Origin of the sequence: [Flexibacter] sp. ATCC 35103, assembly GCF_001975985.1 — a bacterium.
Taxonomy (GTDB): Bacteria; Bacteroidota; Bacteroidia; order Flavobacteriales; family Flavobacteriaceae; genus Flavobacterium.
Map to the genome: position 1 here is coordinate 115,344 of NZ_MTQF01000008.1, position 57,671 is coordinate 173,014.

Genomic DNA, 57,671 nt, shown 5'->3' on the forward strand with positions numbered 1-57,671 from the left:
TACTCTTTTGTTTCTCACAGTAGAATCTGCGCTGACACGGCTTTTAAAATAACCGCGGTTTTCTGTAAAACTTCTAAGTACAGAGGCATTATAATCTAAGTCGACTTTGCTGAAAAGTACGGGTTGTTCCCCTACTTTATTACGAAGCCAATATCGAATTCCTTTTTTCTTTTTAGGTTCACCGGCAATATTATAAATCCATAATTTAGGACGTAACCCCAATATTTGTTTGTTGGGTTTAGGACGCAAAAGGTCTTCGAGTTCTTTCTCCAGTTCTTTTCTGTCTTTCTTTTTTATAATAGAATCTTTTACTGTCACAGAACCTCCTGTATACAATAAATCTCCTTCGGCTAAATATTTTGTATTGCTGCACCCAAAAACAAAAAACAAGGACAGCGCTATAAAATATTTTGCATATCTAATTGTTATATTGCTATGTTTTTTGCTCATTTCCTTCAATTTGATTTTCTTCGTTTTCTTCTTTTTTCTTGTCTTCTTTTTCTTTGAGTTTTCTTTTCTCTTTGCGTAGCTTTTCTTCTTTAATCATTTCTCTTTCTGCTGCACTACGATGAAAAAGCTCTCTGAATTTATTGTAACTCATGGTAATAATAAAAGCAACTCCGGTCTCGACAACCTGTCCTTCTACTGCGACCTGATATTCGTTTTTTCGATAGGCACGAACCATATAACGTCCGTCTTTTGTAAGCTGATAATCTAAGGCTACATCTCCCGCAATATTGGTGCTTTCTTCGTTAGCACGCTCCTGGCCTTCGACTGCAAAGCTGCTTCCTACGGTTACTTTTAATCTGTCGTTTAATAGTTTTTTAGAAACGCCCACATTCAAATCAGTTCTGTTTTCCTTTGTTCCTGTGGTATAATCATCTGTCGATTCAAGATCAAATTCTAGTTGAACTCCGGTAATTAATTCTCCTGCAAGATCATTTAATTGTTGCGAAAGTATTTTGCTCACACTCTGTCTGGCAAGAGATTCTGCACTTGTTCCGCCACTTTCGCTTGCAAATGGGTTTTCGCCAATAAATCTATTTAGTAATAAAAGCGCAAAAACCTGTTTATTTAATTCAGCTGGCTCTTGTCGTAATTGTTCCAGTTTTGTTTGCGTAAGCGATACAACATCTGTAGAAACATCATAATTTCCGTCAGGAAGTACAATATCAAAAGTAATTTCTGGTTTTAAAAGTTCACCGTTCATTTTTAATAATGTCTGAAACGGAATTTTCTGTTTGTATGTATTTCTCACCGTAGGATTATCTGTTGGCAATTGATTGCCAAGCAAATCTATTGGTGCTGTTTCTACTTTATAAATAGCCGTAATATTCAAACTCGCCATTGTAGGTTCTCCGTTCCAGATAATATAACTTCCTTTCTGAATATCGAATTTTCGACGAATCATATTAAAGTTCATTTCATATGCCCCTTCAGAAAACTCATATTTACCGGTTAAAGTCGTTTTTCCAGAAGGATCAATTCCTCCTGTAAGTTGGGCTTCCCCTTTTAGGTTTAGATAATCTCCGTTTCCTTTATCGATTACAAGCGTTAGTTCAGCTTCTTTATCTATGGCAATTTCAACGCTCACATCCATACCAACCAATTCAGATTGATTTAGTTTGTTTTCCATTGCAATAGTTTGTTTCAGATACATATTATCTTCATCAACAAATTCTACAATACCTTCTCTGTCAGCAATTGAAGGGTCTGATTGTGGCAAAACAACCGTAAACTTAGTGTCTTTGTTTATTTTAATATTTCCGCCAACAACAGGATTTTCAAGTGTTCCTTTTATGTTTAGTTTAGTATCCAGAATTAAATCCCCATAAAATAAATCGTTGTCTGCTTCTTTAGAATGTATAGCTCTAAAATCATCTGCCACGATAGTTAATCCAAAATCAAAATTGCTGTAATCGGCAGATTTTATGGTTCCGTTTATGGTCAGCTCATTATCATTCTCATCATGAAATGTAAATTTATCGAAAGTAATAACGTCATTTTGAAGCGTGATTTTTTCGTCTTGGGTCTTAAAGAATGAGTTCAGTTTTTTTACTCTGAAACCTGTATCTTTAAAATTTAATTCTCCGTTAACTTTTGGTGCACTTACATTTCCTGTAATTTTAAAATTCCCGGCTAAAAATCCTGTTCCTTCCGTAATATTGCCCATTGTAAAACCCTGAATACTCTTAATATTCAGTTTGTTTAAATCGAGATTAAAATCAAGATTACCATCATCAATTTTATAGTTACCTGTTAAGTTCATGTCATTTTCTTCACCGCTAAGCGTAACATTTGCTGCCAGTAAATTATTGGTTTTATTATCTACTTTTATTGCAATATCACCAACAGGCTCTCCTCTAAAAGCAAATTCATCAATTTTTAAATCAGATGTAAAAGTGGGTTTCGTCATCACATTTTCTACAACTGCATTTCCATTAATCAAACCTTGCATCAAAAGTTTGTCTTTTTTGACAATGTTCATAATCGTTTCGATTTTGAAGTTTACAAAATCAACTTTTAACGGTGAATTATCCTGATTTCCTTCAGATTGTATTTTTAATTCGTTTCCTGAATTCGACAAGTAAAATTTATTGATGTAAAGTCTTTTTCCTCCAAATTCAATTGCATTTTCAGGATCTACAGTCCATTTGTCATAATTCAGTACAAAGTTTTCTGCATCGATTTTAAAGATGTTTTTAGAATCTTCTGATTTAAATTCTCCTGCAATAAAATATTGTTGCTTGTCTTTTGCATCTTTTACTTCAAGTGCATACGTCAAAAGATTATTTTCGACTTTTCCGGATAAACTTGTAAAGGGAATTTTTAAGGAACCGCTTTCAATCGTTGCCACAGAAACCGAATACTCTAAAGCATTTTCTTTGCCTTCGATATTTATTTTCCCGTCAGATATCGTATTATCAGCGTAAACAATTCTTGGAATCGTTCCCTTTATTTCTAAAGAGTCTGCAACATTATTGTACTTTCCGGTAATATTAATAGGCTCTAAACCGGTTAATTTAGGAACCAATTTAAAAAGTATAGGATCATTATCAATTTTTAAGGTAAAAGCCAAACGTTGTTCGTCTGATTCCCCATTTACTTTCGGATTTTTTAAATCAATATATTTCGATACTGATTTTTTAATCGCCGCGGTTAATGTCGTCAATTTGTATTTTCCGTCTACTTCAGCTTTTAAAAACTGAGATGAAATTTTGATATTATTTCGATTATTATTAGCAAAAGCAATTATACGCACAGAATCTAAGACAATTGGTTCTGCATCTTGTAAAATCTGAATGTTTGAAAGAAACACTTTTCCGTTTAAAAAATCAGGATTACTATTCGCAACATCTGCATCGATATTTCCACGAATTTTCATTGGCCCGGCATGAAGATTCAGTTTTTCTAAATCGGCAATATCAAGGTTCAGTTTTAATTTTATCGAAGGATATTTATCTTTTGTATTTCCGCTTGCTACCAGATCAAAATGTAAATTAGGATCTTTCATTCCGGATTTTACAGCAAATGATCCGTTTTCTATATTTCCTTTTAAAGCCAGATCTTTATACGTATATCTGTTAAAAACTGCTTTTTGAACCAATCCGTCAAATTGTGCCTGAGCGGTTTTTGGGTCTAAACCGTTTCCTTTTACTTTCGCTTTAAGTGTAATTTTACCTATTGAATCGTTTTTGATCAATCGTCCTAAATCAAAATCTAATAAATAAACTGTTGCGTCATATTTCTCTTTTTTCTTAACGCGCTGATCGAATAATCCATCAACTTTTGCATTTCCAAAACTACTGTTTAAAGCCAGATTTGTTTTGAAATTTTGAACTGAACCTTTAAATTTTCCCTGCAAATTTAACTGCGACGGCAACTGAATATTTTTAGGAATTGTTCCTGCAGGAATAAACGAATAAATATCTTTAGAAGTACTCGAAACTTTCTTGATATCGAGATCATAATAGGCTTTTTGAGCATCAGGCAAACCTTTTATTTTTCCCGAAAGTAAAACTCTCGTAGTTCCTATTCCGCTCATTTCGAATTGCGGAATATCAAGATCTTTTATTTTTCCGCTTAAACGTGTATTGAGGTATAAAATCGCATTTGGATTACTCTTAAACGGATTTGTTTTTTGCAAATCAGGAGCAAAAAGCAAAATGTCTTTAAAACCTATTTTCGACTGATTTAAATTTGCATCTAAAGAAAGGTTTCCTAAATCTTTAGAAATTGTTGCAATCGAAGAATAAGCAACTTTTACTTTATTTTGAAGTAATGTTTGTGGTGTTTTTAAATACAAATCATTCAAATAAGCGTTTTTAGGTCCATAAAAGAAATTTGTTCTTAAGGACTGAATATTTAATCCGCTTTTTTCATTTGCCGTCAATGCTTTAATATTACCGGAAATAGTATCATTTCCGTAATATAATTTCTCTGCTTTAAAATTGAATTTATCCAAATCAAGATGACTGTAATCAATTCCCTTTAAAACTGGTTTTGATTGCATATCATCGAACCTGAAAGCGATATTTTCTATATCAACATCATTTAATTTTACTTTCCATCCTGCCTGTTTAATTGCAGTTGAATCTAAACTGGGCGTTTTAATTTGTTTGTCTTTGGCACCCAAACGTAAATTCCCTTTTAGATTTTTTAATTCGAAAGTATCAAAATCCAATAGCTGATTATTCAAATCTATTTTATTAACTGATAAATTCAGATTACCTAATTTGATTCCGGAGTCTAATTTGGAATCTTTATTATCATAGGCAATATCAATTTGAGATAAACTGATTTTTCCTAAATTCAAATTAAAATCTTTCCTTTTAGAAATGGTATCGACAGTTTTTACCGATACTTCGGCAATTTTTTCGACAACATCCTGATCCAAAACTAATTTTAACCCTTTCAGGTTAATATTTGGAATATCAAAATTCATTTTATCTAAATCAAATTCCTTGAACTTAGTATCAAAATGTGTTAAATTGACTTTGATGTCATTTTTAGCAAAATCATCTTTAAAATTGAATTTAATATTATCCAGATTTACATCTACAACTGATATTACAAAAGGTTTACTGTCCGGATCTTCTACTTTGGGTTCTTTTGATTCAAAAGCTTTTATAATATAATCAAAATTAAAAGCGCCTTTCTTATTTCGGGAAATATTTGCCGTGACGTTTTCAAGTGAAACCGAATTAATTTCGAGTTCGCTGCTAACCAATTTAAATAAATCTACATCAACTTCTAAACGTTTACCAGCCAGCAAGGTATCTTTATTTTGATCTTCAAAATAAAAACCTTCCAGAACTACATCTTTAGGAAATTTGATAGAAATATGATCTAATGAAACTTTCGTTTTAATTTTATTATGAAGATAGGTAATGGCCTTATCTTTTGCATAATTTTGGATGGATGGAACCTGAATTAAAACAATTATCAGCAATAAAAGTGCAATGATAGAAACCACGCACCAAAGGAGTATACGTAGTGTTTTTTTAAGAAAATGAACTGATTTCTTATTCATAAGTCAATAAAACACGATTAGATTAAAGTTGCGTTATTATAAAAGCTGTACTTGGACAGTTTACAAAATTGAGAATTTTAAACCTTAACAATTTACATAATTACGCGCAATTATTCTAAAATTTCACTAACAAATAATTATTTTCTTACTTTTAATTTTGCCTAAAAAAAGCTAATGATAAAAAATAAATGAATTTTAAAACCTGATATGTGACCATTTTTGTTCAATAACTTTGATCTTTTCCTTAAGTTTAATTAAGAATTTTTGATGTTGTTCTGACTCAGGATTAAAGCTGCGATGACGAAGGCTTTTTTGTATTTCAGAGATTTCCTGCATAGTCGAGATACTATTTTCTGCAATATAATTTTCATTGAATTTATGCCAGATATAATCTATTGCAACTGGATTAGGATGCAGCATATCTTCGGTATAAAAGCGATAATCACGAAGTTCATCCATCATGATTTCGTATGAAGGAAAATAGTTAAAAGTTATATTTTGTGGATTATGGGATTTTAAAACCTGATGAAGCGCGGCAAATAAATGAGATTTACTTAATTGATTTTCTGTAAAACCATCTTTTATGTGGCGAACAGGCGAAACGGTAAAAATGAAATTTATTTCAGGGTTTAAAACCTGAATTAAATCAATGGTATTTTGGATACTTTTTTGAATTACGTCAACAGTTAATAATTCTTTCGAAAATTGCTTTTGAGGTACTTTATGGCAATTGGCAACAATTTCATCGCTTTCTATATTTCTGTAAATCCAGGAAGTTCCGTAAGTAATAATGACATGAGTGGCTTCTTTTAATTTTTTATAGCTTTCTGAAATAGCTTTATTAAGTGTTTCTAGCAATTCCTGTCGATCTGCATTACTTAAATCTGAATGCACTTCATAACTATGCCAGCGTTCGTTATAAAAGAAAACATCTTTCTCTTCATAAAATTCCTCCTTAATTACACGACTGATTATTTTCTCTATCGAAACGGGATTAAAAATAATTCCAAACGGATTTGTTACATTTTGAAACTTGAAATAATCGAATTTCTCTGCCATATTCTCCGCAAAACAAGAACCAATAGAAATTATTTTCGAATTATAATCGATTGGATTATTGGTTTTAGAAATTGGTATTTGGGTTCTGAATTGCATGTTTTTATTTTAAACACGAATTTCACCAATTTTCACCAATAAAAAAACCAAATACAGAAAGTATTTGGTTTTTTGATATAATTTCGAATTTCAAATCTTTAATAAGTATATTCAATTTCATATTCTACAGATTTCCCATCACCGGCTAATGATGTTTGTTTCGTTGGAAAATCTTTATCATTATAAATGTAATTTGTTAAATAAACAGATGGATTAGGCAAACCACTATCTACTCTTTTAATTTTCAATATGTTGTTACGAGAAATTTCTGTTTCTTTTAATAATAAATCTAAGCCTAGAATATTTTTTAGAGGATTATTTTTAATATCATATTCATAAGTTCTTGTCGATGTAGAAACTCCTCTAACATTTTTGTCTTCAATAAGATTACCGTCTTTATAAGTAAAAGTTCCTTCGCTAATTTTTGTTTCAATTTGGGTATCTATATCAACAGTGTAATCTATATATGAAATTAAACTATTTGAAACATGAGTATAAACTGTTTTGCCTATGTATTCTCCGTTAGGATATTTAGTTGTGAAATATTCTCTTGTAATTCTTGTTTTTAATTTTCCACTTTCATAAGTATATAAAACTTCCACATCTTTAATCTCTTTTCCATTGGAATCTATATCAAATTGTTCTTGCTTTGTAATAAGATTTCCTTCATAAATAAATGTTGTTTTTGAATCCTTTTTAACACTACTTATAATTTTATTTCCATCATAATTTAATGTGCTAGTACTATTCGTCCCTAAGTTTACATTTGGATAGACATAAGAAATTGTTTTAGGTAAAATTGAGTTATTTTCTGAAGAAGAAGTATCTTCAGATGAATTATTGTCATTATTTGAACATGATGTAAGCGCCAACAAAGCGCTGAAAACGAATATAATATTTTTCATTTTTTTTAACAGGTTATTTAGTATCAATCCTGCAAATATAAATTAAAAACTAAAATCATCTAAAATTTAGTTTTTTAATAACAAAAAGCAGATTCATAAACTCAAACTATTCACTACTTTTGCATCTTCCATAAATTTAACTCCTTATATGAAATTATTATATTCTTATATAATCAAGCATAAAATGCTCCTGCTTTTTGCTTTGATTATGGCCTCTATAAACATTTGTTTCAGCTTATCAGACTCTATTATTACCGGTAAATTAATGCAGGATTGCGGCGTTGGTTTGCACAAATACGCAGGAAACGAAATTGGATTCATAAAATCTTTGTCCTTCTGGCTTGGTCTTTCTCTTGGTGCTGCAATGGTTTCCAGAATTACCAAAAATTTTCAGGATTATTTTACCAATGTAGTGATTCAGAGAACCGGAGCACAAATGTATACGGACGGAATCAAAAAATCACTTGATTTGCCATATGCCGAATTCGAAGATCAACGAAGCGGTGAAACTTTAAGCAAACTGACTAAAGTTCGATCTGATTCTGAAAAATTAATTACACTTTCGATCTCTTTGATTTTTCAAACCATTATCGGATTCATATTTGTAATTGTATATGTTGCCCGAATCGATTACCGTATTTCGCTTATCTTTTTGGTTACCGCTCCTATTATTGCTTTAATCAGTTCTTATTTAGGTAAAAAAATAAAGATTGTTTCCCGAAAAATTGTAAATCAAACCAATGCTTTGGCAGGATCTACAACCGAAAGTTTAAGAAATATTGAACTTGTAAAAAGTCTTGGATTAACCTATCAGGAAGAAAAACGTTTGAACTTAAACACGTTTAAAATCCTGCAACTTGAATTGGAGAAAATCCGTTTTATCAGAAGTTTGAGTTTTATTCAGGGAACAACAGTTCATTTTTTAAGAACTTGCGTAGTTTTTACTTTGTACTACTTCTTGTTTGGACAAAAGATTATAGTTGGTGATTTATTAACGATGGTATTTTTTACCTTCTTTATTTTTGGGCCTCTGCAAGAATTAGGAAATTTTATCATTGCATTGAATGAAACCAAAGTTTCGATGGAAAACTTTAAAACTTTATTAAGTGCTCCAAAAGAGTTTCGTCCTAAAAATCCAAAGCATGTTGGAGCGATTCAATCTTTGCTTTTTTCGAATGTGAGTTTTCAACATAAAACTGCGAAGTTTAAAGCAGTCGAAAATATTAATTTTGAAATAAAACAAGGGCAAACTGTTGCTTTCGTTGGCCCGTCAGGTTCCGGAAAAACAACATTGGTTAAATTATTGGTAGGTTTATATACACCCGCAGAAGGTCAGGTATTATATAACGATATTGATTCTACAGATATTGATTTACTTGACTTAAGAAAGCAATTAGGATTCGTTACGCAAGATGCTCAGTTATTCTCCGGAACAATTCGTGAAAATTTATTATTCGTAAAACCAAATGCTACCGATGAAGATTTATACGATGCATTGAAAAGAGCAAGTTGTGATAAATTATTAAAGCGTGCCGAAGATGGTTTAAATACCACGATTGGTGAAGGCGGAATTAAAGTTTCAGGTGGTGAAAAACAACGTTTATCTATTGCTCGCGCCATTTTAAGAAATCCGAATTTATTGATTTTTGATGAAGCAACTTCAGCATTAGATTCTATTACTGAAGAAGAAATCAATACTACAATCAGAAATATATCTGATAAAAACAGAATTACCGTTTTAATCGCACATAGATTGTCAACTGTAATGCATGCCGATAGAATATTTGTTCTTGAACAAGGTAAAATCATCGAATCTGGTAAACATGACGATTTAATTGTCGAGAAAGGTTTGTATTACGCTATGTGGCGTCAGCAAATTGGGGAAAGAAAGTGATTTTTTTTTAATCGCGCAAAGACGCAGAGTCGCAAAGTTTTTTTATGCTTTGCGACTTGTAAAATAAGCTTTTATCTCAATTTAAATAAAGTAAAAAATAATCTCGCAAAGACGCAGAGTCGCAAAGTATTTGATGCTTTGCGACTTTGCTTTTTTTATCAATAAGTTTTTATCTCAACTTAATAAAAAGAAAAAAAAATCGCGCAAAGACGCAAAGTCGCAAAGTATTTGATTCTGTGCCTTTTTTATAATGTTTTTTAATATTGAGCCAACTTAAAGATTATTAACAATTCTTGTAATACCAAATTTAATCAAAGGCACATTAAAATTTATCAGCAAGCCTAATTTCATTTTTGTAATTTTTAAGTATGTCATAACTTGCTTTGCATGAACTTCTGTTATTTTTTCAATTGATTTAATTTCTAAAATCAATTTATTCTCAATTATTAAATCAGTTCGGAAACCAATATCTAGTTTAATTTCATCCCAAACAACTGGAAGTGTTTTTTGTCTTTCTACAAATAATCCCTTTTTAGTTAATTCGTAATATAAAATTGCTTCATAAACCGACTCTAATAAACCAGGTCCAAGTTTCACATGCATTTTGTAACAGATATCAACTACGATAGCTGAAATTTCATTTTCATTCATATCTATTAAATTAAGTATAAACTTACAAAATTTAATTTCGATAAAATAAAAAAAGTCGCAAAGCTTTTAAAAACTTTGCGACTCTGCGTCTTTGCGCGAAATATAAAAGAACGTTTTGTAAAAATTCTTAATCCGTTATTTTACAAAATCAATTGCGTGTGCCAAAGCCTCAGCGATTCCAGCAACATTTTTACCTTTTCCGGATGCGAAGAAAGGTTGTCCTCCCCCGTTTCCTTCAATATATTTTCCTAATTCTTTAATAACTGCATTTGCATTTAAGCTTTTAGCGGCTACTAATTCTTTAGCGATATAACAGTGAATATTTGGCAAACCATCTTCTACTGAAGCCAAAAACACAAACGAATCTGGTTTTGAACTTCCTAAAGCAGAAGCCAGCTCTTTTGTTGATGCCATGCTTAAATCTACTTGTTTTGCAAGGAAATTTACGCCGTTTACTTCCTGAAAACCTTTCTCTAAATCCAATTTTAAAGCATTTACTTTTTCTTTTAGTAATTGCTCGATTTGCTTTTTCAATTTTGCATTATCATCTTGTAAAGAAGCAACAGATTTTAAAATATCCTGTGGATTTTTTAATGTTTCTTTGATTTCAGATAAAGTATTTTCTTGATTTTTATAGAAATCTTTTACTGCATCACCTGTAATTGCTTCAATACGACGAATTCCAGCTGCTACTGCACCTTCAGAAATGATTTTGAAATGCCAGATTTCTGCTGTGTTTTTCACGTGAATTCCACCGCAAAGTTCTTTACTTTCACCAAATTCAATCATACGGACATTATCTCCGTATTTCTCTCCAAATAAAGCCATTGCACCTTTATCTAATGCTTCTTTAATTGGAATGTTTCTGTGTTCTACCAATTGCAATTGTGCTTCAATTTGCGCATTTACACTTGCTTCAACCTGACGTAATTCTTCCTCTGAAACTTTAGAAAAATGCGAAAAGTCAAAACGTAAATAATTTGGGTTTACCAATGAACCTTTTTGTTCTACGTGAGTTCCAAGAAGGTTTCTTAAAGCCAAATGCATTAAATGCGTAGCAGAGTGATTTTTAGAAGTTGAACCTCTTAAATCGTTATTTACTTTTGCAACAAAACCAGCTTCAATATTTTCAGGCAACTGTTTTGCAAAATGCAAAATCAAATTGTTTTCTTTCTTTGTATCAATAATTTCGATTGTCTCATTTGCCGAAACTAAAGTTCCTTTATCTCCAACTTGTCCTCCTCCTTCCGGATAAAATGGTGTATTATCTAAAACGATTTGGTATAGAATTCCGTCTTTTTTAGAATCAACCTTTCTAATACGAGTGATTTTTACTTCGTTTTCTGTTTTATCATATCCAACAAATGTTTCTACATTTCCTGGAATCAAAACGGACCAGTCTTCTGTTGAAATTTCTGATGCTGCACGTGAACGATTTTTTTGTTCCTGCATTAATTTTTCAAATAAATCGGAATCGATTTCAAAAGAATTCTCCTTAACTATCAATTGTGTTAAATCTAAAGGAAATCCATATGTATCATATAATTCAAATGCTAATTCACCACTAAATTTTAGTCCTTTATCAACTCTTAATTTTAAATCTTCAATTTGATTATTTAATTTATTTATTCCTATGTCAATAGTTCTTAAGAAAGAAGCTTCTTCCTCACGAATTACATTCGTAACCAATTGTTGTTGCGATTTGATTTCCGGGAAAAATTCTCCCATTTGATTTGCCAAAACTTCTACCAATTTATTGATAAAAGGCTCTTTTGTTCCTAAGAAAGTAAATCCGTAACGAATTGCACGACGTAAAATTCTACGAATTACATAACCAGCTCCAGTATTTGATGGTAATTGTCCGTCGGCAATTGCAAAAGCAACCGCACGAACGTGATCTACTACAACACGAATCGCAATATTGGTTTTATTTTGTTCTTCACTGATGTTTTTTACTTCATCAGATGTATATTTTAAACCTGTAATTTGTTCTACTTTCTCAATAAGCGGTGTAAAAACATCAGTATCATAATTCGATGTTTTTCCTTGTAAAGCCATACACAAACGCTCAAATCCCATTCCGGTATCAACGTGTTGCGCAGGAAGTTTTTCCAAAGATCCATCTGCTTTACGATTGAATTCCATGAATACATTATTCCAGATTTCAACAACTTGTGGATGATCATTATTTACCAGACTTTTTCCTGAAACCAATGCTTTTTCAGATTCAGGACGTAAATCAACGTGAATTTCAGAACAAGGTCCGCATGGTCCCTGATCTCCCATTTCCCAGAAATTATCTTTTTTATTTCCAAGGATAATTCTGTCCTCATCGATTAATGTTTTCCAGATATCCCAAGCTTCCTGATCAAAAGGAACATTATCTTCTTTGCTTCCTTCAAAAACCGAAACATATAGATTTTCTTTTGGAATTTTATAAACTTCCGTCAATAAAGTCCAAGCCCAATTGATTGCTTCTTTTTTGAAATAATCTCCAAAAGACCAGTTCCCTAACATTTCGAACATCGTATGGTGATACGTATCAAAACCTACATCTTCAAGATCGTTATGTTTACCTGAAACACGAAGACATTTTTGCGTATCGGCTATTCTTTTGCTTTTTGGAGTTCCGTTTCCTAAAAAATATTCTTTAAACTGAGCCATTCCCGAGTTATTGAACATTAAGGTTGGGTCGTCTTTAAGCACAATAGGAGCCGACGGAACGATTAAGTGTCCGTTGCTTTTAAAAAAATCTAAAAATTGTTTACGTACGTCTTGTGATTTCATGTTTTATAATGAGATAATGTGATAATGTGTCAATTAGATAATTCATCAATCTGAAAATGTGACTAATAGATCTTTTTAATTAAAAAACTTAAAATTTATAACAATAAATTTCGTTTTTAATACATTATCTAATTATCAAATTGACACATTATCTAATTATTTTATTCTTGAAAAAAGCTGGGAACAACTGAAACATTTCTTAAATTTGTTCGACTAACTTATTTTACAAGCTGCAAAAATAGGGTATTTTAAAATATGGCGAAAGTAAAATATTATTACGACTCAGAAAATCTGGCTTATACGAAAATAAAAACCAGAAAACGGGCTAAAATTGGCTACGCTTTGCTGTTTTTGCTGGCATCAGCGTTGTTTGGTTTTTTAGTTTTTGTACTTTTAATCAACACTTCTTATTTCGAAACTCCAAAAGATCGATTACAGGCACGTGAAATTGAAAATTTGAAGTTGCAATATGCCATTTTAAACAAAAAAATGGATGAAATAGATGATGTAACCGAAGCTTTAGAAAACAGGGATAACAATATTTACAGGGTTTATTTTAATAAGACTGAAATTCCTGATTCGATTAGAAAAGCAGGTTTTAGAGATCCAAAACGTTATAAAGATTTAGAAGGATACAACAACTCACAGTTGGTATTGAGTACAACAAAACGCATTGACAAATTGTCAAAAGAGTTAGCCATACAATCGAAATCATTAGATGAAATTTTGCAATTAGCGAGTACAAAAGGAAACCTGTTATTGGCAATTCCGGCTATCCAGCCTGTCAGGAATGAGAATTTAAAAAGAATGGCATCTGGTTTTGGATACAGAACTGATCCGTTTACGAAAGTTCGAAAGATGCATAACGGAATGGATTTTACAGCAAACACAGGTTCTCCCGTTTACGCCACAGGTGATGGCGTTGTAGAAAGAGCAGATGCAGCGGCGTCAGGATTTGGAAATCATGTTGTGATCAGGCATGGTTTTGGATACGAAAGTTTATACGCTCATTTAAGTAAATACAACTGCAGAGCCGGACAACATGTCAAACGAGGCGATGTTATTGGGTATGTAGGAAGTACTGGTAGATCGGAAGGTCCTCATTGTCATTATGAAGTTCATAAAGACGGAAAAGTCGTAAACCCGCTGAATTTTTATTACGGAAATATTTCGGCAGTAGAATATGTGGCAATTTCACAAATGGCAAACCAAGAGAACCAGTCATTAGATTAATCCTCCAAAAAGTAGTATTTTTGGAATTAAAATAGAAAATTAAAAATCATGCACATTGAGCTTTCAAAGGATAAAAGATATTATAGCATTGGCGAAGTTGCCAAAGCTTTTAATGTCAATGCATCATTGATACGGTTTTGGGATAGCGAATTTGATATTTTGAAACCTAAAAAGAATGCGAAGGGCAATAGAATGTTTACACCGGAAGATATTACCAACCTGCAATTGATTTATCATTTAGTTAAAGAAAGAGGTTTTACTCTTGATGGCGCGAGAACACATCTAAAAGAAGGACAAAAGAAAACATTAGATAAATTCGAAATAATACGTAAATTAGAGACGATAAAAACACAATTAAACGAAATTAAGAACGAATTGTAATTAAAAATAGAAATAAACTTAAATCAAAACGAATATGAAAAAATGGTTAATCCCCGTAGGAATTATAGTAGTACTTATTGCTATTATTGCTTTTTGGTCAATTGGAATTAAAAATACTGGTTTGCAAAAAAATCAGGCAGTTAATAAAGAATGGGGAAATGTGAGTACTACTTACCAAAGAAGAAATGACCTTATTGGAAATTTAGTAAACACTGTAAAAGGAGCTGCAGATTTTGAGAAATCAACATTAACAGCTGTAATCGAAGCTCGTGCAAAAGCTACTTCTGTAACTATTGATCCAAGTAATGTAACTCCGGAACAATTAGCGCAATACAACCAGGCACAAAGTGGTGTATCTTCATCTTTGTCAAGATTGTTAGTTTCTGTTGAGCAATATCCAACATTAAAAGCAAACGAGAATTTCTTAAAATTACAGGACGAATTGGCAAGTACAGAAAACCAAATTTTAACAGCAAGAACTCGTTTTAATGAAGCTGTACAAGATTACAATGGTTACATTCTTGCAATTCCAAATAACTGGTTTTTAAGCTACAAAGAAAAACCATATTTTGAAGCTGTTGCAGGTGCTGATAAACCAGTTGAAGTAAAATTCTAAATTAAGATTTTTAGATTATTCAACCTTCTTACAATCTAAGATTTAGTCTATAATCTACTATCTAATAATGTAATATTTAAAATAACTCCAATGTCAAAAGTAGAAGATTTTTTATCCAAAGAAGAAGAATTAACCATTGTTGAAGCGATTCGCGTGGCCGAAAAAAACACTTCTGGCGAAATTAGAGTACATATAGAAAAAACGACTTCTAAAGTTCCTTTTGACAGAGCTTTAGAAGTTTTTTACGAATTAAAAATGAATGAAACCCAACAACAAAATGGGGTTTTATTTTACTTTGCCGTAGCAGACAAAACGTTTGCTATTTGTGGTGATAAAGGCATAAATGATGTGGTTGCATCAGATTTTTGGGATTGTACCAAAGATGCTATGATCGCACAATTTAAATCAGGAAACTTTAAGCAAGGTATTGTAGATGGCATATTAAATGCCGGTGAACAATTAAAAAAATACTTTCCGTGGTTTGAAGGTGACACGAACGAATTATCAAACGAAATCTCAAAAGGATAAACAATGAAATTTTCCAAAAACAAAATATCTTATTCAAAAGGACTTTTTCAGTTTACCTTTTTGCTAATCGCTTTTTTTTCTACCAATTGCATTTTTGCGCAATTTACAATTCCTGAAAAACCAAGTTTTCAAACTTCTGTTTATGATTATGCGAATATTTTAAGTGCGTCTGAAAAGGCACAATTGGAAGAAAAGCTTATTCGTTACTCAGATTCTACCACAACTCAGATCGTAGTCATTACAATCGAAAGCCTAAAAGGCGAAGATGTAAGCCAGTTAGCTACAAAATGGGGACAAACCTGGGGAATTGGAGGAACTGCAAAAGATGATAACGGAGTGGTTATTTTATTGGCTAAAAACGAAAAGAAAATCGCAATTAATCCCGGATACGGAGTTGAAGACCGATTGACTGCCGGAATTGGCGGAACAATAATTAGAAATATTATTATTCCGGAATTTAAGGCCGGAAGTTTTTATAATGGCCTTGATAAAGGAACGGATGCTATAATTGATGTTTTTAAAGGAAAATTCAAAGGCGAACGCAAGCAGCAAAGCAAAGGAAAAGATTTTCCGATATTTCCGTTTATTGTAATTGTTGTAATTGTATTAATTTTACTGTCGCGAAATAAAGGTGGCGGAGGAAATTCAGGCAATAATAGCGGCGGAGGACCAAGCTTGCTCGATGTTATTCTTTTAAGCAGTCTTGGAAGAAGCGGCGGAGGCGGCGGATTTGGAGGAGGTTTTGGCGGTGGCTCATCCGGAGGCGGCGGAGGCTTTGGCGGAGGTTTTGGCGGAGGCGGATTCTCCGGTGGAGGTTCTAGCGGAGGCTGGTAAAAACGAAGTCACAGTTTGCAGTGACAGTTTTAAAATTTATATTTACAATTAATAATTCAAGATAGATGTTATCACATAAAGCAAAATACGCCCTTAAGGCCTTACTTTATTTAGCAGAACAAGACGAAAATCACATTTCAAGAACGATAGAAATTGCTGATGGCGCCAATATTCCTAAAAAGTTTTTAGAGCAAATTTTATTGGATCTAAAACGAGGACGTTTTGTAAGCAGTAAGCAAGGAAAATTTGGCGGATATTATTTGATACGTTCTAAAAACGATATTACTTTGGCAGAAATTCACCGTTTATTTGATGGTGCAATTGCCCTTTTACCATGTGCTTCGTTAAACTTTTACGAGCCATGTTCTGATTGTAAAACCGAGGAAGAATGCAGTCTAAGACATGGTCTAATGATCATTCGGGATGAAACTCTTAAAGCAATGCAAGGCATCACAATCGCCTCACTTGTAAAGAAATAAAAAAATATTTCCTAATTCCTAGTAAATCTATAGAATTTACATATATTTGCAAAAAAAACAACAACCATTTCCAAAATTTTAACCCATGAAAGTAGATTACAATCGATCAGGCTCTAAAAATCTTTTGCAAAGAAACCAAAATAATGATTTCACTTCTGTGAAAAACAATTCTTCTATGATGTGTATGTGCTGGTAAAAAAAAAAAATTAATTTAAATTCTACTAATCACATATACTTAATGTAAAAATGAAAAATTATATAAAAAATATATTTACAATACTATTCTTTTTAACTTTCTCAATATCATTTGCACAAAACATTGAAGGTGTCGTTAAAACCAGCGAAAACATTCCACTAGAAGCCGCTAACGTGGTTATTAAAGGAACAACTTCTAATACTACTACAGATAGCGACGGAAGATTTATTATTGACAGTAAAGGAAAACTTCCGGTTACAATTTTAATTCAATATGTTGGATATAAAACTACAGAAGTAGAACTTACTGCTTTACCAACTGCTCCGTTACAATTAACAATTAAAGAAGAAAATGAACTTATTGAAGTTGTTGTTTCCTCAAGACGAAGAATAGAAAAAGTTCAGGATGTGCCAATTGCAATATCAGTTATTACAGGTAAACAAGCAGAACAAACGGGAGCTTTTAACGTAAACCGTATTAAAGAGCTAGTTCCATCTGTACAATTATACTCTTCTAATCCCAGAAATACCGGAATAAACATTCGTAGTCTTGGTTCTCCTTTTGGTCTTACCAATGATGGTATTGATCCGGGAGTTGGTTTTTATGTAGACGGAGTTTATTATGCTCGTCCTGCTGCAACCACTTTAGACTTTATTGATGTTGAGCAAATCGAAGTATTACGCGGACCTCAGGGATCTTTATTTGGTAAAAACACAACTTCTGGTGCTTTTAACATTACTACTCGCAAACCAAGTTTTACTTCTGGTGCTGATTTTGAAGTGAGCTACGGAAACTATAATTTTCTACAAGCAAAAGCATCTGTTACAGGAGCTTTAGGCAAAAAAGTAGCAGGTCGTTTATCTTTCTCAGGAACACAACGTGACGGTTTAATTGATAATGTTGCTACTGGAAGACCTACAAATACTTTAAACAATCAGGGAATTAGAGGTCAGTTACTTTGGACTCCAACAGAAAACACTAATATTATATTAGCCGGAGATATTACAACTCAACGCCCGGATGGATACGCGCAAGTTGTTGCCGGTGTTGCTCCTACTCAAAGAGCGGCATATCGCCAATTTGATGCTATCATAAAAGATTTAAACTATCAGCTTCCAAGTACAAATGCTTTTGATCGTAAAATCGATCACGATACACCATGGCGCTCAAATCAGGATATGGGAGGTATATCTTTGAATATTGATACAAAAATTGGTTCAGGAACACTTACTTCAACTACAGCCTGGCGTTTTTGGAACTGGGATCCATCAAATGACAGAGATTTTACAGGATTACAAGTGTTAGCAAAATCTCAAAACCCAACAAGACAAACTCAATTTACACAAGAGGTTCGTTACGCAGGACAGCTTACATCTAAAATAAGTGGTGTTGTAGGTGTATTTTTCATCGATCAAACCTCTCAAACAGATGGTACAGAGGAATCCGGGAATGCACAATGGAGATTTGCTCAAAGTACTACCAGTGCCTTATGGAAAACTCCTGGTCTTTTTGAAGGATACGGAATCAAAACTGATGCAAATATAAGAGCATCAAGTGCTGCAGTATTTGGACAGATTGACTGGGCTATTACAGATCGCCTGCATGTTTTACCAGGTTTAAGATATAATTTTGATAAAAAAGACGCGCATTATGCCCGTACAACATATGGAGGTTTACAAACTACTGATCCGGCATTATTAGCTTTAAAAAAATTAGTTTATTCTGATCAGGCTTTTGATTCCAGTACTGACAATACTGACTTTTCAGGAAACTTAACATTAACTTTTAAAGCTTCAGACAAGATCAATCTTTATGCTACTTATGCAAAAAGTTACAAACCGGTTGGTATAAACGTAGCCGGACTTCCTACAGATGCAAAAGGATTGCCTTTACTTGATCTTGCAGTAATTAAACCAGAAAAAGTAAATCATTATGAAGTAGGAGTAAAAACTTCTCCTTTTAGAAATTCAGTATTTAACCTTGCATTCTTTAATACAGATATTAAAGATTTTCAAACCAACGTTCAGGCAGCTGAGTTGGGCGTAAATCGTGGTTATCTTGCTAATGCTGATAAAGTACGCGTAAGAGGTGCTGAACTTGATGCAAGTTTTGTTATTAGTCAACATTTAACTATTAATGGTGCTGCAACTTATACTGATGGTAAATATGTAAAATTTACAAACGCACCACTTCCGTTAGAAGAAACAGGCGCTCCGGTAGCTTTTAAAGATGTTTCAGGAACTGAATTACCTGGTGCTTCAAAATGGGCCGGGTCTCTTGGAGGTGAACTTTCTAATAACGCTAAATTCTTCGGAAATTCAGGAAAAGCTTTCTTTGGTTTAGATTCTTATGCCCGTTCTGAATTCTCTTCAAGCCCTTCGGCTTCAAAATATTTAACTGTTCCTGGTTATGCTATTTTTAATGCTCGTTTAGGTTTCCGTGCTTCTCAGGGATTATCGATTCAATTTTGGGGACGTAATCTTTTAAATAAAGATTATTACGAACAATTATTACCTGCAGGTGGAAACACAGGACAATATGCCGGTGTAATTGGAGATCAGAGAACTTACGGTATTACTTTGAAATATTCGCTATAATACAATTTAGTTTAAACAAGAAACGAGGTAGGTTTTTAAAACTTACCTCGTTTTTTTATGATAGAACTTGAATCTTAAATTTAAGATTATCTCTAATTTATAATCTACATCTAAATTTTAAATTTGGCTAAAACCGTCTATATATTTAAATCGCTTAACTCCAGCTAAAGCAGAAGACAATTCAATTTTTGAAGTTGAAGAAAAAAGATATATTTCCAAGAAATCTCTAAATAAAACCTTTGAAGTAAAACTTAGGATCTTAGAAACTTAGTTCCTCAGTCCCTTAAATTATCTACTCCTCTCTTTGTCTTTTTTTATTCCCTTTTTCAGCACCTGCAAAATTGCCAATTTTATACGCTAACGAAAACATTACATAACGTCTTAAAACTGTATTTTCTTCATCTCGAATAGACGTTGCAGATATTGTTCTTGTTGCACTAAGATTTTGATTTAAAACATCATAAACTTTTACTTTTGCATATAATTTTTTATCAAAAAAGCCATATGACAAACTCGTGTTCCATAAATAGAAATCTTTCTTAAAATCATCTGATATATTTGAATTGTAAGTATATCCAAAATCATTTCCCCAGATTAAATTTTCAGGCCAGTATGTTGTTGTCTGTAAATTAATTTTATGCACCACATTTGAACTCGCATCTCTGGAATAATTTTCATATTTTGATTGATTATAAGACAAATTATAAGATGGTGCAATGGTTAAAATCTCTCCGTAATCATATGATAAATATACTTTTGGAGTAATTGCCGTAGATTTTGCATTGTATAAAACTGCATTTGTAAACCCTTTATCAAACGAATAACTCGCATTTAAGCCTAAGCCATATCTTAAACTATGTGCTCCGCTTTTGATCTGCTGATTCCAGTTTGCGCCTATCGAAGTATTATATACTCCGGAGATATTTACATATGTTGTGGTTCTTTTTCCACTTTCGTCATAAATCGAAGTCGATACAATATCATTATCATAATAATCTCCTTTTAAATACACACTATAACCTGAGCGGGAACGAAAATCGTAATTTCTAAAATTAAAGTTTACACTATTTTTTTCAACTGGATGTAAATCTGGATTTCCAACAATTGTATTCAATGGATTATTAAGATTTATAACCGGCATTAATTGCGTTGCAGTCGGGAGCGCATTCGAGTAATCATATTTGAATGATAAATTTTTAGAACGACTGAATTTATATCTTAATAATGCAGTGGCAAAAGGCAATGCATATTTTTTATTTAAGTCTGTTGCGTTATTTAAATACAGCGAGTGGTTATCAAAATTAATGATAGAAGTTCTACTGTCAAGATTAAGGGTAAACTTGTTTTTTTGCAAAGTAACTCCCACTTTTGGGGTAACCGAGTTTTGTGTTGAATTTGTATAATTACTTAAAGACAAATTCAAGTCTGAATACTCTTGAGTTGCAGGATCAAAATTAAAAGTTCTTTCATCATTTGCTGATGTTTTCCAGTCAAAATCAGAACCAAATCTCACTCTTAATGAATCTGTTATAGGCTCTGTATATTCTATATCAGCAGAATAGGAATCGCTTGTTGTTTTCTTTTTCGTGTTTTGATTCCTTTCGTCATTTGGCTTAGTATTATCCTGATAAAAAATAGTTTCAGATAAGTTTCTTGTATTAGAGTCACTATCTGTATTATTATTTGAGAAAACAAAACTTAAGTTTCTTGACTTTTTTTCAAAAGTTTTATTAAAGTTGATCGCATTTCCAAAATTCGTGTTTTCACCTTCAGAATAGGAGTTTGAAGTACTTTCGTTTAATGCATTTCCGTTTTCATCCTCAGAAAAACTGGATGAAATTGCACTGCTGTTCGTACGCGATTGGCTTAACTTAGGTGTTACTACAATTCGCATTGAGGGATTAATTTTATATTCTAATTCAAAATTAACATTGTTTCCTGTGCTTTCATTTCTTGTTTTAGAATCTGCCTCGGTGATGATATTTCCGGTTGGTAAAAAACTAAGCTGATTCGATTTACTATCATTTTTATTAACTGTATTCGAAAAATTATAGCTTCCCATAGCAAGCAGGTCTTTTGTCCAGTCATCAGAGTAATTAACACCTAATAAATTCGACTGTGTAATTCCTTTTGCGCCACCACCGCCAGATCCGGAACTTCCTGCTTTACTATTTCTTCCGCCTGCCATATTATCAAAAACATCATCCATAGAAAATCCTGTAGAGTTGATATTGTTTGAAGAAGCCAGCAGACTTATCTTTTGTTTATTGTTAAAATAATTCAGATTTACATTCGTTTCATAACGATCATCAGTTCCATAACCTCCCATTACTTTTCCAAAATAACCTTTGTTTTTCTTTTCGTCGATAGTAATATTTATACTCGAAAAATCTGAAGTTGATTCTTGTTTGGAAAGTTCTTCTTTTTTGGTTTTAAAATCAGAAACCTGTATTTTTTTTATAATATCTGCCGGTAAATTTTTAATGGCTATGGCGCCATCTTTATCAAAGAAAGTTTTTCCGTTTACCAAAACCTGATTCACTTCTCGCCCATTGACTGTAATTTTTCCGTCATTATCGACATCAAAACCTGGTAATTGTTTCAATAATGTTTCAACATTCGAATCCGGACGCACTTTATAGGAAGCTGCATTAAACTCTAAGGTATCTTTTTTGATTGTAATAGGAGCTGCTTCTGTCTTTATAACAACATCATTAAGGGCATTTACATTTTCGATCAAATATAATTTACCAAAATCCTTGCTTTCTGTAAGTCCTTTGTATTCCTCAAAATAGGTTTGATATCCCATATAATTCACCTTTAAAAAAACAGGTTTCTCATATTTTTTAATATTCATTCTAAACTCCCCGTTTTTATCTGTCGTCGCATATTCGATAACAGTAGAATCTTTGATAGTTGTAAAATAAACCGTTGCCAGTTCTAGCGGTAGTTGAGTGTTAACATCAAGAACAGTTCCTCGTACGGTTATGTCGTTCTGAGCATTTGCGGCAAAGACAAAAAGGAAAAAAAGCGATAGAAATGAATAAATTTTGGTCATAAAAATAATACTTAGGTTAGTTAGATCAGTTAGACTACAAAAAAAGCAAAAGGTTTAATTGTAGATTTCACATTTATTCAAATAGTATGCCATTAAAAAAGTGATGCAAAAAAAAATCCCCAGATATGGGGACTTTCATTTTTATTTTTCTCTGATATAAATATCGATTGGCACTCCTGAAAAGTCCCAATTTTCTCTGATCTTATTTTCAAGATATCTTTTATATGGTTCTTTAACATATTGTGGCATGTTTGCAAAAAACACAAACTGAGGTGTTAATGTTGGCAATTGCATACAATATTTAATTTTTACATATTTTCCTTTTGTCGCCGGTGGCGGATATGCTTCAATCACTTTCAACATAAACTCATTGAATTTAGAGGTTGGGATTCTTTGTTTTCTATTTTCAAAAACCTGAACTGTAGCTTCTAATGCTTTCAATAAACGTTGTTTCGTTAAAGCCGAAACGAACAAAATTGGCACATCTGTAAAAGGCATTAATTCTTTTTTGATTTTCTCTTCGTAATCACGTGTCGACATGGTATCTTTTTCTACCAAATCCCATTTGTTTACCAGGATTACAACACCTTTACGGTTTTTTTCTGCAAGCCAGAAAATACTTTGATCCTGACCTTCGAATCCACGGGTTGCATCAATAACCAGTATACAAATATCTGCATGCTCAATGGCACGTACAGAACGCATTACAGAGTAAAATTCTAAATCTTCTTTTACTTTAGCTTTACGACGGATTCCCGCAGTATCAACTAAGTTAAATTCAAAACCAAAACGGTCAAATTTAGTATCAATTGCATCACGCGTAGTTCCTGCAATATCTGTTACCATGAAACGTTCTTTACCAATTAATGCATTGATAAAACTAGATTTACCTGCATTAGGACGTCCTACTACAGCAAAACGAGGTAAAACTACTTCTTCCTGAACTGGTTCCGGTTTTTCTGGAAAAGATTCGATTAGAGCATCTAATAAATCTCCGGTTCCGCTTCCTGAGATACTTGCAAACGTAAAATAATCTCCTAAACCAAGATTATAAAACTCTAAAGCATCTTTTTCACGCATTGCGTTATCTACTTTATTAACAGCCAATAAAACCGGTTTTGTTACTTTACGCAATAAACGCGCAACAACATCATCCATTGGTGTAATACCTTCTTCTACATCAACCACAAAAATAATAACATCAGCTTCGTCGATAGCAAGCTCTACTTGTTTACGAATTTCACCTTCAAATACGTCATCAGATCCACGAACATATCCGCCGGTATCAATTACAGAAAACTCTTTTCCGTTCCACTCGCTTTTACCGTAGTTTCTATCTCTGGTAACTCCAGAAACCGAATCTACAATAGCTTCTCTTCTTTGTATCAGCCTATTAAAAAGGGTTGATTTCCCTACATTAGGTCTTCCTACTATCGCAACAATGTTATTCATTTTTGTAAATTTTAGATTTTGAATCTTCAATTTTAGACTTTAGTTCCCTAAAATTCTATCACTTATAAATTCAAAATGCTTTATTTTAATTTTTTGCAAAGGTAGTTAAAAAAGTGACTATCCCGAAGTCTCGAGACTAAGTTTCTAAGTACCTAAGGTTTTTATTATTTTTTTTATTCTTTTTAAGAGCTAATTGTGCTCCCGAAGCTTCAGGACTATCAGGCTAGAATTTCATGATATAAAGAACTTTCTGATTCAAAAAAAACAATTCTTTAATTACATGAACTATAAACATATAAAGGTCTCGCCCCCATTTGATAGGATGTAAAAGTTCCTTTATTCGATAATCTTAACGTGAATTTTTCTTTTGAATTAAAAAACTCAATTTCCCTAACTTTAATTTTTGGAGAAAGACTGGTAATCGAACCTATTTTATAACTCGTAAATAAAAATGGTTTCTCTTCAAAATCAATATAAGTCAGTTCCTTTTTATCAAAATCAATATATCCATTGTTATCAGAATCACAGAATTTTGGATTATTTAATAAAAAATCTTCTACATCTGCTTCTGTATCTATTTTGATAAATTCTTTTTTGGGATCTGCAAACAGATTATCCGCTACTTCATCCTGGCTAATGGCTACTAATTGTTTTTTAGCTTTATAAATTCTGAAATATAATGTCAAAATTCTATCTCCGTTTACTGACATTACATCGGCTCGATAATTACACGTTTTTTCAAGAATGCGATACGGCTTTTTATCTTCATCAGAACGGGCACTATAAGTATCATCAAAATCGTCCAGACTAAATTTACCTTTATACTCTGTATAAAAAAAACCTGTTTTCTTAAACTCGTTATCTCCCAGATATTCCGGAAATGGTTCGTGTATTATATTTTTATAAATTTTGAAATTGAACCATTCGATCCAGTCATCAATTTTGTTAGAAAAACTTAAAATGGGATAATATCCATCTTTTACAAATATTGCCAATCCATCCTTTTTATCTACGAATTGGTTAATATTTGAAGCTTTGTTTGTACTGAACTGCTTTATAAATTCGTTTAAAAACAATTTTACCTCTTTATCAGAAGAAGCAATTGTATCAAAATCTATGGAATCTTTTTGTACAATCGATTCGGTTTTTTTGACAACAGGTTTAGATGGAACCGTTTTTTCTTCCAGACCCAAAAGGTGTACTAAACCCAAAACCAGTATCATTCCGCAAAATATTGGTATTGAATACTTCGTTGAAACTTGCATAAATTATGATTTGGACTTTATGAAAAATTATTGATTATATCCAAAACGTTTCAACATATTGGCGTTGCTTCTCCAGTTTTTATTCACTTTTACAACTAATTCAATATGAATTTGTTTTCCAAAGAATTTTTCCAGATCGGCACGAGCTTCAGTACCTACTTTTTTCAAAGCTGCACCTTTATGTCCAATAATGATTCCTTTTTGAGTTTCGCGTTCTACCATAATAATCGAACGGATTCTGATAATATTTTCATCTTCAAAAAATTCTTCTGTTACGATTTCAACCGCGTACGGAATCTCTTTACTATAATTCAACAAGATTTTTTCACGAATCGTTTCGTTTACGAAAAAACGTTCCGGTTTGTCCGTTAATTGATCTTTTGGATAATATGCAGGAGATTCAGGCAACAATTCGATGATTCTGCCAAAAACTTCCGGTACATTAAAATTCTGTAAAGCCGAGATTGGGAAAATTTCAGCATTTGGTACTTTTGCGGTCCAGAATGCTACTTGTTCTTCTAATTGTTCCTGATTTGAATTGTCGATTTTATTCAACAACAATAAAACCGGAATTTTAGCGTGGATAATTTTATTAAAGAAAGCTTCATCTTTTAAATCCTGCTCTCCTATTTCGACCATATAAACCAAGATATCAGCATCTTCAAAAGCCGATTTTACAAAGTTCATCATCGATTCCTGCATTTCATAGGCTGGTTTGATGATTCCGGGAGTATCCGATAATATAAGTTGAAAATCTTCGCCATTCACGATTCCAAGAATACGGTGACGAGTTGTTTGTGCTTTTGATGTAATGATCGATAATCTTTCTCCAACAAAGGCGTTCATCAATGTTGATTTTCCAACGTTTGGATTCCCGATGATGTTTACAAAACCTGCTTTATGTGACATTTGCGTAATATTTATTTTGCAAAGGTAGTCATATCAACTCAATACAGAAAATAAAACATTTTTTAAAGTTTTCGTTGGATTTCTAGAAAATCGGCGTATCTTTGCACCCGAAACATCGCGGGATAGAGCAGTAGGCAGCTCGTCGGGCTCATAACCCGAAGGTCACAGGTTCGAGTCCTGTTCCCGCTACTAAGACAAAAGCTTCAGAGAAATCTGGAGCTTTTTTGGTTTATATTAATTCTATAAAATAATATAGATAATTATACTAATTTCGACTTCGAAGCCAAGAATCACTATTACAACTATTTACACAAACAATTGAAAAAACAGAAAAATTAAATTAAAAAAAAATACGTTTTTTGTTTGTGTATTGTAAAATTAATTGCATTTTTGCACCCGCTAAGAAAAACTGGCCCGTTCGTCTATCGGTTAGGACGCATGGTTTTCATCCATGTAAGAGCGGTTCGATTCCGCTACGGGCTACAAAAAAAGCTTCAGAGAAATCTGGAGCTTTTTTCATTTACAAAACTTTCTGCTTTTATCAGTTTCAGAATTTCAAATGCCAAAAAAAGTAAAAAATCAGAGATATTTTCAGCCTATTTTTATGAGAAGATTCATGAGAAGATAAAAAACATTGATTTAGTTTTGTATAAGAGCAATTCTAAACGATAAATATTATTGGTCATTCTTCATTAAATAATTCCAATTATCACTCTCTTTCAAGAGGTTACAATATTAAGTTCAACAACCCTTACTTAAAAGAATAGCTTAATAATTAAATAACATCTTTTATTAATAACTGCGTTTATGTTAGTAAATGTTTTTATAAATTTGCAATCTCGTATTGAAAGCCGTTGTTTGCAATTAAAAATTATGACTTTCACATAATTACGTTAAAATCTTTATTCAAAAATTATAGTATAACCATAATTAAATCCAATGTTTAAGAAAAACAAATCTCAAATTTTATTTTTTATTCTTTTAAGTTTATTTTTTTCCATCAATTCGTTTTCTCAAAAAAATCTTTATGCCGGAATTGAAATTGGCCGAAGAGCAATAAAAACTTCCATTCTGGAGATCAACAATATTAAGAAAGCTGACTATAAAATTCTTTATTTCTCGAATGAGAGAATTAGTCTTGCTGATCATATTGCGGCAAGCGGCGAAGTTCCTCAGGACGACATTAACAAAACCAGTAATATCATTGTTGATCAATTAAAGAAAATCAGAGAAGAATTTAAAATTCCTGAAGGAAATATATTTATAGTTGCTGCTCCAGTTTTCTCTTCTGCCGGTAATGTTGATGCTTTGAAAAATAAAATCACTACACTAACTAATAAAAGTGTTGACATAATTAATGTTGACGAAGAAGCTAAAATGTTAGTAAAAGGTGCAATACCTCCGGTTGATTACGCAAATGCTATTTTACTTGATATAGGCGCACAAACTTCTAAGGGCGGATACATAGATGAGCTTGAAGATAATAAATTAGAGTTTATACCTCTTGAGCTTGATTTTGGAACTATGACAGTTACTGATGCAGTTAAAAAAACGGTTGTTAACCAAAGCCAGGTAAATGATATGTCGACATATCAGGAAAAGTCATTTGATTTTAATATCGTATTGCGCAAGAAGATCAAACAAATGCTGGACGCAAATCCTCTTATCTTAAAAAAGGAAAAAATCTATTTATCAGGAGGAGCAGTTTGGGGCTTTTCGACTCTATATTTTAATGAAAACGTTAAGGATCATTATATTTCTTTTACTTTAGAAGATGTTATCAATTACGATGCAGTCCTAAAAAACAACTTTGGTAAATACAATACCCTTTCTAAAACTGATAAGGAAGTTGCAAGAGTTTTAAGTACATATGACCAGAAATATCTAATCTCAGCAAATAACATTTTACTTAACTTACTGGAAAGTATTCCTAATATCGAGACAAAGAAAATATACTTTGTTAAGGACGGGCAAGTAACTTGGCTTATGTCGCACATTGCAGATCGTTCTAAAAAAGTAAATACTAATTTTTAGATTTTCTTATAAATATTAAGACAAAGCTTCAGAGAAATCTGAAGCTTTTTTTATTTAAAAAAAATCATTTTGTGTATTCGAATACAAAATTACTCAGCAACGTTTGCAGCATCTGAATTAAAGACTTGATTTATATCTCCTAAAAGTTCAAATTCATCTACAGGAAACATCTCCAGAACCATTTCTAAAATCAGAGAAACGTTTATTGGGTTCTTATTTGTACTTGACATTATGTGTCCGTCATTATCCAATGTTAAAACGCACATTTTAAGCATATTTGCAATCACACAGCCAACTTCATAATAACTCATCTTGATTTGAGCCGTATAAACTTCTGATTTATTATTTCGCGCTTTTAAAGTATTGAAATACGGAACTAATATTCTTCTAAATTTCTCTAATCTTTCAGTTTCATTTGTTTCCATGTTCATATATATGTGTTTATTTTATTTATGTAAAATTAATGTTTAGTTGTCATATAAGATAACCAACTTAGACAAATATATAACAAAATTTGAATTATCATAAAAGATAATTTATTTTGGAACAGACAATACAACAAAAAGTCGGAAAACGAATTCAGGAAATTAGAATTGAGAAAAATATTTCTCAACAGGAATTAGCCTCAAAATGCAATTTTGAAAAAAGTAACATGTCGAGATTAGAAAAAGGAAATGCGAACGCAACTCTTTCCACTTTAGAAAAAGTATGCAATGCATTGGAAGTAGATTATAGAGAATTATTTAAATTTTAGCGATCCTACAAAAACTCAATTCACAGACTTTCAAAACATTACAAAAATAAATCTAAAATTGTGAATATCTATTTCAGGAATTCAGCCTTTATTTTCCTGTAAAATCTATCTTTGGCATCCTTAAAAAATAATAGAGATGAGCGCAACTTGGTACGAATGCAAAGTAAAATATAGAAAGACTGATGAAACCGGAGGACAAAAAGTTTTAACCGAACCTTATTTGGTTGATGCTTTATCGTATACCGAAGCTGAAAAAAGAATAAATGAAGAAATGGCGGCTTATATAAGTGAAGAATTTAAAATCACGAACATAAAAGTGGCTAATTATGCTGAGATTCATCCTTTTGAAAATGCAGATCGTTGGTTTAAATCAAAGGTTTCCTTATTAGCTTATGATGAAGAAAGCGGTAAAGAAAGAAAAACCAATATGTATATGCTAGTGCAGGCAAATGATGTAAGAGAAGCTTATGACAATACGCTTCATGTTATGCAAAGCACAATGGGAGAATATTCGATCCCGGCAGTTTCTGAGTCTCCAATCATGGATGTTTTCCCGTATTTTAGCGGAGAAGAAGGCGAAACAGAACAACTGGAAAGATTCAATGCCCTGAAAGCATCGAAACCTGTAGAAGTTGAAAAAATCGATCACATGGAATTTGAAGAGGCATTAGAGGAATAATTTCCCTTAAATTCTAAAAAAGAACTTCAATTTTTAGTATTGAAATTTCAATAAAAATTAGCTTCAGAGAAATCTGGAGCTTTTTTGTTTTTATATCATTTCATAATGCTTTGATTTGAACATTAATCCAAAATAAATTATATATTAGCTCTACCATTAACAACCTACAAACCAAATATTCATGACCAAAAAAACCATCATAGTACTCGGGTTTATTATTTTAAAATTTGTTTTGCAATACCTATTAATAAGTCCTGAATATGATTTGCAGCGCGATGAATATTTGCATCTCGATCAGGCGCATCATCTCGCCTGGGGATATTTATCAGTTCCGCCGGTAACTTCTTGGCTTTCTTATATCATATTTTTACTTGGTAATTCGGTTTTTTGGATCAGGTTCTTCCCTGCCCTTTTTGGCGCTTTGACACTTTTAGTTGTCTGGAAAACTATCGAGGTTCTAAAAGGCAATTTATATGCTTTGGTTTTGGGAGCAACCTGCATTTTGTTTTCGTCATTATTACGAATCAATATGTTGTATCAGCCTAATTCATTAGATGTATTATGCTGGACAGGATTTTATTATGTCATTATTCAATACATTTCTACCCAAAAACCCAAATGGTTTTTTATAGGAGCAATTGTATTTGTCTTTGGTTTCCTGAACAAATACAATATTCTGTTCTTACTTATTGGTCTCTTGCCTGCTCTTTTGCTTTCTGGTCAAAGAAAAATTTTAGTCGAGAAAAAACTTTATGCCGCATTAATTTTAGGATTGCTTTTAATAATGCCAAATATTCTATGGCAATTCAACAATCATTTTCCTATTGTGCATCATATGAAAGTATTATCCCAAACACAATTGGTAAATGTAGATCGTGAAGGGTTTTTAAAAGAACAAATCTTGTTTTTTATCGGGTCTCTCCTGGTTATTATTTCTGGTTTGTATGCTTTATTGTTTTACAAACCTTTCGAGAAATACAGACTCTTTTTTGGGTCTCTTGTTTTTACACTTGTCGTTTTTATGTATTTCAAAGCCAAAGCATATTACGCGATTGGTATATATCCTATTTATATTTCGTTTGGTGCTGTTTTTCTTTGCCAAGTATTGCAAACAGGCTGGAAACGGTATTTAAAACCTGTGTTTATTATTATTCCGTTACTATTTTTTATACCAATGTACAATCTTGCTTTCCCAAATAAAAGCCCGGAATATATCATGAAAAATCCGGAGAAGTATAAAAAACTGGGAATGCTTCGATGGGAAGACGGAAAAGATCATGATTTGCCTCAGGATTTTGCCGATATGTTGGGCTGGAAAGAACTTGCCCGAAAAACCGATTCGGTTTATGAATTGACCCCAAACAAAAAAGAAACGCTCGTACTTTGCGATAATTACGGACAAGCCGGAGCCATAAATTATTATTCTAAAAAAGGAATAAAAGCAGTTTCATTTAATGCCGATTATGTTAACTGGTTTAATCTTGACATTCGATACAAAAACCTCATCAGAATAAAAACGTATGAAGAAAACAATCCTGAATTTCAAGAAACCGGACCATTTTTTCAATCGTCTAAAATTGCAGGCGAAATAACCAATAAATATGCACGAGAATATAAAACTACTATTTATGTTTTTACTAATGCAAAAATCAATATTAACAAAAGAATCGAAGCCGAGATTAAAGAAGAGAAAAATTATAATAAACAATAATTAAATAAATTCTAAGTTAGATTTCTAATTCAACATCCTTGCAATCTATTGAAAACCTGAATCAATTAATAATGATAGACTTTACGAATATTGAATATCTAAAAAACGGAAATCAAAAACAAATTCAGGCTTTTGATGTTTTAACTCAAAATAAGATTCTAATAAATCTAGCAGAATTTGATCCAATCTTGGTGGGAACACTCCCCATTAATATTGATATCGAAAACAGTGATCTTGACATTATTTGTTACTGGAAAAACAAAAAGGATTTTACAGAAAAGCTGAATTCCCTTTTTGGAAAAGAAAATAAATTCACAATTAGAGAAACATTAATCGACAATAAAGAATCTATTATTGTAACCTTTAAAATTGATGGTTTTGAAATTGAAATCTTTGGACAAAATATACCAACCAAAAACCAAAACGGATACAAACATATGCTTATTGAACATGAAATTCTACAATCTAACGATGAAAGTTTTAGATTAGACATTATCAGACTCAAGCAAAACGGCTACAAAACCGAACCTGCTTTTGCTTTTTTATTGGGTCTAAAAGGAAATCCGTATCTGGAATTACTAGAATATAAAATGTAAGCTTTAAATTCCGTCTATTTAAACCTCTATATTTTAGACATTTACCAGAAAAAAGCATGAATTTAAAAATAATTCATAAATTTCTTTGCAAAACCGTATTTACTGCTTATCTTTGCACCCGAAACATCGCGGGATAGAGCAGTAGGCAGCTCGTCGGGCTCATAACCCGAAGGTCACAGGTTCGAGTCCTGTTCCCGCTACTAAGACAAAAGCTTCAGAGAAATCTGGAGCTTTTTTGTTTAAATCGATTTTTAAGCATCTCTTTGCATTCACGAGCGGGACGCTCGCGCCAGTAGGGTAAAATCTGATTTTTTAAAAATCGCTATTATTAATAGTTACAAATGCTTGAATTTTATGTCAATCTTATTATTTACCGCTTGTATTTCTAATTTGAGTTTCTTCGTTTTTTTGTTATTTCTACTATCATAATATGTAATTTCTACATTGAGTTTAGGCTTTAATTCTTCACCTTTTATAAGTTTTTTTGCTAATTCACTATGATTCTTTTCGTTAAAATTAAATTCTGGCGCACAACTATAGAAATAAAATTCAGGAATTTCAATTTGTATTTTACCATTTGATTCAATAAAACTCAATTGTTGGCTTTCTGTCGAGAATATTGGAAAGTATTGATAATCATTCTTAATAATTTTTTTTATTTCTTCCAAATCATAAATCCATTTTATTAAAATATTTTTACATGTTCCAGTTCCAGTATTGTACAAGACGAAGTAACTATTTAAGTCAGAAATTTTTTCATCTATTATTTGAAAAAATTTTAAAGATTTTTTATTTTCATAAATACTTTCACCCTCCGTTACATTAAAGACTACAGAACTAAAATATAAATCAGGTGAATTTCCTGCAATTAATTGTTCATAAAAAAAATACAAAGATATAGCAACAATTATTCCACCAAAAGCAGTAAAAAAATTTGCTAATTTATCATCATTGATTTTTTGCTTTATGTCTAAAGTTTCCAGCTCTTGCCAAAGAAATAACACTATTAAAATTATTGTAAATAAAACTAAAATATATGTCGTTTTTTTCATCGGTGTTTTAATAATTGCTGGTAATTTTTTTTGATACTGCAAAGAGCTTGGAACCAACTTTCCATTAAGCCAATTGACCAAATCAGTTGTAGCCGTTAGGAGTATTCTTAATTTGTTTTTAAAGTTTGATTCCCAAAAACAGGACTTTTATATTCTATTCTGTCCTCAAACTCTTGAATTTCCCAAGGCGGATCAATGGGAACATTATCAATTTTGTCACCGTTCAGTTTACACGATTCCGCATATAATTCATCCTCGATTAAAATGAAACTTTGTTTATGTTCAATGTATGGGAAGTTAAAAGCATCTTCATGTCTCTTTAAAGTTTTGGTTTCGGTTTCAATTGCTCCCCATTGATGAACCGTCCTAAAGAAAATCATATTCGTTTCCGGAACAAACACAAAGTTTGTTTCATCTAAATTTTCAGCTCCTTCTTTCCACTCAAATTTTATTTTCAAATTATTTTTAGCTGTTTCAAATAATACAATTGAACACGCAACAACTTTTTCTAAATTTTCAATTTTCTCAACACAAGTTATATCACATTCGTTAACAATTATATTCTCTTTAAAATTTTGAATTGTGATTTTCATTAATTAGTTGAATTTTTAAGTAATGTTGATTTAAATTGCTACGAACTTATTTACATGGGGAAAAACCACACAAAACTATCTAAATTTGGGTAAATATGTGTAATTAATTTCATACAATTATTTATTTTCAAATATAGAGTTTTTTCATTATAAATCATCAAAATGACTTTCAATTTGATTGATCCCTTTATTTTTTATATGAGTAGCTATTCAAACAAAAAAAGAAAAAAATGCGCAAATACCACAGAGATATTTGCGCAGCTTTTTATAGTCACACTTCGAAGAGCGAAATTACCAAATAGTTATTCTGTCTTTCTTCGGTAAAAACATTTTATCACCAGGTTTTACATTAAATGCGTCGTAAAAAGGAGTAGTATTCATTAGAGGACCATTAACACGCCAGTTTGGTGGAGAATGCGGATTATTGTTAATCCACAAACGCAGGAACTCGTCTTTCATTTTTACTCTCCATATTTTAGCTATAGAAATAAAGAAGCGCTGGTCCGGAGTAAAACCGTCAATTTTTGTGTTTCCTTTCCCTTGCTCGGTCATTTTAAAAGCGTCGTAAGCAACTGCTATTCCGGCAATATCCGCCGTATTTTCGCCAACTGTCATTGCACCATTAATGTGGAGATTGTCTAAAACGGTATAGGTGCTGTATAAATTGATAACCTGTTGTATTCTTGATTTAAACTGTGCGTAATCTTCTTTTGTCCACCAGTTTTTCAGGTTACCATCTTTGTCATATTGAGCACCCTGATCATCAAAAGTATGAGTTATTTCGTGACCTATAACCATTCCGATACCTCCGTAGTTAAGTGCATCATCTGCATTATTATCAAAATATGGAGGTTGTAAAATACCTGCAGGAAAAACAATTTCATTTGCTGTAGGATTATTATATGCCGTAACTGTTGGGGTTGTAGTATACCATTCTGATCTATCAACTGATTTGTCTAATTTTGCCAATTGAAATTGATATGCAGCCGTAGAAGCCGAAACCATATTCTCAAAATACGTATTTCTGGCTATATGTACTTTACTATAGTCTCTCCATTTATCCGGATATCCTATTTTCTTGGTCATGGCGAACAATTTTTCTTTGGCCTTTTGTTTCGTTGCCGGACTCATCCATTCCAATTTATCAATTCTTTTTCCGTACGCTTTTTGCAGGTTATTCACCAGAACTAACATGCGTTTTTTGGCATCTTCCGAAAAATATTTCTTTACATACAATTCACCCAACGCTTCGCCTAAGAAAGTATCAACGACATTAGCCATTTTTTCGCCACGTGATTTTTGAACAGCCTGTCCAGAAAGCACTTTGGTATACTCAAATAAAGCATCTACAAAAGGTTTACTTAAATCATCTGCATATGTTTCTATAGAATTTGCTTTCAGGTAAATTTTCCAATTATTAATCGGGATGGTTTTCAAGAGCTTATTTAGTGCATCATAATAAGCAGGCTGACCTACATTAATAGAATCGGTTTTAGCACCTAAATTATTTAAAAAAGCAGTCCAGTTTATGTTGGGATGTCTTTTTGCAAGATCTGTCACAGCCGTTTTATTATAATTTGCCTGCACATCACGAAGTTCAACTTTTGTTTTATGTGCCTTGGCAAGTTGTTTGTCGATATCGTAAACCAAATTGGCATTTTTTTCAGCCTCACTGGCGTTGCTGCCGGTTTGTTGAAATAATGCAGTAAGGTATTTTTTATACGCTTTCTGTATGGCAACAGTTGATGAATCTGATTTGAAATAATAGTCCCTGTCAGGCAAACCAATTCCTGCCTGATAGATTTGAGCAATGTTCATACTGCTGTGTTTATCATCAGGTGAAACCCCAAAAGCTATAATAGAAAAATTGGAAACCTTTACTTGATTACCTACAAAGTTCATTAACGACGGTAAATCGCTAATGGCATCAATTTTGGCTAGCAAGGGTTTGACAGGTGTATAACCACGTTTTTCTATGGTTAAAGTATCCATACCTGATGCATACAAGTCTCCTACCTTCTGTTCTATAGTTCCAGCTGGATTCTTACTTTTCGAAATACTGTCTAATATTCCCTGCAGGCGCATTCGTTGTGGAAAATTCATAAACATATAGGCACCAACTCCGGCTTGAGATGGGGGTATTGATACAGAATCATACCATTTGCCATTTACATATTTAAAAAAATCATTTCCAGGCCGCAACGTGGAATCTATTCCAGTGATAGCAATATTTTTTTTTCCTTCATGTTTTGAGCACGCTGTAAAAGCTAAGAATGCAATGAAGAGCATTAATGAATTTTTCATAATCAAGATTATTTCTATTAAAATGAACTTAAAAACGTTTGAAGGCAGATATTTTAAAATGTATATACCTGACAACGGTAATTTTAGCAGAACAATATACGAATTCAGTTTTTAATTCTAAAATTTTTACAGAATTACTACTTCCAAAATCTTAAATGTAGCAATCTGGAATAACGTTCTATGACTACGGTGCCTTTAAGACTAAATTATTATAAATTTTATCTTATTTTTATCACAAGAATAGAGTTGAAAAATAAAGTAAAAATTTCAAAAAGAACAAAATATCATTATAATTAATTGAGATAAACTGAAAAATACTATAAACTATAGCTAATCTATTTATGAATACTAAAAATCTGATACCAATTTTTACATTATTATTTTTCTTGTGCTGTAAAATTCAGGCACAAGGATTTGATAAGAACCAGAAAGATAGTTTAATACTGTACAATAAAATGCTTTCGGAAAAACAGATGCATGAGGATCTTAAAATACTTCTTGCCATAAACGAAAAAGCAAATTCGGGCCTATACCAATACCGCTCTAAAAAACAAATAGACAGCATTTACAATACTACTATTAAAAGTATTAAAAAGCCTATGAGTGTTATCGGGTTTTACAAAACAATGCTTCAACTGGCAGATTATGAAGGAAGTGCACATAATTATACCATTCCTGATCTCGACTTAATGAATTTCCTGAATCGGCAAAAATCTTTTTTTCCTTATCCTCTTATGTATATTAACGGGCAAATTATTTTCGATGGTCAATCATCAGATATACCACCCGGTTCAAGAATAAGAAGCATAAACGGGGTAAGTGACGCACAATTGATGCGATCTTTTTATAAATATTATACAGCAGATGGTTATAACACTACACAAAAGTTATCATCCAGCGTAAATAAATCGTTTGGAATAAACTATCTGCTGGAATATGGTCTTAATAATGAATTCATTATAGAATATAATTCACCAAAATCTGAATCTCTTAAAAAAAAGATACTTCCTGCAGTAACGCTCAAGCAAAGGGAAACAAACCTTAAAAATAGATTTAGTGCTCCTGTTACTGATTTGATAGATTACAAAAAGCAAGCTCCTTACAGCTTTCGCATGCTTAATCCGGCTACAGGTTTATTAAATATAAGATGGTTTGGAATGGCATACGGATCAGACGATCCTAAGTTTGAAACTTATGTTCATTTTTTGGATAGCGTTTTTATAGGACTGGATAAAAACAAGGTTTCTAATCTAATCATTGATGTTAGAAATAATCCTGGCGGCAGCGACCCTACTTTTGAACAGCCTGTAATGTACCTCACCGATAAATCATTTAAAGAAAATGAAAAAGCTACCATAATCTTCGACCCCAAGTTGTTGCCTTTCGAGAACTATTTCTGGGGTGTTTCGACATCACAACGAATGGATAGTATTTCTAAAAAAATGGGAAAAGAATACCTAAAAGATGTGTATCCGGTTTTTAAAAACAATATAAGTGTGCAAAACCCAAAATACAATCCGGTTTATCACCCTAAATTGCCAATGTTTAAAGGGAACGTTTATCTTTTGATTAACGAAAATGTAGCATCAGCTGCTTCACATTTTGCCTCTTTGGTAAAAGGATATGTTCAAAATGTTACCATTGTTGGTGTAGAAACTGTTGGCGGTTACTATCGTCACAACGGACATTCACCACTGGTTTACGAACTTCCTAATTCGAAGATAAAAACACAATTTTCGATTGTAAATCTGGTACAGGATGCTCCAAAAAAGGATAATCAGCCAGAAGGTCATGGTATTATGCCGGACTATGAAGTATGGCCGTCTCTGGATGATTTTTTACAACATAAGGATACACAAATGGAATTTACACTTAAACTTATAAAAATGAAATAATTTGGATTTTCATACTTCGTCAAACTAATAGAAAGCTTCAGAGAAATCTGGAGCTTTATTTATTTGCATTTGATGAAACTCGTTGTTTAAATTCTTTTCCAGAGAACTGGTATATTCTTTCAAAAAGCAAATTACTTTTTCATTTCAATACACAAAAAAACTAGCATAACTGCGAGTCTTTGCTAAATTGTCTATTCTCCTTCAGGCTCGGAAAGAATTTCCGCACTATTGTTTTTCATATACTAGGTATCGGGTATAAAAAAACTTCACAAACTTTTTATATATTTCTTTTTTTATACTATCGTGACTATGAAAACATTCGCATTACATTTTTTTACTGGTTACCACTCATTCTTCAATCCTTTTCAATAATCAAAAAAAATTAGTCAAGCCTAATTGTCCTCAGTATAATGATTGTTAATTTCACTTATTACTGTATAAACCTGATTAATATTATTCTCATTGTATCTTCTTGCCCAAAAACTATAAAACCAAACAATATCTCCATCCGCAAATTGTTTCCCAGAAATTAATCTTATTTCCTCAAGATTTAGTAAAAACTCATGTGACGTGAAAGGTTCTATTTTGGAATAAAAATTTTTTGCATCATCATCTGGACCATTTTGAAATTTCATTATTTTATATATTTCTTCTAATCTTTCTTTATAATCTGGACTTGAGTATATATCGTTATAACTTATTAATAGCCCCATAACAACTTTATCAAAGTCAAATGTTTTATAAGTACGACGAGTTATTAAACTATAAAATAAACTATGATGTTTCTCAAAAATATCAATAATTAAATCTGGATCCTTTTTAAGATTATTAACAAAATTTACAGAGAAAGATTTATTAAATCCTTTAAAACTCTCAAAATATGATTTTATATAGTATCTTTTCTCATCAAAATTTTCACCTTGTTCAAGGTAATCTAGTCCATCTTTAATCTCTTTAACTATACTTTGCTCTTCATTTAAAGTATCTTCCTCATATCTAGTAACTTCTTCATAAGCAATAGCTGTGGGAGATTCAATTGAGTTCTCATTTTTGTTACTCAAATTATTTTTTTTGTTTTCTTTATTTGTTTCAAAAAGTTTAATTATTAGGTCTTTTTTGTAAATCGAAATTCCAATAATTAAAACAATTATTACCCCCATTATATTTCTACCTTTCATAAATTTTAATTTGCAATAATTAAATAATGTCTTTATAAATTTTAACCTTTCTTAAATTAGCCCCCTTATTTTAAAGTATGTTTTCTTCTTTAAGTCTAATATTTGTTTTCAGGAAAAAGTTTAGTTTTTTACCCATCATTTTTATCAATAATTTTATCATGATACTCTTAATATTTTTCATGTAGTCGATTATAATCCGGTAAATTATGGAAGTTATTACGTTCTATTTCTTTTTCTATAGATTCGTCTAAATCGAAAAACGCTATTCGTTGCATAAAAAAGCTTTGATTATTCTATGAGAAACTATTCTTTACATTCTATGGAATTTATATCTTTAAAATACAACAACTTACACTTAATCACAGAGGTATCTTTTAGTCCACCTTGATCCTTTCCTATTTGTTCTACGGAATATATAAGTTTGTTCATCTTAGAATTTTTAAATGCATAATAGATAATTGTCCAATCAGGCATTAATTGTTTTTTGTTATATGGCATTTTATGAGTTAAAAACTGATTTTCTAAAAACCAAACTTTGTACAATGCTTTTTTATCCAGTTTTGTTTGTAGTATATATTCTGAAATTTTTTGCTTGCTTCTTTCACCATTAATATCTAATTCAATCTCCTTAATGTTATTATTTGATATGAATTCTACATCTAAATTATAATTCCCGTTTGTTGAGATATTTTTATAGTAATCTAATTCGGAGAAAAAATAGTCTTTGTTTTTTGAAATTATTTTTTCAGTATTTAATGTCTCCGGGTTTAAGCAAATAGTAAGGCTGACTTTTGATTCGTTTGAATACATGCTTTCATCAAATACTTTTTCGACAGTGTACGAATATCTTTTTTCATCAAATTGCTGAATTAAATTATATTTCTCATCGTTCATATCTGTATGACATTGATATTTCAATTCATGTGTTTGGGAAAACATTTTTGTTGCTATGCATAAAAAAAAGATTAGTTTCTTCATGTTCTATATTTTATTTTTTTTTAAGATTATTAGATTAGATACGCATTTTTACCCTCCATTCTCATCAACAAGTGCATTTTGATATTCCTCTGATTTTTCATAAAGATTCTTGTAATCTGGTAAATTGTAGTAATTATTTCTTATTATTTCTTTTTTAACAGAATCGTCAATGTCGCGCATCCAAATTCGCTGCATAAAATAACTTTTGTCGTTATAATTTTTATCATAGCGATATTGCTCGCCAAAATAAACAAGATGAGCCAAAAGTTTTGCCCGATCTTGTAGCGGAAGTTCCTTTCTTATTTCTTTGTTGGTTAAAAGATACATGACGTATTCTTTTAAAGGCTCAAAATAATCAATATCATTAGACTTAATAATATCTTTTAAAACAGGGAAAATTTCTAAATTTAGCTTTACTGTTCCATCGCATTTTTTATTCCAAAATATCTTGTCTAATTCATTTGGGGTATTGCTGTCAACTTTTGTATTTTCTACTACCCATTTTAATAATTCTTTATCGTCATAATAACCAAAATTTGTTACCAACTTCTCCATAAAACTTTGATCATTTAACAGTAACCATTTAAAATAGGCACGGCTATCGTTAAACAAATACATGTTGCGGGCAACAATAGTTTGGATATTTTTTTTACGTTGATCTTTCAAATTAGGAATATCTTTCCAGTGAGGAATTTCAATTTCTAAATTATCTATACTTGATTTTCTTATTATTTTAGTATTTTCAATATTATTTAATTTAGAGTATTGTTTTTGGTAATCAATTAGTTCAGGTATATAATAAAATTTTAGAATTATTTTTCTCTGTTTTTCTATAAATATTCCGTCATAATCTATTTCATTATTATTATACATGACAAAATCTCTATCACATTTATCGAAAAAATTAACGTGTAAAAAAATTGATTTGGATTTAGGATCTATAATTCTTCCAAAAACATTTTTAACCTTTTTATTAAAATTATCTGTATCTAGCGCTTTAAAACCATTTAATTTCAATACTTCATCGGCTATTTGCAATGTAGCTTCTAATTCGTCTATTCCGAATTGAATTTTAGATAATCCTGCACCAGCTTCATCAATAGTCTGGGTGGTTCCTTGCTTAAGTTGCTTGACTAAAACTGTTTCTATAATAGTATCATTTATATTATCGTCACTTCCAATGTTACTAGTACGATCTTTTTTCACCTCTATTTTTGTTCCTTGAGCATAACAAACTACATAGAAATTAATAACTAGAACAATAATTATCTTTATTTTCATTTTATGATTTTAATGCATTACCAACTTAAAAATCCATTTTCCGCTAATAATTAACTCGACAGGATGTAACTACCCTCCATTCTCATCAACAAGTGCATTTTGATATTCCTCTGATTTTTCATAAAGATTTTTATAATCAGGTAAATTATAGTAATTATTTCTTATTATTTCTTTTTTAACAGAATCGTCAATGTCGCGCATCCAAATTCGCTGCATAAAATAACTTTTGTCGTTATAATTTTTATCATAGCGATATTGTTCGCCAAAATAAACAAGATGTGCTAGTAATTTTGATCTGTCTTGCAATGAAAGTTCGTTCCTTTTATCTTTATCCTCAAGCAAATACATTACATATGATTTTAATGTTTCAAAATAATTAGCATCTCCTGGTTTTATAATTTCTTTTAAAACAGGAAAAATTTCTAAATTTAATTTTGCAGTTCTATCGCATTTTTTATTCCAAAATATCTTGTCTAATTCTTTTGGGTTATTGCTGTCAAATTTTATATTTTCTACTACCCATTTCAACAATTCTTTATCGTCATAATAGCCAAAAGTAGTCACTAAATTTCTCATGAAGTTTTCGTCATTTAAGATTAGCCATTTAAAATGAGCTCTACTATCGTTGAATAAATACATGTTGCGAGCAACTAAAGTTTGAATATTTTTTCTACGTTGTCCAGCTAGGTCTTTGACGTCTTTCCATCTAGTCACATAAACATTATCACCATTCTTATCTTTAAACTTTGTGTTTATTTTTTTTTCAATATCTATAATAGGAGGATAAAGTTCTTCATAGTCTGTTATCTCAGCAATAAATAGTTGGTCAACAATTAACTTTTTTGTTTTTGAAATAAAAATATTAGGTCTAAAACCATCCGAATCTGCAAATGATGACACTCCTTTACAAATATCAAAAGTGTTTATATAAAATAAATTTTTATTATTATGAAGTTTATTAAATATTTTGTTTATGCGCTTATTGAAATTTTCTTCTGTTGGTGCTATATACCCATTACTTAATAAAATTTTCGAAGATTCGTCCTCTAACACTTCAATATCATCTACACTAAATTCATAATACTTTATATCTGTTACATCATTTGAAACTGAGTTTCCAAACTGTATTTGTCTAGTTAATACTTTATCCATCTTGTCAATTATTGAATCTTTATTTTTAATATTAGTCGCTGTTCTTTCTATATTATTTTTTATTTTTTCATTCTCCTCTTTTCGTTGTGAGTTACAAGAAGTAGTAAAATAAAAAATTATAATAATCATCATGATTTTTGTTTTCATTGGTGTGTATCTGAAGAAGTTAATGAATCAGTTATGTTTTCCGAAGTTAAATTATAAAGTTCTGTATAATCTGAAAAACTTGAAGGATAGGTAAAACACTTTATTTCTGAGAGTTTTGCTGATGATAAAGTTATACCACTGCCTATTTTAACACCATTTTCCTTTACACTTTGATTTCCACCTAAAACTGCAATTCTCCCTACACTTGTTTTTCCAATAACAAAAGCTACGTGTTCACCTCCATTTTCCCACTTTATCAAAGCTATTGCCCCATAAGCTGGTGTATTATTTTTAGTTTGACTTCCTTCTTCCCAATAATGATCAGTAGCATATATCGCTTTTGGAGCGAAAGCTCTTGCTCTTATGGTTCCTAATCCAGATGGGGGTGGATATTTAAAAGTCCCTTTTGTTAAACACCAAGTTACGAATGCAGCACACCAATTTTCAGTAAATTTTCCTGTTGTATAATTAGCATTATCGAAATAAGTTTCTACTTGACCTTTTAAAGGAATTAAATTGTTATTTAAACCTTTATATTTTTCATATTCTTTCCATGCTACATCCATCCATGGAATTTTTCCTGATAATTCAGGAATTACCCCACCATTCTCACAAACATTTTTATTATACTTGAACCAAGTTTTTATTTTTTGCAAATTTTCTTTTCTTCTATCTAAATGTAGTGTTGCTGGATAATCGCTTGTACTTGCTGGGGCATATCCCTGTAGTAAACGGCAGATTAAGAAGAAATAATCTTCTTCATTTTCTTTCATTAACAAGGCGATATCATTTAAATTCTTTGACAATCCTTTAGCAAATTTATTTCTTTTCCACTCAAAAGCTTTCATTTTTGCTTCATATTCAGCTTGATCTTTATCTTTATTGTTTTTTGGCCTTGGTTCCCATTTAAGTGCTTTAATATGATTCCACACAAAGCCCCCGCTATCTACTGATAAAAATAGTTTTTGAGACACTAAATTTGGATTTTCAATAATGTTATATGCATTCCCTATTTTGTTCTGATAATCTGAATAGATTACAGGATCCCTTCCGTCTCCTGTTAACTGTAAAATCCCTCTTCCTTTATAAAAATATTGGCTTGAATTTGTATCTCCTTCGATTTCCCCAGTGGTTTGAAAGAATCCAGTTTCAACACTTGTCATTGCTAAAAATGCAATTTTCTGAATACATTCATTAATGTTGTATTTACGAAACATTGCATTAAGCTGAAATGTTAATGATTTATAACTTTTGTCATCTATGTTGCAATTTTCGCCACCCCAAATAGTCTCTCTGCCATTTATTGTTTTTACCAGAGCTCGTAAGTCTTCCTCCGTTAAGTCCTTATTACAATAACAACTTTTCCCTTTTATAAGCTCAGCCATTTCTAAATCTACCACTACAGGAACCGTACAATTATCTATAGCTTCCTCAGTTAAAATACTTTTTTCTACTATTAAAGCTGTGTTTTTAAAACAAATGAGTTGTTTTCTTAAGGCTATTTTTTCTTCTTTAGTAAAAGAATTTTTGTCTTGCTTGGTGGCTTTTATACCTATCGTTTTCATATCAGGACTTCGTACCAAGCTTGCGTTTGCATAAGGGATTGCAGCCAATTGATCATCTTCAAAAATATAAACTTCTTTTTTGTCGTCGTTTGGGTCTTTTACTTTTCGGCTTACTTGTATACTAAAACGTACAGGGTTTACTTCCGCATCTGTCAGGTATTTCTCTTCGGCTGTAAAAGGGAGTTCTAATAACCCGTCACTACCCACTTTTTCTTTATATTCCTGAATGCTTTGTAAAGCTGTTATGATTCCGTTTTTTTCTTCCATACAATCAGAATTCACTAAGCTCATAACATCAACTCTTAGTTCTTCTTCCTGCATATTTACAGTATGCACCCATATTTTGTGGCTTTTGCCATGATGCGTAAGGGTTTGCTGTACGCCTTTACCGTCTTCTTTAGCAAAAAATATTGATTTTATTTTTTTCTCGTTGGTTACTGCAAGTTCTTCATTACTGTCTAGTACTTCAATAAATTTTGTCCCCACTACTGGTTTGCCGTTTTTTATAGCCATATCATTGGGCAAGGTGATTGCTCCTTGGCTTCCAGTTGGCATTTCTACGGTAAAAATCAAACTTACATTTGGGTTTGGTGTTTCGGTTGTTGCCGGTACCGCTTTTTTTATTTTATCTTTATACTTGTCGTCAGTAATAATTTTAAATGAGCCAATACCTTTGTCGTTAAGAGTTATCTTTTTTTCTTCGAGCATGTATGTTGCCGGTTCCAAATAAAAAGAGTCCCTTGCTCCTCTTACCCAAACTTTTATGGTGATCGATTGATTCTCTAATCCTGCAATTTCTACAAAGGCATGGGTTTCTTCTTTATAGCCTGTTTCGGTGCGTTTATAACCTGTACCATATGCCCATAAAGCACGTTTTAATTCTGGCGTAGCTACTTTTATTTTTGTTTTTACTCTTGTATCAAGGGTTTCTTCTCCTGTAAGGTAGGCAGCTATCTCAAACTCTCCTTCACTATTAAAAGTAATTGTTCCGTCATGATTGTCTACTACATCATTTGGCAATTCTAAATTTATTTTTTCATCGCCAATCAGTGGCATAATTCGGGCTGCGGTTTCAAGTTTTACTTTAGCGCCTTTGGGTATCGATTTTGGCAAAGTAACTTTGTCTATAGAATTTCTGATTACCTCAAAGAAAAAGCTGTCTGATGCATTAAATCCAGGTCGGTTGGTTGGCTTTCCGTATCCTTCTATAGCATATTTACCAAAGTAATTATTGCCTCCATGAGCATCATAATAGAGTATTTGGTTGATAGGTTTATTGATACTTTTTTCTTTAGAAATGGCAGCGTTTTCAAAAGCTGTTAATCGTATGCCGTCTTTTTGCAAATACCATTGCATTTTGGTATTATTAGTGGGTAAAAATTCAACATTAAACTTGCTAACTTCTACTTTTAGGCTCTCATTATATCGCAACAGTTGGTTGCAGGTTCCTTTTACAGTATTTACCCCTAAAGATTCTAAAACATTTAAGGTTATTTTTATTGGGCTCGTATCATTGGGCGATGTGTAGGCCTCAACTTGATATTCATCAGGGTTTTTGAAGGTAAAAATACCTAGTACCCCCGTTTTTGTCTCTACTTTAATTAGATTAGATTCACTGCTAATCTGGCTATTAAAAATCACTACATTCTTACAAGTCACTCTCCAACTAGCAATTGGAGACGTTTCATAAACAGGATTTAATGATGCTGGATTAAGTATTTTTTGTTTTTCTACTAAGGAACTTGCTTTAAATTTTAAAGTTAAAGGAATCGGTGTGTTTTTTAGCAGGGTTTTACCCGGTGTCGTAATTCCTTCGACATGGTCTTTTATATATTCAATAAGTATGGCACAATCTTTATATCCGGCACGGTTTGCATAAGCTTCAATTCGATAGACACCTTCGTCCAGATCTTTAAAAAGCTTATCTAATGTAAATACAATGTTGGCTCCAATACCCACAAAAGTTTTCACTTTATCTTTAACTTCATCGCCTTTAAACAATGCCCAAGTTATTTTTGTTGGATCTCCTTTGTAGATTGCTTTTAATTGAAGTTTAGCTTCTGCAACTGGCATTGTCAAAGGCCAAATATTTGTGTTTTTTGCTTTTTCTATAAAATAATATTTCCCCGTTGGTTTTTCTGCAAACGGAACAACAATGTTGATTTCAGACACCGAATCTTCTTTAGTAGGATCTGCGGTTTCCCACTGGGCAGAGGTATTTTCAACTGTAAAAGCGTCTGCTTCTTTTACATCAATTGTGTTTACTGCTTTTTTTTGTCCGGTCGTTGCAAATTCAATGGTACCAGGTACACCATAGCCTGGGCAGGTACCTGTAGAGATATCCAGCAGTACTTTCATACTTTTATCAAAGTCTACATTTTTATAAAAGTCTTTGTATTTTATGCTGCATTGTCCTTTGCAGGGTTTTGTTTTTTTATCCGGCAGGTAACAATCACCAAAACCCGCTCCGTTATTAAAACTATCTGATGTATCATCAAGGTTGGTGGCAATGGGCAGTTCCTGAGCAAAATACTTGTTTGCTTTTAATTTTTTAATCTGACTTTTAACGGCTAATGGCACTGCAGTAGCCTTGCTATTATTTTTAACAGAATTAGAGCAAAAGCATTTAGCTCCTTCTACTATTATTTCTCCTTTTGCCATATTATTTAGAATTAATTTCTCTCTTTATATTTAAAAATGTTTCTTCTTTATACTGAAATAAAGTGTCTGTTTGAATTTCAAAAAGGGCACTTTTATATTTTATCTTTTTATGTGACGCATCTAAAGCTGTAATTACTTCTAGGTTTGTTACATAGTCCTTTTGATTGTCTTTATTGTTTGTTATAAAATTTATCATTTCGGTACATTTTTCATTTAAGACTTCCTGAGATTCAAAACACAATAATGATTCACCGGCATTTGATATAACAAATTTTGTTTTTCCAACACATTCTAAATTTCCAATAGATTTTATATTCCAACTAATTGCTGTATTCCTGGATTGCTCCTCATCTACTTCTGGATTAAAAAAAATCAAGTTCCAAAAAGGCTCTTTAAACTTATTCTGGGTAAACGTTTTTTCATCATATACATTTAGATTAAATCTTTCTAATATATCCTGAGCATTTTTGTTACCGTCATATTCTTCCATTAGAATAGCAGTGTTTTCTTCCCATCTTTCAAGCCATTCTTTATATTCTATGAACTTAACAAATTTTCCTTCACTTGTTGTCTGAATTTTAATTGGATAGGTAAGCTGCTCTAAATTTTCCAGAAAGGTTAAATAGGTATTTTCATGACCCGGGTTATTAATAACTTTTGTCTTGCTAATTTCGTATGTATTAAAATTTGATTTTTTTTCTAAAGCAAGAAATTCAACATTAAAAGAAGTTTGAATTTCTTTTGCAATATCATTAACTATTGTATTTATTTTATGTGTTATTTCAAAAGTCATTTCTTATGAGTTGTTTTCTTGAGTAAATATTTCTAATTGGGTAATAATCAAATCTTCATTCTAACCTAAATTATCCTTTTCATTTTTTATTGTTCTCTGTTTCATCCAAAACGATTTTATTATTTTTATATATAACATAATTTGTACTTTGACTATCATGATATATCATTGCAAATAAATATTCATTTCTATTATAAAATAAAGGATTATCCCAATCACGAATTCCTCCTTCTTCAAAATTCGATGTATTACTTCCTACAAAAGAGGAATACTTTACATTCGATACATGTGAGTAGAAACAACATCGATACTCTTCATACTTTTGAATCGTATCATTTTTTAAAGTTGTTTTATAAAAATCTTTAATTTTTAGTATTGCTTCCTCGATTGAATATGATTCATGGTCATACACTTCAAAGTAATCAACTTTAGATTTTGAGCCTGTGATAATTTCTACGTTAGGTATTTCTTTTATTTCCATTTTATTTTTTCTATTTGAACACGAAATGATGAAAAACAAAAAAAGAAAAACAATTATTTTCTTCATATTTATAATTTTCTGTAAGTGTTGTAAATGGTCCAAGCAGCAAAAATTTGTTATATAAGGCTTATCATTAATCAAAAAAGTCCAAAATGAATAATTGAATTCTTGCTAGTAGGTAAAATGGCATATGCATATTTCTCAATTTTTTTTTCTTTTGTTAATAATAGATCACCCCTTAATATAGTTTTTTCTAAAAAAAAGGAATGTCACAATTATCGTTACCAGACTAAATACAACTACATCAACTAAATGAACAATAACAAAATACCCGAAGTAAAGAGTTAATAAATTGAAGAGATTATTAAAATTAAATAAAGCATACTCTTCAAATAATGTTTCAATAGTAAATAGAAAATATCCAAAGACAATTGTCAATGCCACTAAAAGAAACATTTTTTTTACACTTATCTTTAGATGCAATTTCAAATAAGACAGACAGATACAATAAAATATAGACACAAAAAAGATAGCGATAATATACCGAATTAAACAGGGAGTCAAAAAACTTGAAGCATATTCAAAATTTAGAATTTTATAATAATAAAATGTTTTACTACTTTCTTCTACATCATCAGCCAAACAATCTGTTACATGCAATTTGTCATAAAATAAGATTAGAGTTAAAAAATTAGACAATAACAATAAAAAAGAAAATTGAAAAACACTTCTTGTTTTTTTGATTACAAACGCTCTCATAGTTTAAAATTATAAATGTATATCTGAAATTTCCTCTTTGATTATAAATACTCCAAAGACTGATCCCCATTAATCAAATCTTAATTCTAAACTAAATTATCCTTCTCATTTTTTATTGTTCTCTCTTTCATCTAAAACGATTTTATTATTTTTATATAGAACATAATTTGTACTTTGACTATCATGATATATCATTGCAAATAAATATTCATTCCTATTATAAAATAAAGGATTATCCCAATCACGAATTCCTCCTTCTTCAAAATTTGATGTATTGTTTCCTATAAAAGAAGAATACTTTACATTCGATGCATGTGTGTAGAAACAACATCTATACTCTTCATACTTTTGAATTGTATCATTTCTTAAAGTTGTTTTATAAAAATCTTTAATTTTTAGCATCGCTTCCTCGATTGAATATGATTCATAATCATACACTTCAAAGTAATCAACTTTAGATTTTGAGCCTGTGATAATTTCTACATTAGGTATTTTTTTTATTTCTATTTTATTTTTTCTATTTGAACAAGAAATGATGAAAAATAAAAAGATTAAAACAATTATTTTCTTCATATCTATTCTGTATTTTTTTAATTTAATGCCCTTAATCCCTTGAAATTGTAAATCCTGTAATTAGATTCTATGATTATTTCTTGCCCTTTCAACATTTGAGGAATTAGATATTATTTTTGTCATTGACAAATAATTTTTAGTCTTGTTTGTGGTAATTACCAGCAAATTTTTATTGATAATACGGTTATCTGTTTTGATTAAAAAAAACTTATTTTGTTCATTTTTTCATCATTATGAATCGCTTCATAGGGAATATTAACTTTGTCAAAATATATAATTTTTATAAAATCCTTTTCTTTAATCTTTCTGTAATCTTCCTGTTCTACATAAATTCTTTTCTTTTCGTTATTAAAAGTATTTATTAAAAATATCTTGAAATATTCTGAATTAGAAGATGTATCATATGTATAAGTGAGGATATCCTTATTTTGAACTTTAAATTCAGCCTCTATACGGTCAATATTACAGGTATTGATTTTTATATTCAATGAAACAATGCTATATATTGAGTTTATAATAAGATAACCTATAATTATTGAAATAAGTGTCAATACAATTTTTACTAGCAAATAATCTATCCAATTTACGGATAAGCAGTAAAGAAAAATAAAAAGGAAAAGTGAAAAAACTGCAATAATAAAAAGTGAACTTTTTACTTTTTTATTAAATATTTTACTGATAAATTCTATTTCCTCTTTTGTTATTTTTCTTTTATACATTTCAAAAATTTAAAAGTTTCGTCACAATTATTTTCTTATATAGGTAAATTCCATTTTTTTACAGAAAAAAAGCGTGTATATTTCAATTCTTGATTATTACAAACAGCTTTTATACTAATATCTACTATCTCGAAGTATGTAATAGTTATTACTTCATTTTCTTTTACTTTTTTATAATCCTCCTCACTTATATAAATTCCTTTTTTTTGATCGTCTTTATTTATTAAAAACAATCTAAAATAATTACTATCTGAAGCGGAATCTGAAGTATATGTATATTTATCTTTTCTTTGGATGCTAAAATCTTCTGTTATTTTATATATTTTTTGATTCGTAATCCTTTTATTTATTATGATTTTTCCATATAAAAAATTTAGAATCACTAATCCTAAAATAGAAATAATGTATATAGATAATAAATTATCTAAATCCATGTGGAATATAAATAAGTTAATAAAAAAGATTAAAAAATAAATAGGTAACAATATGACAGTTAAAATAAAAGGCATTATAATTAATGATTTCCATAAACTTTTATTGAACGCTTTTTTTACAAGAATAACTTCCTCTGCCTTAATTTTCTCTTTAAGCATATTCATAATATGTAGTTAAAATACTTCTAGTTCTTTTTGATCTTTTGGAAGGTAAAATAAATAATTAAAAGATCCTTCTCCATCACGTTTTCCTTCTATAAGTGGGGGAACAGTATATCTAAAGAGGTATTGATTACCATCCTCGTCTTTGGTTTTACTAACAAACCTTACTAACTTGCCATTAGCATACAACTTTATTTCATAATTATCCAAAGGATATATTTTTTTAATTTGAGAAAGATCCAAATCATTAAGTAATTTGTCAATTTCTTTTCTTGACATATACTCAACATCCGATTGGACTTTAAGACTTCCTTTCATTAATTCAAAATATTTTTTTGAATCTTTAGTTTCCAATATATGGTAAAAATTATTTACTGTTTGTTTTAATAAATCAGATTGTTTAGATAAATCTTGTGCATCTTCTAAAATGTTTTTATAATCCCAAGGAACGTAGGCATTAAAAGGGATTTCTATTTCAAAATAGGGAAGTTTTTTATCTTTTATTTCTTGAGACAAATTAAATTTACCTGATTGAATATATTCTCCAAGCCCGTTGTTTTCATCAATAATATTGTTATAGCCCAGATCAAGAGATAAATCAATTTGTTCACTAAGTTTTAACTGATCATTAATTGGTGTCAATTTAATTTTTAAATTTTGTTTCCCACTTTTTAAAATATAAGGATTCAAAGGTATTTCATTTGTCATACCGCTTTTAACACTATAGCTTAACACGGGAATATCGTTAAGCAATAACTCAAAATTACAAGCTTGTATTTGTAATTTTACAGTATAATATGGTTTTACTGAATATGTATTTTTATTATCTAAAATTTCTTTTTTTATCAATTCCATATTGATTTTATTAGTTTGTGAATAAATTTTTAAAGGTATAAATAGTATTAAAAAATATATTATGTGTTTCATGATTCTATTATATATTTTTTACCTTTTACAAAATCATCTTTTCTGTCCAAAATATTATATGTGTCTTTATATTGTACTTGATTGTTTTTACCTTTTGCAGTTATAATACATACAATATTAATTCCCATAAAATCACATTTAGCTTCTACAAAAGTTCCTTTTTTATCATGTCCTATACTAGCTTTAGGCTTTATAGATGTAACAGCATATGCTTCCGCTTGAATCTCACCATCTACACTGAAAATAATAGCATTTAAATTTATTTTAACTTTCCCGGACAAAACTAATTTTATTCCAAGTTCACCATTTAAATTTAAATTAGAACCGCCTTTTTCGGCAAGTGCATATTCTAATTCTACGTTTACTTGTCCAAATATTGTGAGCATAAAATTTAATTCTGCCCCAGCAGCATTTAATGCTATCTCAATTGCTTTTACAGCCTGCCCAAAGGCAGGAACGTAGGAAACTGCAGCAATAATATCTAATGAAACATCACCTTTTAACAAGGGATTAAATCTTAAGGCAACCTTTCCATCAGTATAAACCTCATTTGTTTCATCTTTTATTGCAACTTGCCATTTACCTCCAACACTAATGGCAGGATAGTCAATTGTACCAATAATTGGTGATTTTAAAATTTTCCCAATTCCCTTTACAGCGCTCTTATGCCCGGAATTTATTTTATCAATATTGGTTAATGTATCTAAACCTTCTTTCAAGGACAAAAGCAGTTCTAAGAATTTTTTTATTTTCTGAGCATATTTATCTGCTAATTCTATTTCCTCACCTTTATTATATTCGGCTTTTAGGACTAACTGAAATTCTAAATCCATACCATTAGCTCTTTTCTCCATTCCATAGGTATTAATTCGTCCTGCTTTTTTAGCTTTTTCAAAAGAATCACTATGTCTGGATTGAGGTTTTTTCTCAACCTTTTCTTCATCGCTGTTTCTAGGGTAGTTTGGAAGATTTGTATGTGTATACTGTTCAGGTCCTTTCATACCAAATCTGAAATCAAGAGCCCACTTTACATCAGGATAAGCAATTATACTTATTCCTTTCTCATATCGGCAAGATAAGGCTCTTAGTTCTAAAGCATGTTTGTTATCGTCTCGTAAACTAACAGGCCAAATATATTCTAACATGTTAAAAGAGGTCTTCTCTATAAGATTATCATTACTAGGATGATAGTTAAATGCTGCTTTGAAATTTAATGTTTTGCCATTATTGTTCGTTATTTTGTAATTTTCAGGTGTTTTTAATATGTTTATAGAAGTTTTTTTGTGATCATTAGATTTTCCATCAAATCGACATTCTTCTGTATTAAGGTTCATTAATTCTATTGCATAATCTTTAAAGTGATCTGTATCTGCACAAATAATAGGTATGTTATATGCAAGAGGAGTAACCATATTATTTTCTTTAAAAACAATTCTGTTTTTTTCTTTTTCGGTTTCAGGAATTACTTTAAGCTCAATTTCAGTATACTTGCAATGATCAAAATGCGCCACATTGGTCTCAACATTCCCGACAATGAGTGGCATATTTGTGGCAGGAATTGGTTGCTGATCGAGTGAAATACTTTTTTCATCTTTACTCACTTGCAAATAACTTCTGCTAAAACCGGTAAAAAAAGTTCCTGTTTTTATAGATTTTATAATAGGAAATATTTTCAAATTTTCTCCCGCGGTCTTTATCCAGGCATTATCAAGTACTACCTCTATTTCTATTTTTTGAGCGTAATTTACTGGAGCATCATCTATGGTTAAAGTACCAGATATACCTTTTTTATTAATATCATTAGATTTTAATTTATAAACTTTTACTTCGCGAGTAAAAAAATCTTTTCCTGAAATTTTTAATTTATCATTAGGAGTAAATACATCGCTATCTGCCAAATGCACCTCGACTTCCTGACCATAAAGTCCGGCTGTATAAATATGTAATATAACCTTAGATCCAAAAGCTACTTTTGTGGTCTGATTGATAGTCTCATATCTCAAATCTGTCCATTCTGCACGAACAATCTCAGACACACCTTCTGCCTGCACATACATTCCGAAGGGATATGTTCCTTTTGGCTTATCTTGTTCATGCCATGCCTCGAGCCATGCCATACCTCCGCCTTCTAATAGTTTTGGAAATGAGATACTATCATGAATGCCTTTTTTAAAATCAACATTACGTGTTATTTTACTGGAATCTAATTCATTATAAACCAATTGCCAAGTCCAGTTTAAGTCGTCAAATTTCTTTAAACGTTCATTATATAGCTTTTGTTTTTCATTATATTTTTTAACATCGATATTATATTGTTTTACATCAACATCATAATTCCATCTTGCTGTTTCGCTTAGTTTACTATATTCTTCCTTAGATAATTCTGTTATAGATTTAGGGGCTATGGGTTTTTGTTTTTTTAAGTCCTCTATTTCCTTTATCGCTATATTAAAAGATCCTGCTTTTTTTAATACTAAACTGTTTAGTCTAGGATCATATTTTTGTCCTTCTTCTACCTTTTTTGGTATGATATGTACTTGCTTTTCCATCTAATTTGATTATAAATTATTAGGTATCTTTAAAATCTCATTTTCTGAATCATCTAAATCGAAGCCAGGAAATAACTCAGTTGTAACTTCAGGACTGGTATTTTTTACATTTTGTTTACTTAGTTCAGCCACCTGTCCGTGATTTTTAATGGTTATGCAATCAGGCCCTCCTATTGGGCAGGTAGCTTTACTGTCTTCAAGCAGTATTTTTCCTTGGTTTGAAAGGGTAACTTCTTGGTAAAAACCACTCCATTCTGTAATTACGGCCTGGCAAGGCTTGTAACTAGAACCCATGGGCTGCTTTTTGCATTTGCCAAAGGTGTTTGCTTCCAGGGTTTGCCCAATTTCTTTAGTGGTCGCAATAAGTTTTTTAGACCCATCTTTGTCATTGCCATAATGTTTAGAGTGCGTTTTTACCTGTAAAACATCAGTTTTAGGTGCTTCGCTAAACTTACATTGGCAAGTAGCTCCATGTACAACTACGTGTTTTTCTGCCATTTTTTTATTTTTTTAAATTCAAACAAAAATTTATAGTTGATATATTTCTACCTGAATTTTGTTGTTTTTTTTGTCGCTTATTTTGGTATTATAAGTTCCTATTATAGAAAATATGCTGTTATCAGAACTATTGAGTTTATATTGTACATCTCCCTCAGAATGTATGAATTGAATATTAGGACGGTCTTTTTCTAATACCGTTTTGTTTTGCAAAACTTCATCAAAACTTCTGTGGTCTGTCATTTTTCCTGCATGATTGATGATCACTTTACCGCTTCTAGTATAGAGGTCTTGCAGGGTTTGTGTTATTTCATATTCTACTAATCTCTTCGATAAAAAGGGTACTTTGGTTGTGTATTGAATTTCTTTTTTTTCAGGATAATAATTATATATAGGCTTAAAAAACAGATTGAAAAACCAATTATTTGATAATATTCCTAACAAGTCTTTTTCGTTATTAAAGTACAAGTCTGCTTTTTTTATAATAGCATCTGACTGCTCTTTTTTATAATATTGTGTTAGTTCTTCTTTATTAGCAAGCCAGCGTTCTTTGATTTCTTTATGGTTCGCAATTGCTTTTATTTCTCCAGCATGGCTAATTCGCAGCTCAATAGGAAACATATTTTGGGCAATTTTATCTAAAAGTTGTTCTACTGCAACATCAGGCATTTTATGGTTTACATATACTTGTTTGCGATTTATTTCTATAATTTTAAAATTAAAGTCATTTTCTTTATAAACCGCCTCTACCTCATAATGAATCTTGTTTTTTAGATGATCTCCCTCATAATTTTTAAGACTGTAACCATATTTTTTTGGAGTATAAAAGCTAGTAGAAAATATATTTCGTCCTGTTTCTCTTTTAACCTCTTTTTCAGGCGATTGTTCTTCTAATACATCAGAATAAACATAAATCTCCGTCAAGTGTTTAGGAAACTTGCTTCTTATTTTATCCCAGAATCCAGCTTTAGCATTGTGTACCTCTTTTAAGTATTCTGTCTGAATATTTAATTTTTTGGCAACACTCTCCAATGTATCTCCTTCTTGTATTGGATATTTTGTAAGATAAATTAGTTTCATTTTTTTGTTATAGTAGTTATGTCTTTCTTGATTTTTTTCAATCTTTCAGCATGGTATATTTAAATATTTAGAGACTACAATTTTTATAATATAGAATTTTTAAAAAAAATAAACATTCCATAAAAGGATAATAATAAAAGTATAGTTTCCAAGATATACTTCTCAATTCTCTCAATTTTCCTACTCCTAATATTCTAGCACAAATTTATCACACTGCATAATATCCCTATCAATAGAAAAAAGTCCATTATTTTCTCTCTTGTCAAAATAGTATAATTAATATGGTAACGTCTTTGTAAATGTTTCCTGCGAAACAATAGCTTCTGTCATATCGATTTCTGAAGTTGCTGTTTTTAGTTTTATCGTAATTCCCTTTGTTTCTCTTGGTTTTGTATTTCGATCAATTTCAATGATAAATTGTATTACTTCGTTAGGTTTGGTTTTTTCAAAAATTGCCATTGCCTTTTTTTCATCAAAAAACACATCGCTTTCCATGCGCCTGTCATTTATATCGTGCCAAACCACATTTAACTTTCTTGGTACAGCACGTTGCTGTATAGGCATAACATTCTTGTTTAAACTCAAAAAAATAGATTCAAATTCGCCATTGATATAATTAATTTCTAGTGTTTCTACTTTATCTTCGGTTTTCACAACAGGTGCTAAATGATATTTATTAAAAAGTTTTTCCCAGTACCCAAATGGTATTGTTCCATTTTTAATTTGATCTTTTATTTCTTGGGGTAAATCTTTAGTCATAACTCCAACCACTTTATCGATTCCATTTCTGTCTTTCATTATTTCATGTGCGATACCCCAGTCAACTTTTTCGTCTTCATGTGCCTGATAACGACCTACAATAGTCATGTTTGAAGGACTAAAAACGTATAAGACAACCATACCCCCGGGAAATAACCCTGCATTAATAGCGAAATTATAATCTTTAGCAATTCTTACTTTTTTTAATTCTTCGTCCCAAAGTGGTCTTTCGCTTCCGTTGATCATTAAAGATTCTATCTTCTCTGAATCAAGTTTAAAAATCCCAGAATAACTTTTGTTCTCCGTAAAAGACATCCAGGTAATGTCTAATGTTTTAGGAGATATTCCTGTTGCTTCTCCTGAGGATGAACCATCATTGTCACCTAAATAGCGACTATTAATTACTCTATTAAATGGCATATAGACGTAGTCGCTTTCAGGAGTATTTCCCACTATTAAATGTCCTGAAAAAATTTCAGCTGGATAATTTTTTGGAGTGCATACGAATGCATTCCAAGAATATTTTTTTTGTTTCATATTATTTTGGCAAGAGATTAGTGTAAAATTGCACAAAGTGATAAGTGCAATAAATTGAATTATTTTTTTCATGGTTATCCTGCTATTATTTTCTCTCTTGTCAAAATATTATAATTAATATGGTAACGTCTTTGTAAATGTCTCTTGCGAAATAATAGCTTCTGTCATATCGATTTCTGAAGTTGCTGTTTTTAGTTTTATCGTAATTCCCTTTGTTTCTCTTGGTTTTGTATTTCGATCAATTTCAATGATAAATTGTATTACTTCGTTAGGTTTGGTTTTTTCAAAAATTGCCATTGCCTTTTTTTCATCAAAATACACATCACTTTCCATGCGCCTGTCATTTA

44 protein-coding genes and 3 tRNA genes (2 of these 47 cut by a window edge) are annotated in these 57,671 nt (G+C 31.2%); 17 read left to right on the forward strand and 30 right to left on the reverse strand.

Translation table 11 applies throughout. The features are described 5' to 3' along the window. The 4 genes from BXU01_RS17815 to BXU01_RS17830 form a co-directional block, all read right to left on the reverse strand. On the reverse strand, window positions 1-450 hold the start of the coding sequence (locus BXU01_RS17815) for a BamA/TamA family outer membrane protein (RefSeq protein WP_083694419.1). It extends 1,869 nt beyond the left edge of the window; the window shows 450 of its 2,319 coding nt (coding positions 1-450); its start codon is at window positions 448-450; its stop codon lies beyond the left edge, outside the window. Then, window positions 434-5,533, reverse strand: a complete 5,100-nt coding sequence (locus BXU01_RS17820; protein WP_083694420.1) for a translocation/assembly module TamB — start codon at window positions 5,531-5,533, stop codon at window positions 434-436. The genes BXU01_RS17815 and BXU01_RS17820 overlap by 17 nt, the downstream gene beginning before the upstream one ends. 195 nt (window positions 5,534-5,728) lie before the next feature. Continuing rightward, a complete protein-coding gene (locus tag BXU01_RS17825) occupies window positions 5,729-6,688 on the reverse strand; it encodes a GSCFA domain-containing protein (protein ID WP_083694421.1) in 960 nt (319 codons plus the stop codon). A gap of 98 nt (window positions 6,689-6,786) precedes the next feature. Then, the gene (locus BXU01_RS17830; RefSeq protein ID WP_083694422.1) at window positions 6,787-7,593 is read right to left on the reverse strand and encodes a hypothetical protein; all 807 of its coding nucleotides are present in this window, start codon (window positions 7,591-7,593) and stop codon (window positions 6,787-6,789) included. A 148-nt stretch (window positions 7,594-7,741) separates the two neighbouring features. Between BXU01_RS17830 and BXU01_RS17835 the strand changes: the two genes are divergently transcribed. Beyond that, window positions 7,742-9,487, forward strand: coding sequence for an ABC transporter ATP-binding protein (locus BXU01_RS17835; protein ID WP_083694423.1), 1,746 nt, complete (start codon window positions 7,742-7,744; stop codon window positions 9,485-9,487). Window positions 9,488-9,760: 273 nt separating this feature from the next. Here BXU01_RS17835 and BXU01_RS17840 read toward each other — a convergent pair whose 3' ends face one another. Next, window positions 9,761-10,138: a GxxExxY protein gene (locus tag BXU01_RS17840; protein WP_083694424.1), complete on the reverse strand. Its 378-nt coding sequence runs from the start codon at window positions 10,136-10,138 to the stop codon at window positions 9,761-9,763. A gap of 135 nt (window positions 10,139-10,273) precedes the next feature. Beyond that, complete coding sequence (gene alaS, locus BXU01_RS17845) at window positions 10,274-12,925, reverse strand: alanine--tRNA ligase (protein WP_083694425.1); 2,652 nt, start codon at window positions 12,923-12,925, stop codon at window positions 10,274-10,276. Between the two features lie 255 nt (window positions 12,926-13,180). Between alaS and BXU01_RS17850 the strand changes: the two genes are divergently transcribed. The 7 genes from BXU01_RS17850 (at window position 13,181) to BXU01_RS17880 (ending at window position 19,789) form a co-directional block, all read left to right on the forward strand. Continuing rightward, the gene (locus BXU01_RS17850) at window positions 13,181-14,158 is read left to right on the forward strand and encodes a peptidoglycan DD-metalloendopeptidase family protein (protein ID WP_083694426.1); all 978 of its coding nucleotides are present in this window, start codon (window positions 13,181-13,183) and stop codon (window positions 14,156-14,158) included. A 48-nt stretch (window positions 14,159-14,206) separates the two neighbouring features. Then, window positions 14,207-14,539, forward strand: coding sequence for a MerR family transcriptional regulator (locus BXU01_RS17855; protein ID WP_055094707.1), 333 nt, complete (start codon window positions 14,207-14,209; stop codon window positions 14,537-14,539). A gap of 34 nt (window positions 14,540-14,573) precedes the next feature. After that, the gene (locus BXU01_RS17860) at window positions 14,574-15,155 is read left to right on the forward strand and encodes a LemA family protein (protein WP_055094708.1); all 582 of its coding nucleotides are present in this window, start codon (window positions 14,574-14,576) and stop codon (window positions 15,153-15,155) included. Window positions 15,156-15,245: 90 nt separating this feature from the next. Then, on the forward strand, window positions 15,246-15,683 hold the full coding sequence (locus tag BXU01_RS17865) for a TPM domain-containing protein (protein ID WP_083694427.1): 438 nt from the start codon (window positions 15,246-15,248) through the stop codon (window positions 15,681-15,683). 3 nt (window positions 15,684-15,686) lie between these two features. Continuing rightward, the gene (locus BXU01_RS17870) at window positions 15,687-16,517 is read left to right on the forward strand and encodes a YgcG family protein (RefSeq protein WP_083694428.1); all 831 of its coding nucleotides are present in this window, start codon (window positions 15,687-15,689) and stop codon (window positions 16,515-16,517) included. A gap of 65 nt (window positions 16,518-16,582) precedes the next feature. Further along, window positions 16,583-16,996: an Rrf2 family transcriptional regulator gene (locus BXU01_RS17875; protein WP_041517419.1), complete on the forward strand. Its 414-nt coding sequence runs from the start codon at window positions 16,583-16,585 to the stop codon at window positions 16,994-16,996. 246 nt (window positions 16,997-17,242) lie between these two features. Further along, window positions 17,243-19,789 carry a TonB-dependent receptor gene (locus BXU01_RS17880; RefSeq protein WP_083694429.1) on the forward strand — a complete coding sequence of 849 codons (2,547 nt, stop codon included), beginning with the start codon at window positions 17,243-17,245 and terminating at the stop codon, window positions 19,787-19,789. Between the two features lie 292 nt (window positions 19,790-20,081). Here BXU01_RS17880 and BXU01_RS17885 read toward each other — a convergent pair whose 3' ends face one another. From BXU01_RS17885 to era, 4 genes are all read right to left on the reverse strand, one after another. After that, complete coding sequence (locus tag BXU01_RS17885) at window positions 20,082-22,847, reverse strand: outer membrane beta-barrel protein (protein WP_083694430.1); 2,766 nt, start codon at window positions 22,845-22,847, stop codon at window positions 20,082-20,084. Window positions 22,848-22,988: 141 nt separating this feature from the next. After that, entirely contained in the window at window positions 22,989-24,299 is a 1,311-nt protein-coding gene (gene der / locus BXU01_RS17890; protein WP_055094723.1) for a ribosome biogenesis GTPase Der, read from the reverse strand. 272 nt (window positions 24,300-24,571) lie between these two features. Next, complete coding sequence (locus BXU01_RS17895) at window positions 24,572-25,564, reverse strand: hypothetical protein (RefSeq protein ID WP_123774096.1); 993 nt, start codon at window positions 25,562-25,564, stop codon at window positions 24,572-24,574. Window positions 25,565-25,591: 27 nt separating this feature from the next. Then, a complete protein-coding gene (era, locus tag BXU01_RS17900; protein ID WP_041517423.1) occupies window positions 25,592-26,473 on the reverse strand; it encodes a GTPase Era in 882 nt (293 codons plus the stop codon). Between the two features lie 116 nt (window positions 26,474-26,589). On the opposite strand from era, the gene BXU01_RS17905 reads away from it, so the two are divergent. The 3 genes from BXU01_RS17905 to BXU01_RS17915 all read left to right on the forward strand — a co-directional run bounded on the left by BXU01_RS17905 (window position 26,590) and on the right by BXU01_RS17915 (window position 28,507). Then, window positions 26,590-26,662, forward strand: a tRNA-Met gene (locus BXU01_RS17905). Between the two features lie 222 nt (window positions 26,663-26,884). After that, a tRNA-Glu gene (locus tag BXU01_RS17910) sits at window positions 26,885-26,956 on the forward strand. Between the two features lie 456 nt (window positions 26,957-27,412). Beyond that, on the forward strand, window positions 27,413-28,507 hold the full coding sequence (locus BXU01_RS17915; RefSeq protein ID WP_083694432.1) for an exopolyphosphatase: 1,095 nt from the start codon (window positions 27,413-27,415) through the stop codon (window positions 28,505-28,507). Window positions 28,508-28,596: 89 nt separating this feature from the next. On the opposite strand, the gene BXU01_RS17920 is transcribed toward BXU01_RS17915, so the two are convergent. Further along, on the reverse strand, window positions 28,597-28,938 hold the full coding sequence (locus BXU01_RS17920; protein ID WP_255373796.1) for a hypothetical protein: 342 nt from the start codon (window positions 28,936-28,938) through the stop codon (window positions 28,597-28,599). 110 nt (window positions 28,939-29,048) lie between these two features. On the opposite strand from BXU01_RS17920, the gene BXU01_RS17925 reads away from it, so the two are divergent. From BXU01_RS17925 to BXU01_RS17945, 5 genes are all read left to right on the forward strand, one after another. Further along, complete coding sequence (locus BXU01_RS17925; protein ID WP_083694434.1) at window positions 29,049-29,261, forward strand: helix-turn-helix domain-containing protein; 213 nt, start codon at window positions 29,049-29,051, stop codon at window positions 29,259-29,261. A gap of 136 nt (window positions 29,262-29,397) precedes the next feature. Then, window positions 29,398-29,940, forward strand: a complete 543-nt coding sequence (locus BXU01_RS17930; RefSeq protein WP_083694435.1) for a DUF4494 domain-containing protein — start codon at window positions 29,398-29,400, stop codon at window positions 29,938-29,940. Window positions 29,941-30,121: 181 nt separating this feature from the next. Continuing rightward, on the forward strand, window positions 30,122-31,651 hold the full coding sequence (locus tag BXU01_RS17935; protein WP_083694436.1) for a glycosyltransferase family 39 protein: 1,530 nt from the start codon (window positions 30,122-30,124) through the stop codon (window positions 31,649-31,651). A gap of 71 nt (window positions 31,652-31,722) precedes the next feature. Continuing rightward, window positions 31,723-32,247 carry a DUF4269 domain-containing protein gene (locus BXU01_RS17940; RefSeq protein ID WP_083694437.1) on the forward strand — a complete coding sequence of 175 codons (525 nt, stop codon included), beginning with the start codon at window positions 31,723-31,725 and terminating at the stop codon, window positions 32,245-32,247. A gap of 127 nt (window positions 32,248-32,374) precedes the next feature. Further along, window positions 32,375-32,447: transfer RNA gene (locus tag BXU01_RS17945), tRNA-Met, on the forward strand. 135 nt (window positions 32,448-32,582) lie between these two features. Here the strand turns inward: BXU01_RS17945 and BXU01_RS17950 are convergent. The 3 genes from BXU01_RS17950 to BXU01_RS17960 all read right to left on the reverse strand — a co-directional run bounded on the left by BXU01_RS17950 (window position 32,583) and on the right by BXU01_RS17960 (window position 36,196). After that, the gene (locus BXU01_RS17950; RefSeq protein WP_165689805.1) at window positions 32,583-33,380 is read right to left on the reverse strand and encodes a hypothetical protein; all 798 of its coding nucleotides are present in this window, start codon (window positions 33,378-33,380) and stop codon (window positions 32,583-32,585) included. 26 nt (window positions 33,381-33,406) lie between these two features. Next, complete coding sequence (locus BXU01_RS17955; RefSeq protein ID WP_083694439.1) at window positions 33,407-33,892, reverse strand: hypothetical protein; 486 nt, start codon at window positions 33,890-33,892, stop codon at window positions 33,407-33,409. Between the two features lie 291 nt (window positions 33,893-34,183). Beyond that, window positions 34,184-36,196 (reverse strand): M13 family metallopeptidase, encoded by a 2,013-nt coding sequence (locus tag BXU01_RS17960; protein ID WP_083694440.1) that lies wholly within the window; start codon window positions 36,194-36,196, stop codon window positions 34,184-34,186. A gap of 341 nt (window positions 36,197-36,537) precedes the next feature. Between BXU01_RS17960 and BXU01_RS17965 the strand changes: the two genes are divergently transcribed. Then, window positions 36,538-38,091, forward strand: a complete 1,554-nt coding sequence (locus BXU01_RS17965) for a S41 family peptidase (protein ID WP_083694441.1) — start codon at window positions 36,538-36,540, stop codon at window positions 38,089-38,091. Window positions 38,092-38,483: 392 nt separating this feature from the next. Here the strand turns inward: BXU01_RS17965 and BXU01_RS17970 are convergent, their stop codons facing one another. From BXU01_RS17970 to BXU01_RS18050, 16 genes are all read right to left on the reverse strand, one after another. Next, entirely contained in the window at window positions 38,484-39,269 is a 786-nt protein-coding gene (locus BXU01_RS17970) for a hypothetical protein (protein ID WP_083694442.1), read from the reverse strand. 303 nt (window positions 39,270-39,572) lie between these two features. Continuing rightward, window positions 39,573-40,247 carry a hypothetical protein gene (locus BXU01_RS17975; RefSeq protein ID WP_123774102.1) on the reverse strand — a complete coding sequence of 225 codons (675 nt, stop codon included), beginning with the start codon at window positions 40,245-40,247 and terminating at the stop codon, window positions 39,573-39,575. Between the two features lie 48 nt (window positions 40,248-40,295). Then, entirely contained in the window at window positions 40,296-41,528 is a 1,233-nt protein-coding gene (locus tag BXU01_RS17980; protein ID WP_083694444.1) for a hypothetical protein, read from the reverse strand. Window positions 41,529-41,597: 69 nt separating this feature from the next. Beyond that, complete coding sequence (locus BXU01_RS17985) at window positions 41,598-42,827, reverse strand: hypothetical protein (RefSeq protein WP_083694445.1); 1,230 nt, start codon at window positions 42,825-42,827, stop codon at window positions 41,598-41,600. Then, on the reverse strand, window positions 42,824-47,053 hold the full coding sequence (locus BXU01_RS17990) for a CHAP domain-containing protein (protein WP_083694447.1): 4,230 nt from the start codon (window positions 47,051-47,053) through the stop codon (window positions 42,824-42,826). Before BXU01_RS17990 ends, BXU01_RS17985 begins: the two co-directional genes overlap by 4 nt. A gap of 1 nt (window position 47,054) precedes the next feature. Beyond that, window positions 47,055-47,846 carry a hypothetical protein gene (locus BXU01_RS17995; RefSeq protein WP_083694450.1) on the reverse strand — a complete coding sequence of 264 codons (792 nt, stop codon included), beginning with the start codon at window positions 47,844-47,846 and terminating at the stop codon, window positions 47,055-47,057. 79 nt (window positions 47,847-47,925) lie between these two features. Beyond that, the gene (locus BXU01_RS18000; protein WP_123774104.1) at window positions 47,926-48,327 is read right to left on the reverse strand and encodes a hypothetical protein; all 402 of its coding nucleotides are present in this window, start codon (window positions 48,325-48,327) and stop codon (window positions 47,926-47,928) included. Between the two features lie 864 nt (window positions 48,328-49,191). Continuing rightward, window positions 49,192-49,659, reverse strand: coding sequence for a hypothetical protein (locus BXU01_RS18010; protein WP_083694458.1), 468 nt, complete (start codon window positions 49,657-49,659; stop codon window positions 49,192-49,194). Window positions 49,660-49,856: 197 nt separating this feature from the next. Beyond that, on the reverse strand, window positions 49,857-50,378 hold the full coding sequence (locus BXU01_RS18015) for a hypothetical protein (protein ID WP_083694460.1): 522 nt from the start codon (window positions 50,376-50,378) through the stop codon (window positions 49,857-49,859). A gap of 35 nt (window positions 50,379-50,413) precedes the next feature. Next, complete coding sequence (locus tag BXU01_RS18020; protein ID WP_255373797.1) at window positions 50,414-50,977, reverse strand: hypothetical protein; 564 nt, start codon at window positions 50,975-50,977, stop codon at window positions 50,414-50,416. Between the two features lie 9 nt (window positions 50,978-50,986). Then, complete coding sequence (locus tag BXU01_RS18025; protein ID WP_083694463.1) at window positions 50,987-51,901, reverse strand: hypothetical protein; 915 nt, start codon at window positions 51,899-51,901, stop codon at window positions 50,987-50,989. Next, window positions 51,898-54,450 (reverse strand): hypothetical protein, encoded by a 2,553-nt coding sequence (locus tag BXU01_RS18030; RefSeq protein WP_083694465.1) that lies wholly within the window; start codon window positions 54,448-54,450, stop codon window positions 51,898-51,900. The genes BXU01_RS18025 and BXU01_RS18030 overlap by 4 nt, the downstream gene beginning before the upstream one ends. A gap of 9 nt (window positions 54,451-54,459) precedes the next feature. Next, on the reverse strand, window positions 54,460-54,948 hold the full coding sequence (locus tag BXU01_RS18035; RefSeq protein WP_083694468.1) for a DUF4280 domain-containing protein: 489 nt from the start codon (window positions 54,946-54,948) through the stop codon (window positions 54,460-54,462). A gap of 30 nt (window positions 54,949-54,978) precedes the next feature. Beyond that, window positions 54,979-56,028, reverse strand: a complete 1,050-nt coding sequence (locus tag BXU01_RS18040) for a hypothetical protein (protein ID WP_083694471.1) — start codon at window positions 56,026-56,028, stop codon at window positions 54,979-54,981. A gap of 276 nt (window positions 56,029-56,304) precedes the next feature. Beyond that, window positions 56,305-57,324, reverse strand: coding sequence for a DUF2931 family protein (locus BXU01_RS18045; protein ID WP_255373798.1), 1,020 nt, complete (start codon window positions 57,322-57,324; stop codon window positions 56,305-56,307). A 114-nt stretch (window positions 57,325-57,438) separates the two neighbouring features. Beyond that, window positions 57,439-57,671, reverse strand: the 3' portion of a protein-coding gene (locus BXU01_RS18050) for a DUF2931 family protein (protein WP_255373799.1). Its footprint extends 787 nt past the window's final position; only the last 233 of its 1,020 coding nucleotides appear in the window; its start codon lies beyond the right edge, outside the window; its stop codon occupies window positions 57,439-57,441.

What these genes read in the sequence shown, in the direction of transcription:
- BXU01_RS17880 (WP_083694429.1), top strand. Translation starts at nt 17,243, where the DNA reads ATGAAAAATTATATAAAAAATATATTTACAATACTATTCTTTTTAACT.
- der (WP_055094723.1), bottom strand. Translation starts at nt 24,299, where the DNA reads ATGAATAACATTGTTGCGATAGTAGGAAGACCTAATGTAGGGAAATCA.
- BXU01_RS18040 (WP_083694471.1), bottom strand. Translation starts at nt 56,028, where the DNA reads ATGAAACTAATTTATCTTACAAAATATCCAATACAAGAAGGAGATACA.
- BXU01_RS17975 (WP_123774102.1), bottom strand. Translation starts at nt 40,247, where the DNA reads ATGAAGAAACTAATCTTTTTTTTATGCATAGCAACAAAAATGTTTTCC.
- BXU01_RS17970 (WP_083694442.1), bottom strand. Translation starts at nt 39,269, where the DNA reads ATGAAAGGTAGAAATATAATGGGGGTAATAATTGTTTTAATTATTGGA.
- BXU01_RS18015 (WP_083694460.1), bottom strand. Translation starts at nt 50,378, where the DNA reads ATGTATAAAAGAAAAATAACAAAAGAGGAAATAGAATTTATCAGTAAA.
- BXU01_RS17940 (WP_083694437.1), top strand. Translation starts at nt 31,723, where the DNA reads ATGATAGACTTTACGAATATTGAATATCTAAAAAACGGAAATCAAAAA.
- BXU01_RS17885 (WP_083694430.1), bottom strand. Translation starts at nt 22,847, where the DNA reads ATGACCAAAATTTATTCATTTCTATCGCTTTTTTTCCTTTTTGTCTTT.
- BXU01_RS18045 (WP_255373798.1), bottom strand. Translation starts at nt 57,324, where the DNA reads ATGAAACAAAAAAAATATTCTTGGAATGCATTCGTATGCACTCCAAAA.
- BXU01_RS17830 (WP_083694422.1), bottom strand. Translation starts at nt 7,593, where the DNA reads ATGAAAAATATTATATTCGTTTTCAGCGCTTTGTTGGCGCTTACATCA.
- BXU01_RS17835 (WP_083694423.1), top strand. Translation starts at nt 7,742, where the DNA reads ATGAAATTATTATATTCTTATATAATCAAGCATAAAATGCTCCTGCTT.
- BXU01_RS17980 (WP_083694444.1), bottom strand. Translation starts at nt 41,528, where the DNA reads ATGAAAATAAAGATAATTATTGTTCTAGTTATTAATTTCTATGTAGTT.
- BXU01_RS17965 (WP_083694441.1), top strand. Translation starts at nt 36,538, where the DNA reads ATGAATACTAAAAATCTGATACCAATTTTTACATTATTATTTTTCTTG.
- BXU01_RS18030 (WP_083694465.1), bottom strand. Translation starts at nt 54,450, where the DNA reads ATGGAAAAGCAAGTACATATCATACCAAAAAAGGTAGAAGAAGGACAA.
- BXU01_RS17960 (WP_083694440.1), bottom strand. Translation starts at nt 36,196, where the DNA reads ATGAAAAATTCATTAATGCTCTTCATTGCATTCTTAGCTTTTACAGCG.
- era (WP_041517423.1), bottom strand. Translation starts at nt 26,473, where the DNA reads ATGTCACATAAAGCAGGTTTTGTAAACATCATCGGGAATCCAAACGTT.
- BXU01_RS18020 (WP_255373797.1), bottom strand. Translation starts at nt 50,977, where the DNA reads ATGAATATGCTTAAAGAGAAAATTAAGGCAGAGGAAGTTATTCTTGTA.
- BXU01_RS17860 (WP_055094708.1), top strand. Translation starts at nt 14,574, where the DNA reads ATGAAAAAATGGTTAATCCCCGTAGGAATTATAGTAGTACTTATTGCT.
- BXU01_RS17915 (WP_083694432.1), top strand. Translation starts at nt 27,413, where the DNA reads ATGTTTAAGAAAAACAAATCTCAAATTTTATTTTTTATTCTTTTAAGT.
- BXU01_RS18025 (WP_083694463.1), bottom strand. Translation starts at nt 51,901, where the DNA reads ATGAAACACATAATATATTTTTTAATACTATTTATACCTTTAAAAATT.
- BXU01_RS18010 (WP_083694458.1), bottom strand. Translation starts at nt 49,659, where the DNA reads ATGAAGAAAATAATTGTTTTAATCTTTTTATTTTTCATCATTTCTTGT.
- BXU01_RS17985 (WP_083694445.1), bottom strand. Translation starts at nt 42,827, where the DNA reads ATGAAAACAAAAATCATGATGATTATTATAATTTTTTATTTTACTACT.
- BXU01_RS17850 (WP_083694426.1), top strand. Translation starts at nt 13,181, where the DNA reads ATGGCGAAAGTAAAATATTATTACGACTCAGAAAATCTGGCTTATACG.
- BXU01_RS17820 (WP_083694420.1), bottom strand. Translation starts at nt 5,533, where the DNA reads ATGAATAAGAAATCAGTTCATTTTCTTAAAAAAACACTACGTATACTC.
- BXU01_RS17870 (WP_083694428.1), top strand. Translation starts at nt 15,687, where the DNA reads ATGAAATTTTCCAAAAACAAAATATCTTATTCAAAAGGACTTTTTCAG.
- BXU01_RS17840 (WP_083694424.1), bottom strand. Translation starts at nt 10,138, where the DNA reads ATGAATGAAAATGAAATTTCAGCTATCGTAGTTGATATCTGTTACAAA.
- BXU01_RS17855 (WP_055094707.1), top strand. Translation starts at nt 14,207, where the DNA reads ATGCACATTGAGCTTTCAAAGGATAAAAGATATTATAGCATTGGCGAA.
- BXU01_RS17995 (WP_083694450.1), bottom strand. Translation starts at nt 47,846, where the DNA reads ATGACTTTTGAAATAACACATAAAATAAATACAATAGTTAATGATATT.
- BXU01_RS18035 (WP_083694468.1), bottom strand. Translation starts at nt 54,948, where the DNA reads ATGGCAGAAAAACACGTAGTTGTACATGGAGCTACTTGCCAATGTAAG.
- BXU01_RS17865 (WP_083694427.1), top strand. Translation starts at nt 15,246, where the DNA reads ATGTCAAAAGTAGAAGATTTTTTATCCAAAGAAGAAGAATTAACCATT.
- BXU01_RS17990 (WP_083694447.1), bottom strand. Translation starts at nt 47,053, where the DNA reads ATGGCAAAAGGAGAAATAATAGTAGAAGGAGCTAAATGCTTTTGCTCT.
- BXU01_RS17935 (WP_083694436.1), top strand. Translation starts at nt 30,122, where the DNA reads ATGACCAAAAAAACCATCATAGTACTCGGGTTTATTATTTTAAAATTT.
- BXU01_RS17955 (WP_083694439.1), bottom strand. Translation starts at nt 33,892, where the DNA reads ATGAAAATCACAATTCAAAATTTTAAAGAGAATATAATTGTTAACGAA.
- BXU01_RS17875 (WP_041517419.1), top strand. Translation starts at nt 16,583, where the DNA reads ATGTTATCACATAAAGCAAAATACGCCCTTAAGGCCTTACTTTATTTA.
- BXU01_RS17825 (WP_083694421.1), bottom strand. Translation starts at nt 6,688, where the DNA reads ATGCAATTCAGAACCCAAATACCAATTTCTAAAACCAATAATCCAATC.
- alaS (WP_083694425.1), bottom strand. Translation starts at nt 12,925, where the DNA reads ATGAAATCACAAGACGTACGTAAACAATTTTTAGATTTTTTTAAAAGC.
- BXU01_RS17895 (WP_123774096.1), bottom strand. Translation starts at nt 25,564, where the DNA reads ATGCAAGTTTCAACGAAGTATTCAATACCAATATTTTGCGGAATGATA.
- BXU01_RS17930 (WP_083694435.1), top strand. Translation starts at nt 29,398, where the DNA reads ATGAGCGCAACTTGGTACGAATGCAAAGTAAAATATAGAAAGACTGAT.
- BXU01_RS17920 (WP_255373796.1), bottom strand. Translation starts at nt 28,938, where the DNA reads ATGAACATGGAAACAAATGAAACTGAAAGATTAGAGAAATTTAGAAGA.
- BXU01_RS18000 (WP_123774104.1), bottom strand. Translation starts at nt 48,327, where the DNA reads ATGGAAATAAAAGAAATACCTAACGTAGAAATTATCACAGGCTCAAAA.